The sequence below is a fragment of the Haloleucobacter albus genome (genome assembly GCF_052492075.1).
Map to the genome: position 1 here is coordinate 1 of NZ_JBQWAS010000017.1, position 56,564 is coordinate 56,564.

Sequence of the window (56,564 nt, forward strand, 5' to 3'; positions counted from 1 at the left end):
GAAATGGTGATGCCGGGTGACAATGTTGCGATGGAAGTCCATCTGATCGTGCCGATCGCCATGGAAGAGAAGCTGCGCTTCGCTATCCGTGAAGGTGGCCGTACGGTGGGTGCCGGCGTCGTCGCCTCCATCATCGAGTGATGTGAAGCCTGCGTGCAGGTTTTTCAAATGACTGCGACGGGCGCCTGCGGGCGCCCGTTTTGTTTGCGGCTTGATCTCCTGGTATCAGGTCTCGGCCTGCTGGCCGCTAATGGTTGCTGTGGCGCGTGTTCAGTGTGGGAATTCAATTCTGATTGGGGGCAACTGCACGGAAGCTCTTTACAGGCGGCTCAGTTCCCACTAAACCCACCTTGCCGATGCGTTGGGTCTTTCCCGGCGCGGCAAAGTCTACCTCGAACAATCATGCGTCAGATGCTGTCTGGTGTTGATGTGTTTTGAGGGCCGACTTTAGGAGTGTAGCTCAATTTGGTTAGAGCACCGGTCTCCAAAACCGGGGGTTGGGGGTTCGAGTCCCTCCACTCCTGCCAGCGGCAGGACAAGGCTTTGCCCGCTCTGGCAGCTTTCTGGCAGATCAGCGCGGCGGTTTTCGAACGGGCGCGCGGCTGATTTGATTTCCGGCACGTTTCTGTTCATTTGTGCATCCTGCTGGTGAAAATCTGGCAGGTTGCGAATTTTTTTCGGGCTGGCTGCCGTTAAGTCGGGAGCTTGTCCCTCAAGAAGAGGTGGCGACTGCCGGGTGTTCCGCGGGGTTGCCTTGGCGCACATGGCGAAGAACGGTCCTGTCGAGTTCTTTCAGCAGGTTCGCGCGGAAACGGCGAAGGTCACATGGCCTTCGCGTCGCGAGACGCTGATCACAACGGCTATGGTCTTCGTGATGGTTTTTCTGGCCGCTATCTTCTTCCTCGTCGTCGATCAGGTCATCCGGTTCGGCGTGTCCACTCTCCTCACACTTGGGCAGTGAGTCCGCCATGGCGAAGCGCTGGTACATCGTTCACGCATATTCCAACTTCGAAAAGAAGGTGGCCGAATCGATTCGCGAGCAGGCCGAACAGCGTGGGCTTGAAGATCTGTTTGATGAAATTCTGGTGCCGACCGAAAAGGTTGTGGAGGTTCGGCGCGGTCGGAAGGTTGATACGGAGCGTAAGTTTTTTCCCGGCTATGTGCTGGTGAAGATGGAGCTTACGGATGATGCCTTCCATCTGATTCGCAATACGCCGCGTGTGACGGGTTTCCTTGGGGCGGATAACAAGCCGATGCCCATTCCTGAATCGGAAGCGCTGCGCATTCTGCATCAGGTTCAGGAGGGGATTGAGCGGCCGAAGCCGTCTGTCTCCTTTGAGGTTGGTGAGACGGTCAAGGTGTCCGACGGGCCGTTTGCGACCTTCAATGGCATCGTTGAAGAGGTTGATGACACGCGCGCGCGGCTCAAGGTGGCGGTGTCCATCTTCGGGCGTGCGACACCGGTGGAACTTGAGTTCGGTCAGGTCGAAAAGGTCTGATCGTCGCTGGCCCTTGTCGGGCTGGCGCTATGCAGCTGAGGCTGCTTTCACCGCGTGGGAGGGAAGGGGCGTCTCGCCAAACGCCCTCGGTACCGAACCACGCATCCCGGCCGTTACGGTTCTCCGGTGTGAGGTCGTGATGGCGATTTTTGGGAGTTTTTGAAATGGCGAAGAAAATTGCAGGTTACATCAAGCTGCAGGTTCCGGCCGGCAGTGCCAATCCGGCCCCGCCGATTGGTCCCGCGCTTGGTCAGCGTGGCCTTAACATCATGGAGTTCTGCAAGGCGTTCAACGCGCAGACCGGCCAGATGGAAAAGGGCATGCCGATCCCGGTGGTGATTACCGCTTATCAGGATCGCTCCTTCACCTTCGTGATGAAGACCCCGCCGGTCTCCTACTTCCTGAAGAAGGCCGCTGGCCTCGACACGAAGAAGAAGCCCGGCACCGGCTCCAAGACCCCTGGCAAGGGTGGCTTCGTCGGCAAGGTTTCGCGCGCCCAGCTCGCGGAAATCGCCGAGAAGAAGATGCAGGATCTGAATTGCGACACCGTTGAGGCTGCCGTTCAGATGGTCGAAGGTTCCGCCCGCTCCATGGGCATCGAGGTTCAGGGGTGAGCGCCATGGCCAATCACGGAAAGCGTATTCGCGCCGCGCGCGAAGGTATCGATCGTGACAAGCTCTACACGCTGGACGAGGCGGTGAAGCTCCTGAAGGAGCGGGCAACAGCCAAGTTCGACGAGACCATTGAGCTGGCCATGAATCTCGGTGTGGACCCGCGTCATGCGGACCAGATGGTGCGTGGCGTGTGCCTGCTGCCGAATGGTTCCGGACGTACTGTGCGCGTTGCGGTGTTCGCCCGCGGTGCCAAGGCTGATGAAGCCAAGGCCGCTGGTGCTGATATTGTGGGTGCCGAGGATCTGCTGGAGACCATCCAGGGTGGTACGATCGACTTCGATCGCTGCATCGCTACCCCGGATCTGATGCCGCTGGTTGGTCGCCTCGGCAAGGTGCTGGGCCCGCGTGGTCTGATGCCGAACCCGAAGGTTGGTACCGTGACCATGGACGTGAAAAGCGCCGTGGGTGCAGCCAAGGGTGGTGCGGTGGAATTCCGCGTCGAGAAGGCTGGTATCATTCATGCCGGCGTTGGTAAGGCGTCGTTTGATGCTGAAAAGCTGGCTGAAAACATCCGCGCTTTTGCTGATGCGGTTGTGAAGGCCAAGCCTGCCGGTGCCAAGGGCACTTATGTGCAGCGCATCGCCATTTCCTCCACCATGGGTCCCGGCCTGAAGCTGGAGCCCTCCAGCGTAGTGACGGCTGTCTGACACGGAGCGCAGTCGCGTTCTGAAGTTGTGGTGAATTACGGGCCGCGACCTTTGGTTGCGGCCCGTAATTGTCTCTGTTGCAAAAATCGTGCAAAGGGCGTGACAAAGAGGTTCTTTGCCTATATAGGAACAATTCCCCGAAAGGGCTTTTACGCTTTTTTCGTGGAATCACGACCTTCACCGGGACTGGTGAAGGGGCTGGGAGGGGTTTCCCGCCCGGCCTAGCTGTCTTCATTAAGTGCACTTTTGTGGATTTGATGTTGGCGGCAGTCCTGTCCGAGACTGCAGGTGCCTCGATTGTTCGGGGCTTAATTCTCGTGTTGTCCATTGGGCGCGTGCAGAGAGCCGGCATAGACGGGGAAAACCAGATTTCTTCGCAGTTTGTGTTCTGCGTATTTTTGAGATCGGTTCGAACCAGCGCCTTGTGTTCCGTCCCGGATTGTTCCGTGTCAGGACCGAGGGGACAGGGCATGTAAGCGTCGCGCGATGCGGCCGGCATGCTGTAGTGGCACCCGGTCCTTCGGGCGGCAAGGCGCAACAGGTGGGGTGAAGCTCTCCGGAGTGCATTCCACCGCAGGCTAAAGAGAGCCAGACGTGGATCGAGCGGAAAAACAACAGCTCGTCACGGCGCTGTCGGAGGTGTTCAAGAGCACTTCCGTCGTCGTGGTGGCCCACTATTCCGGCCTCACCGTGGCCCAGATGTCGGACCTGCGCCGGCAGATGAAGGCGAGCGGTGCGTCCGTGAAGGTGGCCAAGAACCGCCTCGTCAAGATCGCTCTGGAAGGCTCCGACGTCGCCCATGCGGAGGCCCTGTTCAAGGGTCCGACGCTGATCGCCTATTCGGACGATCCGGTGGCGGCGCCGAAGGTTGCTGTCGAGTTTGCCAAGGCTAACGACAAGTTCGTGATCCTTGGTGGCGCGATGGGCACCACGGCCCTGAATGCAGATGGTGTGAAGGCTCTTGCCTCCATGCCGTCTCTGGACGAACTGCGCGCGAAGATCGTGGGCCTTGTGCAGGCTCCCGCGACCAAGATCGCCCAGCTCTCCACTGCGCCGGCGGCGAAGCTCGCCCGCGTGTTCGGGGCCTATGCCAAGACGGACGAGGCCGCGTGAGGCGTTTGACCTTCACGCATTGCATATTCGAACCTATCTCAAGGAAGACACATTATGGCTGATCTGACCAAGCTCGTTGATGAGCTCTCCGCCCTGACCGTTCTCGAAGCTGCCGAACTGGCCACCATGCTCGAGGAGAAGTGGGGCGTGTCCGCCGCCGCCGCCGTTGCGGTTGCTGCTGCTCCGGGTGCTGGCGGTGCCGGTGCTGCGGCTGCTGAAGAGCAGACCGAGTTCACGGTTGTGCTGGCCGCTGCCGGCGACAAGAAGATCGAGGTCATCAAGGAAGTCCGTGCCATCACCGGCCTGGGCCTCAAGGAAGCCAAGGATCTCGTCGAAGGCGCTCCGAAGCCCGTCAAGGAAGGCGTGGACAAGGATGAGGCCGAGAAGCTCAAGGCTCAGCTCGAAAAGGCTGGCGCCAAGGTCGAGCTCAAGTGAGTTTTTGAAAACTGGCGCTCCGGGGAAACCCGGAGCGCTTTCGCACATGGCAGGCCGGATGGCTTGTTTTATTTCTGGAAGACGGTTCTCCCGACAGCCCTTCTGTGAGGCTGTCGGGAGAGCCGTCATGGTGCTGAATGGGGTTGTCTTCGGCAATCCGGTTTGGCATGGCGGCGGGTGGTTCCGGTGCCGGCAAGGCGAGCCCTGACGGGGCCGGCTTCAGGGAACCTGCACGGACGAGGATCGAGATGGCGCAAACGTTCACCGGTCGTAAGCGGATCCGCAAGTTCTTCGGCAAGATCAAGGAAGTGGCTGAGATGCCGAACCTCATCGAGGTTCAAAAGGCGTCTTATGACCAGTTTCTGCAGATTGAAGAGCCGGAAGGCGGACGCGACGATGATGGCCTTCAGGCTGTGTTCAAATCGGTATTCCCGATTTCGGACTTTGCCGGGGCGGCCATGCTGGAGTTCGTGGGCTATGAGTTCGAGCCTCCAAAATATGATGTGGATGAGTGCCGCCAGCGCGGTATGACGTTTGCTGCCCCGCTGAAGGTGACGCTGCGCCTGATCGTCTTTGATGTGGACCCGGATACCGGTGCCAGATCTGTGAAGGACATCAAGGAGCAGGATGTCTATACGGGCGATATTCCGCTCATGACGATGAACGGCACCTTCATTGTGAATGGTACCGAGCGCGTCATCGTGTCCCAGATGCACCGTTCTCCGGGTGTGTTCTTCGATCACGACAAGGGCAAGACGCACTCTTCCGGCAAGTTGCTGTTTGCTGCGCGCATCATTCCCTATCGCGGTTCCTGGCTTGATATCGAATTCGACGCCAAGGACATCGTTTATGCGCGTATCGACCGGCGTCGCAAGATTCCGGTGACCAGCCTGCTTTATGCACTGGGTCTGGATGCCGAAGAGATTCTGGACACTTTCTATCGGAAAATTCCATTCTCCCGCGACAAGGGTGGCTGGCGCATGCCCTTCGATCCGCAGCGGATGAAGGGTTACAAGGCGGTTTCCGATTTGGTCGATGCCGATAGCGGCGAAGTGGTGCTTGAGGCCGGCAAGAAGCTGACCGTGCGCGCTGCCCGTCAGCTCTCCGAGAAGGGTCTGAAGGCTCTGCGCATTTCCGATGAGGAAATGATCGGCCAGTATATTGCTGAAGATCTGGTGGATCTTGAGTCGGGTGAAATTCACGCCGAAGCCGGCGAGGAAATCTCTGACAAGACCCTGAAGATGCTTGAGGAAACGGGATATAATGAAATCCCGATCCTGGACATCGACCATGTGAATACCGGCGCCTATATCCGCAACACACTTGCGGCGGACAAGAATTCCGCGCGCGAGGAAGCGCTGTTTGACATTTACCGCGTGATGCGTCCGGGTGAGCCGCCGACGCTGGATTCCGCGCAGGCGATGTTCCATTCGCTGTTCTTTGATCCCGAGCGTTATGATCTTTCCGCCGTTGGTCGCGTGAAGATGAACATGCGTCTGGATCTGGATTGCCCGGATACGGTGCGCGTGTTGCGCCGCGAAGATATTCTGGCGGTTATCAAGACGCTGGTTGAGCTGCGCGACGGTAAGGGTGAGATCGACGATATTGACCATCTGGGCAATCGTCGTGTGCGTTCCGTCGGTGAGCTGATGGAAAATCAGTATCGCGTTGGTCTTCTGCGCATGGAGCGCGCGATCAAGGAGCGCATGTCCTCTGTCGATGTCGACACGGTCATGCCGCAGGATCTCATCAATGCCAAGCCGGTTGCGGCTGCGGTGCGTGAGTTCTTTGGCTCGTCCCAGCTGTCCCAGTTCATGGATCAGACGAACCCGCTGTCCGAAATCACGCACAAGCGTCGTCTTTCGGCCCTTGGTCCGGGCGGTTTGACCCGTGAGCGTGCGGGCTTCGAGGTGCGAGACGTGCATCCGACTCATTATGGTCGTATCTGCCCGATCGAGACGCCGGAAGGTCCGAATATCGGCCTTATCAACTCGCTTGCGACATTCGCACGCGTCAACAAGTATGGCTTCATTGAAGCGCCCTATCGCCGTGTTCTGGATGGCAAGGTCACCGATGAGGTGGTCTATCTCTCCGCCATGGAGGAGGGGAAGTACTATGTGGCGCAGGCCAACGTGCCCCTGAGCGTTGAAGGCCGCTTTGAAGACGATCTGGTGATGTGCCGTCACACCGGCGATGTGGTGATGGTCAGCCCGGATCGCGTGGACTTCATGGACGTGTCGCCGAAGCAGCTGGTTTCGGTGGCCGCAGCGCTGATCCCGTTCCTTGAGAACGATGACGCCAACCGTGCACTCATGGGCTCCAACATGCAGCGTCAGGCTGTGCCGCTGGTGCGCTCGCAGGCGCCGCTGGTCGGTACGGGTATGGAAGCTGTCGTGGCACGGGATTCCGGTGCAGCTATTGCAGCGCGTCGGACTGGTATTATCGACCAGGTGGACGCGACCCGTATCGTGATCCGGGCTACGGAGGAGGCTGATCCCTCCAAGTCGGGCGTGGATATCTACCGGCTGATGAAGTTTCAGCGCTCCAACCAGTCCACCTGTATCAACCAGCGTCCGCTGGTGCGTGTGGGCGATCAGGTGCGCAAGGGCGATATCATCGCTGATGGTCCTTCCACGGAGCTGGGTGATTTGGCTCTGGGTCGCAACGTGCTGGTCGCGTTCATGCCTTGGAATGGCTACAATTACGAAGACTCCATCCTGCTCTCCGAGAATATCGTCAAGGATGACGTGTTCACCTCCATTCACTTGGAGGAGTTCGAGTGCATGGCCCGTGATACCAAGCTGGGCCCGGAGGAAATTACCCGTGATATTCCCAATGTCTCGGAAGAGGCGCTGAAGAATCTCGACGAAGCGGGCATTGTCTATATTGGTGCGGAGGTGAATGCCGGCGACATTCTGATCGGCAAGATCACGCCGAAGGGCGAAAGCCCGATGACGCCGGAAGAAAAGCTGTTGCGCGCCATCTTTGGTGAGAAGGCTGCGGATGTGCGCGATACATCGCTGCGTCTGCCGCCCGGCACCAAGGGCACGATCGTGGAAGTCCGCGTGTTCAACCGTCATGGTGTGGACAAGGACGAACGCGCACAGGCTATCGAACGTGAGGAAATCGAGCGTCTCGCCAAGGACCGTGACGACGAGCAGGCCATTTTGGACCGTAACGTCTATAATCGCTTGGTCGAGATCCTGGTGGGCAAGGTTGCCATCGCTGGGCCGAAGGGTTTCAAGAAGGAGACCGAGGTCACCAGCGAGATTCTTGAGAGCTTCCCGCGCTCGCAGTGGTGGCTGTTCGCTGTGGCGGACGATGCCATTATGGCGGAACTGGAAGCTATGCGGGCGCAGTATGACGAGTCCAAGAAGCGTCTTGAGCAGCGCTTCCTGGATAAGGTCGAGAAGCTGCAACGTGGTGATGAATTGCCGCCCGGTGTGATGAAGATGGTCAAGGTCTTCGTCGCGGTGAAGCGCAAGATCCAGCCGGGCGACAAGATGGCCGGCCGTCATGGCAACAAGGGTGTGGTGTCGCGCATTGTGCCGGTGGAAGACATGCCGTTCCTTGAGGATGGCACCAATGTCGATATCGTGCTCAACCCTCTGGGCGTGCCTTCGCGCATGAATGTGGGGCAGATTCTGGAAACCCATCTGGGCTGGGCCTGCGCCGGACTCGGCAAGCAGGTGGCGCAGGCGGTGGATTCCTACTACGCCTCTCAGGATATGACGCCCCTGCGGCAGCGGCTTGAAACCATATATGGCAAGTCCGAAATCGAAACGCTTGGAGATAGCGAACTCCCCGAGTTGGCGGAAAATCTCCGCAAGGGTGTGCCGATCGCCACGCCGGTCTTTGATGGCGCGCATGAAGATGACATCGAAACCCAGCTTGAAATGGCAGGGCTGGATCGTTCGGCACAGTCCACGCTCTTTGACGGGCGGACGGGTGAGGCGTTCGATCGTAAGGTGACTGTCGGCTATATTTATATGCTGAAGCTGCACCATCTGGTCGACGACAAGATCCATGCCCGTTCCATTGGTCCTTACTCGCTGGTGACCCAGCAGCCGCTGGGCGGCAAGGCCCAGTTCGGTGGTCAGCGTTTCGGTGAAATGGAGGTGTGGGCCTTGGAAGCTTACGGTGCCGCCTACACGTTGCAGGAAATGCTGACGGTGAAGTCGGATGACGTCGCTGGCCGTACCAAGGTTTATGAGGCCATTGTACGCGGAGAGGATACGTTCGAGAGTGGTATTCCTGAGAGCTTCAACGTGCTTGTGAAGGAAATGCGCTCGCTCGGCCTCAATGTGGACCTCGAGAACAGCTAGCCTCAATGTGGACCTCGAGAACAGCTAGAAGGGCAGGGTGGTGACACCCGCCTGAAGAATTGCCGCGAAAGCGGCCTGCCGCTCCGGCCCCCTGTCGGAGCGGTGTGCACGATAGCCGCCCACCTCGTTTGGGAGCACCAGATGAATCAGGAAGTCCAGAACGTCTTCAACCCGACGGTTCCGGCCCCGAACTTCAACAAGATCCGCATCACGATCGCGAGCCCGGAAAAGATCAGATCCTGGTCGTACGGCGAGATCAAGAAGCCGGAAACCATCAATTACCGCACCTTCAAGCCGGAGCGTGATGGGCTTTTCTGCGCGCGAATCTTTGGCCCGATCAAGGATTACGAGTGCTTGTGCGGTAAGTACAAGCGCATGAAGTACAAGGGCGTCATCTGCGAGAAGTGCGGTGTGGAAGTCACCCTCTCGCGGGTGCGCCGTGAGCGCATGGGCCATATTGAGCTGGCCGCACCTGTTGCGCATATCTGGTTCCTGAAGTCTCTGCCGAGCCGCATTGGTCTGCTGCTCGACATGACGCTGAAGGATCTGGAGCGGATTCTTTATTTCGAATATTTCGTGGTGACCGAGCCGGGCACCACGCCGCTGAAATATCGTCAGCTGCTGTCGGAAGAAGAATATCTGCGCGCGCAGGATGAGTTCGGTGAAACCAGCTTTACCGCGATGATTGGCGCCGAGGCCATTCGCGAACTGCTTCAGACCATGGATCTGGAGAAGATTGCGATTGATCTGCGTCAGGAAATTGCTGAAGCCACCACTGAGCTGAAGCCCAAGAAGCTCGCCAAGCGGCTGAAGATCGTCGAGGCTTTCCAGCTTTCCGGCAACAAGCCGGAATGGATGATCCTGACGCATGTTCCGGTGATTCCGCCGGATCTGCGTCCTCTGGTGCCGCTGGATGGCGGTCGTTTTGCGACCTCTGACCTGAATGATCTTTATCGTCGCGTCATCAACCGCAATAATCGACTGAAGCGGCTGATCGAACTGCGTGCGCCAGACATCATCATCCGCAACGAGAAGCGTATGCTTCAGGAATCGGTGGATGCTCTGTTCGATAATGGGCGTCGTGGTCGTGTCATCACGGGGGCGAACAAGCGCCCGTTGAAGTCGCTCGCCGATATGCTGAAGGGCAAGCAGGGCCGGTTCCGCCAGAACCTGCTCGGCAAGCGCGTAGACTATTCCGGTCGTTCGGTCATCGTGGTGGGCCCTGAGCTCAAGTTGCATCAGTGCGGCTTGCCCAAGAAAATGGCGCTGGAGCTGTTCAAGCCCTTCATCTATTCGCGTCTCGATGCGAAGGGGCATTCCTCCACCGTTAAGCAGGCGAAGAAGCTTGTCGAGAAGGAGCGTCCCGAGGTTTGGGATATTCTCGACGAGGTGATCCGCGAGCATCCGGTGATGCTGAACCGTGCGCCGACGCTGCATCGTCTTGGCATTCAGGCGTTCGAGCCGGTGCTGATCGAAGGCAAGGCCATTCAGCTTCATCCGCTGGTGTGCTCCGCCTTCAATGCGGACTTTGACGGCGACCAGATGGCTGTGCACGTTCCTCTGAGCCTTGAGGCCCAGCTGGAAGCACGCGTGCTGATGATGTCCACGAACAACGTGCTGCATCCGGCGAACGGCGCGCCCATCATTGTGCCGTCTCAGGATATCGTTCTGGGCCTCTACTATCTCTCGCTGATGCGTGAGGGTGAGCCGGGCGAGGGCATGGCCTTCGCCAATATGTCCGAGATTGATCTGGCCCTGCATTCCAAGGCCATCACTCTGCATACGAAGGTTCAGGGGCGCTATATCGGCCTTGATGCGGACGGCAACGAATATACCAAGATTTATGAGACCACGCCTGGTCGCATGAAGATTGGCGCCTTGCTGCCGAAGGACCCGAAGATTTCCTATGATGTCGTCAACAAGCTGATGACGAAAAAGGAAATCTCCAACATGATTGATACGGTCTACCGCCATTGTGGGCAGAAGGAGAGCGTGATCTTCTGTGACCGGATCATGAGCCTTGGTTTCCACAATGCTTTCCGTGCCGGCATTTCCTTCGGCAAGGACGACATGGTGGTGCCGCATAAGAAGTGGGCGATGGTTGAAGAAACCCGCGCGCTCACCAAGGAATATGAGCAGCAGTATAATGACGGCCTGATTACCCAGGGCGAGAAGTACAACAAGGTCGTTGATGCCTGGGGCAAGTGCACGGACCGTATCGCTGACGAGATGATGAAGGAAATCTCGTCCGTGAAGAAGGACCCGGAAACCGGCCGGGACATGCAGATCAACTCGATCTACATGATGTCCCACTCCGGGGCCCGTGGTTCGCCCGCGCAGATGAAGCAGCTTGCAGGCATGCGTGGCCTGATGGCGAAGCCTTCCGGTGAGATTATCGAAAGCCCGATCATCTCGAACTTCAAGGAAGGCCTGACCGTGATGGAGTACTTCAACTCCACCCACGGTGCCCGTAAGGGTCTGGCGGATACCGCCCTGAAGACGGCGAACTCGGGTTATCTCACCCGTCGTCTCGTGGACGTGGCACAGGATTCCATCATCACCGAGCGCGATTGCGGCTCGGAGAAGGGGATCCACATGCGGGCGATCCTCGATGCCGGTCAGATCGTGGCATCCTTGCCGTCGCGTGTTCTGGGCCGTACTGCGGTTGAAGATGTGGTGAACCCGGCATCCGGTGAAGTCATTGTGCCCAAGGGCGTGATGATTGAGGAGCCGCATGTTGAACGCATTGCGAAGACCAATATTCAGGAAATCAAGATCCGTTCGGTGCTGACATGCGAAACACGCAATGGCGTGTGCGCAACCTGCTACGGACGTGATCTGGCGCGCGGTACGCCGGTGAATATGGGCGAGGCTGTGGGCGTCATCGCAGCCCAGTCCATCGGTGAACCGGGCACGCAGCTGACGATGCGTACCTTCCATATCGGTGGTGCGGCGACGCTGGCGGATTCGTCCTTCATCGAAACCAACTTTGAAGGCACGGTGCGTATCCGCAATCGCAATGCGGCGCGGAACTCCGATGGCGATCTGATCGTCATGGGGCGCAACATGGCGATCATCATCGTCGATCAGGATGGAACCGAGCGTGCGGTCAACCGTGTGCAATATGGCTCCCGTCTGAAGGTGGATGAGGGTGATACGGTGAAGCGCGGCCAGCGCCTTGCCGAGTGGGACCCCTATACCCGCCCGATCCTGAGTGAGGTGGATGGTATCGTCGCATTCGAGGACCTCGTTGAGGGCGCCTCGATGAACGAAACCGTCGATGAGGCGACGGGTATCGCCAAGCGTGTGGTGACGGATTCCCGCTCCGGCCGTGGACCGGAGCTGCGCCCCGCCATCCTGATCCAGGACGGTGACGGCAAGAATGTGAAACTGCCGCGTGGTGGTGAAGCGCGCTATGCCCTGCCGGTGGAGGCCATTATCTCGACCGCCCCTGGCGGCAAGGTGCAGGCGGGTGATGCCGTGGCGCGTGTGCCGATGGAAGGTGCGAAGACCCGTGATATCACGGGTGGTCTGCCGCGTGTTGCTGAACTGTTCGAGGCCCGGCGTCCGAAGGATGCGGCGATTATCGCCGAAACCACCGGCACCATTCGCTTCGGGCGGGACTACAAGAACAAGCGGCGCGTTTCCATTGAGCCGGCGGACGGGGGAGATCCCGTTGAGTACCTGATCCCGAAGGGCAAGCACATCCATCTTCAGGATGGCGACCTTATCGAGAAGGGTGATTTCATCGTCGACGGCAATCCGGCGCCGCATGACATTCTGGCCATCAAGGGCGTGGAAGAGCTGGCAGCCTTCCTTGTCAATGAAATTCAGGAAGTCTACCGGTTGCAGGGCGTGCACATCAATGACAAGCACATTGAGGTGATCGTCCGCAACATGCTCCAGAAGATCGAGATCGAGGATGCGGGTGAAACCGACTTCCTTGATAACGAGCAGGTGGATCGCCTCGAGTTCATCGAAGCAAATGAGAAGGCGATCGAAGAAGGTAAGAAGCCTGCGACGGGTCATCCGGTGTTGCTCGGCATCACCAAGGCCAGCTTGCAGACGCGTTCCTTCTTCTCGGCAGCCTCCTTCCAGGAGACCACCCGCGTGCTGACAGAAGCCGCTGTGAACGGTAAGGTCGATCCGCTGGAAGGTCTGAAGGAGAACGTCATTGTGGGCCGTCTGATCCCGGCGGGTACAGGCGCACAGATGAACAAGCTGCGGGTTGTTGCCAATTCGCGGGACGATCTGATTGTCGCGACCCGTGATGAGCGGACTGAAGCCTTCCCTCAGCTTGAGGGGCCGGTTGATCCGGCAGAGTGATTGAAAAAGGGCCGGTGAGGATACTCACCGGCCCTTTTTCTTGGGTGTCTCCCGTGGCGCATGCGAAACGCCGATGCCGTGAGTTGATGTAGTGTCGAATTAAAAACACCGCCCAAGCAGCGAGCTGGGCGGTGTTGTTTTTTTGACTGCGCCTCTCTTTTGATAAGAGGGGGCTTTTAATGAGAGATTGTATTCATCAACCGTTTGAAACGCGGGCGGTCAGTTTAGCCGCGTCATTTCCAGCCATGCTATTCATGGCTGGAGTGTTGATAGCCGGACGGAACATGCCAAACAGACGGCTCGCAGCCATGCGCTGCACCTGAAGGGCAGTGCCTGTCATGCCATGAAGATCTTCCGCCGCCTCGCGAGCGAGAGACATGGCCGTAGGGAAGGGGGCGCTGAGCCGCGCCACAACCTCATCCGGATCAAACTCCAGATCCGCATGGAACTTCCGGGCGATCTGCTGCATCCGCCGGTTCTGCACAAGGCAGTTCAGGCAAAGGGAGCGGATACCGCGGTTGCGGGCCGTCAGGATCACGCGATCCAGCAAGGCTGTGCCAACGCCGTGATTCTGATAGGCTGTTTCCACGCTGAAGGCGGCTTCGGCTTCTCCGGGCAGAACATCGCCCATGGGGTAAAGCTCGGCTGCCGCGCGCAGCGTACCATCCACAAAATAGCCATGCACGATTGCGCCATTGCGAAAGGCGCGCGCGGCATAGCGCTCGATGAATTCGGGGGACACCGCAGAGCTAAAGCGGAAGCGACGGCTCTCGCGATCCAGCCGCAGGAGATGGTCTCGAAAAACCTCGGCTTCTCCTGCCCAAAGCTTGCGAATTGTCCCAAGTGCGACCTGTTCGGTCATATTGGCCTCCAGACCTGGCGTCATGAAAGCCCCCTGGGTCCTCCATGGTGGAATTTAGCTGCGTTGCAGCATGGATCAAGTACATTTCCGGATGAGATGACTTGAACAAGACGTGATGCCTTCGGAAAAGTACGTAAGGCACTGAAATATCGCAAGGAAGGACTGTCATGCATTTGACACGTATCTGTTGCGTCGCACAAAGGGTAGCTGCCTTCTTTTCGACCATATCCAGAGAGTGACGCGCGAAGCAGCGCCCTTGTGTGATGTGGCTCGCAGTGCGGAAACAAGAGGGTTATATGTGCACCGACAAACAGGCGAGCCATGATGCAGACAACCGATACGCTTCCGCAGATCTTTGACCGTGCACTGGTGCGCCGACGCCTGGCCCGCGCCCATGCATTGGGCGCAGAGCCTTTTCTTATGACGCGCGTGGCGGAGGATGTGGCTGAGCGACTGAGCGCCGTGAAACGTCAGTTTGATCTGGCTGTTGATCTGGGTTCCCCTACGGATGAGCTGGCGCAGGCACTTGCCGGCCAGGCTTCCATCGGGCGTCTGTTGCATATGAGGGCGCTGCCGCAGGGAGGGCGGATTGATGCCGTGGTGGACGAAGAGGTGTTGCCCTTCGCGCCCGCCTCGCTCGATCTGGTGCTCTCTGCGCTGAGCCTGCAAAGCGTCAATGATTTGCCCGGTGTGCTTGCGCAGATTCGACAGGCGCTGCGGCCGGATGGCCTGTTCATGGCGGCGTTGATTGGCGGTTCCAGCCTCACAGAGTTGCGCCAGTGCTTTGCCAGTGCGGAAAGTGAAATTACAGGCGGCCTTTCTCCCCGTGTGGCCCCTTTTACAGATGTGAGGGATCTGGGCAGCCTGTTGCAGCGTGCCGGTTTCGCGCTGCCCGTAACAGATGTGGATCGGGTGACGGTGCGCTACGCATCCCCCTTCGGGCTGTTTGCGGATTTGCGGCGGATGGGGGCCACCAATGCGCTGAAAGAGCGGCGCCGCGTGCCTTTACGCCGGGCCGTGCTGATGCGCGCAGTGGAGCATTATCTGGAGCGCTTCGCCGATTCGGATGGGCGCGTACGAGCGACCTTCGATATTGTGTGGCTTTCAGGCTGGGCCCCGCACGAAAGCCAGCAAAAGCCCTTGCGTCCGGGTTCCGCCCGGATGCGGCTGGCAGATGCGCTGGGTACTCAGGAAATGACCCTGCATCAAAGCGGTGGCATGTCCCAAGAGGACGATAATGGAGAGGGAAACGTCGATGGCCAGTGATACGACACAAGCAGTGCGTGCGCCGCGTGAAGAGCCGACGGTGATCGGTGATTTTCCGTGCCTGCAAACCCTGACCACGCGCTGGCATGATGTGGATATTTATGGCCACATCAACAATGTCGTCTATTACGCCTATTTCGATACGGCAGTGAACGCGCATCTCATCGCTGAAGGGGTGCTGGACCCGCAGACCAACTCGATCATCGGGCTGGTTGCGGAAACACGGTGCAACTATTTTCGCAGCCTGACTTTTCCGCAGCCGGTTCAGGCGGGCTTGCGCGTGGTGCATCTGGGCACATCATCCGTGCGCTATCAGATTGCTCTTTTTCAGGGTGAGGATGAGCGGGCAGCGGCGCAGGGCCATTTCGTGCATGTCTATGTGAAGCGCGGGGAACAGCGCCCGGTACCGATTCCGGCCGAAACGCGGGCCGTTCTGGAGCGGTTGAAGGTGTAGGGCGCAGGCCGGCGAGGGGCGTTCTTTGCTTTTCTCAGGGACATGCCCCGAAATGATCTCGCCATAAAAAACGGCCGGTCCCGAAGGAACCGGCCGGATCTTTTTTTGATACAGAGCGATGCTCAGGCGATGTACTGGCCGCCATTCAGGGTCAGGGTCGCGCCCGTGACGAAGCTGGCGTCATCGGCCGCGAGGAAGACCACGCCGCGCGCAATATCTTCCGGCTCACCCAGACGGCCAACCGGAATGGTGGCGACAATCTTGGCCAGAATATCGGCAGGCACGGCGCGCACCATTTCCGTGGCGATATAGCCCGGCGCAATGGCGTTGACGGTGATGCCGTACTTCGCCGTTTCCTGCGCCAGTGCCTTCACGAAGCCGATTTCGCCGGCCTTGGCGGCGGAATAGTTGGTCTGGCCGAACTGGCCCTTCTGCCCATTGATGGAGGAAATGCAGATGATGCGACCAAACCCGCGCGCCCGCATGCCTTCAAGCACATTGCGAGAGGTATTGAAGGCGCTGGAAAGGTTGGTGTTGATGACCGCCTGCCACTGCTCGAGAGACATTTTGTGCAGCGGGGCATCACGGGTGATGCCGGCATTGTTCACCATTACATCAATGGGGCCGACTTCGGCTTCCACCTTGGCGATACCTTCCTTGCAGGCGTCGAAGCTGGAAACGTCCCACTTGAAAGCGGGGATGCCAGTCTTCTCGGTGAAGGCCTTGGCGGCCTCGTCATTGCCCGCATAATTGGCGGCTACGGTGTAGCCGGCGTTTTTCAGAGCAATGGAAATTGCTTCACCAATGCCACGGGTTCCGCCCGTAACCAGTGCAACACGCGCCATAGTTTCCTCCGTTTTTCCCTTTTGGCCCGGCCGGTCATAGGCACGCCCCTCGTGCCATATTCGGCGGACCTTGCCAGAAAGGCGTTTAGACATGACTGCGTCAAGGCTGCGAAAGTCTAGGCTACATTGATCCAGATCTTGGATCGGTGAGCGCAGCATGCAGGTGCGGCGAAGAACAACTTCGTCGCACCTGCTGTTTATCAGGCAGGATCAGTCACGTTCGATGCAGATTGCGCAGCCCATGCCGCCGCCGATGCAAAGCGTGGCGAGGCCCTTCTTGGAATCGCGCTTGATCATTTCATGCAGCAGCGTGACAAAAATGCGCGCGCCGGAAGCACCGATGGGATGGCCGATGGCAATGGCGCCACCATTCACATTCACGCGGGAGGTATCCCAGCCGAGGCTCTTGTTCACGGCGATAGCCTGGGCGGCGAAGGCCTCATTGGCTTCGATCAGGTCGAGCTGGTCGGGGGTCCAGCCAGCCTTTTCCAGAGCCTTGCGGGACGCCGGGATGGGGCCGGTGCCCATGATGCTGGGATCAACGCCGGCTTCGGCCCAGGAGGCGATACGCGCGAGCGGGGTGCGGCCTTCGGCCTTGGCGCGGGAAGCGCTCATCAGCACGACGCCAGCCGCGCCGTCATTGATGCCGGAAGCGTTGCCGGCGGTGACGGTGCCATCCTTCACGAAGGCCGGGCGCAGCTTCGTCATGGACTCAATATTCGCGCCGTGGCGGATATACTCATCCGCATCGAACACGATGTCGCCCTTGCGGGTCTTGATGGTGACGGGAATGATCTCGTCCTTGAACTTGCCGGCCTTCTGGGCGGCCTCGGCCTTGTTCTGGGACGCGACGGCGAACTCGTCCTGTTCCTCACGGGTGATCTGATACTGCTTCGCGACGTTCTCCGCCGTGATGCCCATGTGGTAATCGTTGAAGGCATCCCACAGGCCGTCCTTGATCATGGTGTCGACGAGCTTGCCGTCGCCCATGCGCACGCCATTGCGCAGATGCGCGGCGTGAGGGGCCTGACTCATGGATTCCTGACCGCCGGCGATGACGACAGTGTTGTCGCCATTCTGGATGGACTGGGCACCGAGGGAAATGGTGCGCAGGCCCGAACCGCAGACCATGTTGATGGTCCAGGCCGGAACGGTGACGGGAAGACCAGCCTGAATGGAGGCCTGACGGGTGGGGTTCTGACCCTGGCCGGCGGTGAGGACGTTGCCGAAGATGACTTCATTGACGTCTTCCGGGGCAATGCCTGACCGCTCCAGCAGGCCCTTGATGACCGCAGAGCCGAGGTCGTGCGCCGGCAACGGGGACAGCGTGCCGTTGAAAGAACCGACGGCAGTACGGCCAGCGGCGACGATGACGACTTCTTCCTTCATCATTCTCTCCTGAACTTGACAGGCAGGTGAAATTTTGCGGCAGGCAGAGCGGCTTTTGTGCCGTTTTTATTCTGCCCATTATATCGCAATTTCAGACCGCCATGTGTCAATGATCTGAATCAGTATTCAACTGTGATATGATTATAAGACAAGCGTGGAACGAAATGTTGCACTGCGGAATAATAATGCCGCATGGCCGTCGGTTCCAGCGGGCCGGGTGGCGAAAGGGCTGGATATAAGCCCCGAAACCCCCTAACGTGTCGGCAGTTCAAGGATATCGGGTGGTCGGACGATGGGAAAATCACAAGAACCAGTCACCATCAAGAAGTACGCCAATCGCCGCCTCTATAATACGGGCACAAGCACTTATGTCACCCTCGAAGACCTCGCCAACATGGTGAAGGATGGAGAGGACTTTATCGTCTATGATGCCAAGAGCGGAGACGATATCACGCATTCCGTTCTGACGCAGATCATCTTCGAACAGGAGAACAAGGGGCAGAATCTTCTTCCCATTGCTTTCCTGCGGCAGATCATCCGTTTTTATGGTGACAGCATGCAAATGCTGGTGCCGCGCTATCTGGAAGCCTCGATCGACAGCTTCACGCGTGAACAGGAAAAGTTCCGCTCGCAGATGCCGAATACATTTGTTGGCAAAGGTTTTCCCGGTTTTGATGATCATGTGCGCCGGAACATGGAAATGTTCGAGCGGGCCTTCCAGATGTTCATGCCTTTCCAAAAGGCGGAAGGTGATGAGGAGGGGGCTGCGATTGTTCCGCCTTCTCCCGCCGGGCGGGATGATCTGGAAATGCTGAAGCAGCAGATGGCCGACATGCAGGCCAAGCTGAACCAGTTGGCGGCTCCAGCCCCGGCGGCGAGTGCGGCGGAGACGCTGCAAAAGGCCCGGAAGAGCTGAGGCGTCATCGCCAGACACGTTCCATTGCAAAGAAGGGCGCGCCATTTGGTTTGGCGCGCCCTTCTTGTTTCTGGTGACCGCTGGTGCAGCTCTAAGCCTTGACGGCGCTTTCCGGTGCAGCCTGTCCTTCGGAAGAAGAGGCGGTGATCTGCGCCTTATCTGTTGCTTCGGGCACGGGTGGCACGTCGGATGTCGGGGGTGTTGCCGTTGCCACGGGCGTCGTCGGCGTTTCGGCTTGGGGCGCTTCAGCTTGGGGCGCTTCAGCCTGGGGTGCTTCCGGTTTGGGCACTTCAGTGGTGGGGGATTTCTGCGGCTTCTCCGTTTTCACGCGGCCTGGCTTAGGGGCTCGCGGAGCTGCTTCGCGCCGGGGCGCGGCGCGCATGGAGGCGGTGATGCCCGAAATGACATCCAGCAACATCACGCACAGCAACAGCGCGAAGATGGATGTTCCAGCCTGGGGGACGAGGAGAAACTCCGCGAGTGCGATCAGGAAAATCAGCGTGGAGAGCGTGTGATCCATGAAAGACCGGGAGTTGATCCGCGCGGCCTTGAGAATCTCGAACAGGAAGAAGAGCAGCGTGATGGCGATGAAGGCTTCATCCAGCCGGATTCGCCATGAAATTCCAGACGGCAGCCCGACCTGCCCGAGAATCGTTCCCCATTCAATGCCCGGAGTGAGGAAAACAATGATGTTGTAAAGGGCGAATGGAATGATCAGCAGCGGAACAGGGGTGAGCATTGGGGCTCCTCAGACTGATGTTTCGATAGCCCCGTCGCAGAAGGTGAACGTGGCGCATCGGCACAGCACATCAACAAGGCACAGCAATGTGTGCGTCTGATGGGTCGCATATCGCCGCGATAATGTCACCGGCTTGATGAGGGGCATTCTTTCTGGGGGGCGATTCTACCCGCTTTCCAGCATCCTGCAAGAAAGCCCGGTTCGGGTTTGCTGCGCGTGGCCGGGTTGTTTCGGTGCCGGGAGAATCACTCCGCAAACCGATTTCGGTGAGAGATGCGGGTGCGCCAAAGCCTTGAAATGACGATGGGCGCGCACCATGTGGTGCGCGCCCATTCGATAATTGTATGGCCTGACATCAGGTTTACATGAAATCCTGCAAAATCAGGCTCTGAACCGGGCTGACCCGAAATCAGGCTTCCGCCTTGGGGGTCAGAATCTGCCGGCCCTTGTACATGCCGGTCTTCAGGTCCAGGTGGTGCGGACGACGCAGCTCACCGGAATCCTTGTCTTCCACATAGGTGGGCTGCTTCAGCGCATCAGCCGAGCGGCGCATGCCGCGACGCGACGGCGAGGTTTTTCTCTTCGGGACTGCCATTGTCCAAACTCCTGATGGCGTAACGCCCGAGGGGGCATGGTGCCCTCCACGTCTCTACCGCCATGTTTCTCCCGCCGGCTCACCCTGTTTCCGCGCCCTGACGGGCTGCGTTACCTGCAAAGCCGGCACATTCATCGAAGGCGCGCCTTATACAGCTTCCAGCGCCGAAGCGGAAGCCCCGGCGGATGAAATGTCTGCATGCAGCCTCAACAATGCCCACTTGCAAGCGGAAGAGGGTTGCGCAAGGGTGCGAACGGGAGTGTTCGGACCCGAAGGAAATGCGCCCGGCGGCAGCCATTCTGGCCCATGCCGGCCCGAAACTCCAGAGCTTGCGAGGAAACACACTCTATGACGCGCTCCGTCCACACCGCCGTGTTTGCGGCTGCCCTGGCTTCGTCTGTCGCATTCGCCGCCCTCGCGGCTCCGGCGCTGGCCCAGCCGGCCACGGCTGCCAAGCCCGCTCAGGAAGATGTGGTTGTGGCCACAGTGAACGGCACGCCGATTCGCGCCAGTGAACTGGCCATTGCGGTTGAGGATATCGGCCCCGGACTGCCGCCCCAGCTTCAGGGGCCCGAGCGTGAGGCTTATGTGCTGTCCTTCCTCACCGACATGACCTTGCTGGCGCAGGAGGCTGAGGCCGAAAAGTTGGCCGAGGGGCCCGAGTTCAAGAAGCGCATGGCCTATGCGCGCAACAAGGCGCTGATGGAAATGCTGCTGAACCGCGCTGCCGAACAGGCCGTGACGGAAGAGGCCAAGCGCAAGACCTATGATGAATTCGTCAAATCCGCCCCGGCGGAAGAGGAAGTGCGCGCGCGCCACATTCTGGTGGAGGATGAGGCCAAGGCGAAGGAACTGGCCAAGCGTGCCCGCGCCGGTGAGGATTTCGCCAAGCTGGCCGATGAAAATTCCCGTGATAGCGGGGGGCAGGGCGGTGACCTTGGCTATTTCACCAAGGAACTGATGGTGCCGGAATTCGCCAATGCCGCTTTCAAGCTGGAGAAGGGGCAGATCTCCGATCCGGTGAAAAGCCAGTTTGGCTGGCACGTTATCAAGCTGGAAGACAAGCGCACCAAGGCCGCCCCCACCTATCAGGAGGTTGAGCCTCAGGTGGAGCAATATCTGGTGCGCAAATCCCAGGCGGATCTGGTGACCAGGCTGCGTGAGGCCGGCAAGGTGGAGAAGGCAGGGGCGCCGGCTGACAAGGCCGATGCCGCTCAGCCGGCGGCTGAAACACCAGCCAAAGACAAGTGAGCATTCTGTCCGGGATGTGAGCCTCTGGCTCTGCCTGGCCGCTTGTAACCGGGGATAAGGGGCGCTGATGCGCCCCTTTTTCGTGTTTGGTCTTCTTGGGGGGATGTTCGCCAAAAGCGCTTCGTGCACGGCTGGGATGCGGGGAAAGCAGGGGCAGGCCCTTGCAAGCCATGGCAAGCTGCGGCACAGGTGAAGCCTCATGCCATGAGGATTATCATGTCCGCCGCCATTTCTCCGCTCGCTCCGAAGCTGTCTCCGGATGTTCCGCCCGTGCCGGGTGTGCGTTTCGCCACCGCTGAAGCGGGGATTCGCTACAAGGGCCGCACCGATGTGCTGCTGGTGGCGCTGGATGCCGGTACGGTTGCTGCCGGGGTTACCACCCGTTCCAAATGCCCTTCCGCTCCGGTGGAGTGGTGCCGCGACCTGCTGAAGAAGGGCAAGGCGCGCGGGCTGGTGGTGAATTCGGGCAACGCCAATGCCTTCACCGGCGGGAAGGGGCGCGAGGCCACCAAGCTGACAGCGCAGATCGCGGCCGAGGCTCTGGGCTGCAAGGTGAATGAGGTGTTCCTCGCCTCCACCGGCGTGATTGGCGAGCCGATGGACGCCACCCGCTTCAACGGGGTTCTGGAAGAATGCGCCACGCGCCTGTCCGGCACCGCCTGGCAGGATGCAGCTCAAGCCATCATGACCACGGATACCTTCCCCAAGCTGGCCAGCGCCCAGGTGCTGCTGGGTGATGTGCCGGTGACCATTGGCGGTTTCGCCAAGGGTGCGGGGATGATCGCGCCGGATATGGCAACCATGCTCTCCTTCGTCTTCACCGATGCGCCGATTGCGCAGGATGTGTTGCAGAAGCTGCTGTCCAAGGGTGTGAAGGACAGCTTCAACGCTGTGACTGTGGATAGCGATACCTCCACCAGCGATACGCTGCTTTTGTTCGCCACGGGTGCTGCGGAAGGGCGGGGCGCGCCGCGCATCAAATCGCTGGACGACAAGCGCCTGAAGGTGTTCCGGCGGGCGCTCAACGAGGTGCTTAATGATCTGGCCGAGCAGGTCGCGCGTGATGGCGAAGGCGCCCGGCATCTGGTGCGGGTGCATGTGAAGGGCGCCGTTTCCAAAAAATCCGCACGGCGGGTGGCCATGTCCATCGCCAATTCGCCACTGGTGAAAACGGCGGTGGCGGGCGAAGACGCCAACTGGGGCCGGGTGGTGATGGCCGTGGGCAAGGCTGGCGAGCCGGCCGAGCGTGATCGTCTCTCCATCTTTTTCGGCGATATTTGCGTGGCCCGCGATGGTGCCCGCGCGCCGGAATATGATGAGGCCACCGCCTCTGAATATATGAAGAATGAGGTGGTCGATATCACGGTGGATCTGGATATGGGCGATGGCGAAAGCCGGGTGCTCACCTGCGATCTCACCAAGGAATATGTGGCCATCAATGGGGATTATCGCTCGTGAGGATGGTGCTGGTGGCCGCCTGCGCACTTGTGGATGCGGATAATCGCGTGCTGGTGGCGCAGCGGCCCGAGGGCAAGGCGCTGGCCGGGCTGTGGGAATTTCCCGGTGGCAAAATGGAGCCCGGAGAGCGGCCGGAGGAATGCCTCATCCGTGAGCTGGCCGAAGAGCTGGGCATCACGGTGAAGGAGGCCTGCCTCGCGCCGCTCACCTTCGCCAGCCATGGCTATGAGGATTTCCATTTGCTGATGCCGCTGTGGATCTGCCGCCGCTGGGAAGGTGTGGTGACGCAGAAAGAACATCAGGCGCTGAAATGGGTGCGGGCTGGTGCGCTGCGTGAGCTGGCCATGCCGCCTGCCGATGCGCCGCTGATTCCCCCGCTGGTAGATCTGCTGGGGGCCTGAACCCTTGCGCTCTCTGGGCCGAGGTTCTAGAGCATGGTGCAGTTTGCACCGTGCTGCGGCTTCATTTCCGGGTCATTCCGGTTGCCCCTGTTGGGCTGGGCCTGCGGTCTTCGGGCGCTTCTGACGCTTTCCCGCCCGCATGTGTCGGGTGGGTTTGACAACTCCAATCATCAAGACGGCCCATGCGGCCGCATGCGAGGACAAGTCCATGGCCACTCACAAGCTTCTCCTTCTCGCCGGTGACGGCATCGGCCCGGAAATCATGGCCGAGATGAAGCGCGTTCTGGCCTGGATGGAAAAGGCCGGCGTGGCCTCCTTCGCCATTGAAGAGGACTTGGTCGGCGGCAGCGCCTATGATGCCCATGGCGTGGCCATTACCGATGCGGCGATGGATCGTGCCAAGGCTGCGGATGCGGTGTTCCTGGCGGCCGTGGGCGGCCCGAAATGGGCGGCTGTGCCTTATGAAGTGCGCCCGGAGGCTGGTCTGCTGCGTCTGCGCAAGGATCTGGGCCTGTTCGCCAATCTGCGCCCGGCCATTTGCTATCCGGCGCTGGCTGACGCCTCCTCGCTCAAGCGTGACGTGGTGGAAGGGCTGGATATTCTCATCGTGCGTGAGCTGACCGGCGGCGTCTATTTCGGTGAGCCGAAGACCATTACCGATCTTGGTAATGGCCAGAAGCGCGCCATCGACACCCAGCTTTACGAAACTTACGAGATTGATCGTATCGCCCGCGTGGCGTTCGAGCTGGCCCGCACCCGTCGTAATCTGGTTACCTCTTCCGAAAAGCACAATGTGATGCGCTCCGGCGTACTGTGGAAGGAAGTCGTGACCCAGGTGCACGATGCTGATTATGCGGATGTGAAGCTGGAGCACAATCTGGCCGACTCGCTGGCCATGCAGCTGGTGCGCTGGCCCAAGCAGTTCGACGTGATCGTGACCGACAATCTGTTTGGTGACATTCTCTCCGATATCGCCGCCATGCTCACGGGCTCTCTGGGCATGCTGCCCTCAGCCTCGCTGGGTGAGGCGGATGCCAATGGCAAGCGCTCCGCCATGTATGAGCCGGTGCACGGCTCCGCGCCGGATATCGCCGGAAAGGGCATCGCCAATCCCATCGCCATGATTGGTTCGCTGGCCATGGCCATGCGTTACTCCTTCAATCAGGGCGATGTGGCTGATCGTATCGAGAAGGCCATTTCCGGTGTTCTGGATGCTGGCAAGCGTACGGCAGATATCAAGACCGAAGGTTGCGACGTGATCTCCACCAAGGCCATGGGTGACGCGCTCATCGCCCAGCTCGAAGCGCAGGGCTGAGGTTCGGAGTTTGACGCATCCGCTTGGTGGGTTGCATCAATATCAGTATGCGGAAGGGCTGGCCTTTGAGGTCAGCCCTTTTTCATTTGGGGGCAGCCTGTTGAGGCGACGCGGGGTATGAAAAAGCCCGGCAGTGTGGAACTGCCGGGCTGTCTCGTATTGCTATGCTGGTGAATCAGCGGGCGGAGAAAAGCTGATCCAGCTTGCCGTCAGAGCCGAAATGCTCCTTCTGCACCTTCGGCCAGCCGCCAAACACCTCTTCCACCTTCACAAGGCGCACTTCGGGGAACTGGTCCTTGTACTTGGCCGCCACTTCCGGGTTCACCACGCGGTGGTTGGCCTTGGCGGCAACCTCCTGACCTGCCGGGCTGTAGAGGAATCCAAGATATTCGGTGGCCAGCTCGCGCGAGCCGCGCTTGTCCACCACCTTGTCCACTACGGCGACGGGGAACTCGGCCAGAATGCTGACGGAGGGAGCTACCGTCTGGAGCTTCTGGTCCTTGTAGAGATCCTTGATGGTTTTGGTTTCGGCCTCGAAGGTCACCAGAACATCACCGGTGTCACGCTCCACGAATGTGGTGGTGGCACCACGGCCCCCGGTGTCAAACACCGGTACATTGCCGAACAGCTTCTTCACGAAGGTATCGGCCTTGGTGGTGTCGCCATTGTACTTTTCCAGTGCATAGGCATAGGCGGCCAAATAGGTGTAGCGCGCATTGCCCGAGGTCTTTGGATTGGGGAAGACGACCTTCACATCCTCACGTACCAGATCGTCCCAATCCTTGATGTTCTTGGGGTTGCCCTCACGCACCAGGAAAGACGGGAAAGAATAGTAGGGCGACGCATTGTTGGGGAATTTTTCCTGCCAGTCCGGCGTCACCAGCCCGGCCTTCACCAGCGCCTCGATGTCCGTCACCTGGTTGAAGGTCACCACATCGGCTTCCAGCCCTTCCATGATGGCGCGCGCCTGCTTGGAAGTGCCGGCATGGCTCTGGTTCACGGTCACGGTCTGGCCGGTCTTGTCCTTCCACGCGGGAATGAACAGCGCATTTTCGGCGGCGAACAGCTCGCGGGCGATGTCGTAGGAGACATTCAGCAGGGAGTCCGGCCCGTTATAGGTCTTCGCCTCTTCCGCTGCGGCGGGCAGGGGGAAGAAGCCGGAGAAAGCGCCGGCAAGGGTTGCGGCCAGCGCCGAGGCAAGAAAGGTGCGGCGGGTGAACATGCGGGGCTCCTGTTTCATTATCACAATTATTTAATGTGATTAAATGTATTAATATCCATGTATCATGTGAAATGTGTCATGTGAACAATAATCTGTGTGGATTTTAGAAAATCAAAAACCCCGCACCGCTGGGCGCGGGCGGGGTTGGAGAGGTGTCTGATGCTGGGAGACGGCGGGCTCGGGCCGTCTAGGCGGGGTCTGGGTCCTGATTTTCCCGCGCCAGATGGCGGAAATGCCCCTTCATCTGCAACCAGACCAGAAGCAGCAGGCCGGGAATGCCGGCCAGAGAGGTGATGATGAAGAACAGTGGCCAGCCTGTCGCTTCGGCGACAAAGCCACCGCCAGAGGCCAACACGGTGCGCCCGACGGCCGTGAGGGCCGTGAGCAGGGCATATTGTGTCGCCGTATGGGCGCGCACGCCGCACAAGGCCGACAGATAGGCTACAAAGATCACCGTTCCGATAGCGCCGGTGAAATTCTCCACGATGATGGTGGCCGTGAGGGCCGTGGTGTTCACGCCAATCAGCGCTTGCCCGGTAAAAGCGAGATTCGAGAGAATTTGCAGAATACCGCCAATCCACAGACAGGTGGAAAGTGGCAGGGCACGGGCAATAAAGCCCCCTGCAAAGCCCCCGGCCAGCGCGGCCGCCAGCCCGACGCCCTTTACAATGGCGGCATAGGTGGCCTTGTCAAAACCAATGGAGATGACAAAGGGCGCTGTGAGCACCCCGGCAAAGGCGTCGCAAAATTTGTAAAGCAGCACAAACAGCAAGATGGCGATGGCTTGCTGGCGACTGAGAAATTCGCTGAAAGCACCAATGGCGGTGGTGACGACGCGGGTCATCGCGCCCACGCCTTCTTCGCGAACCGGAGCTGTCGGCTCGTGGGCCAGCAGGGTGGCCACCATGCCCACCAGCACGCAGGCCGCCGCGCCCACATAACCCCAGAACCAGACATGCGCGCTTGGCACGCCTGAATATTCCATCCAGGCCACCAGTGCGATGACACCCGCACCGGAAACAAGCATGCCGATGCGATAGGCCGCCACATAGCCGGCCATGCCGGCCGCCTGTTCGCTGGTATCGAGCCGTTCGACGCGGAAGGCGTCCACCACAATATCCTGTGTGGCGGAGAGGGTGGCCACGGCCAGAGCTCCCAGCGCGACCATGAATGGAGAGGTGACAGGGTCTTGCAGCCCCAGGAACAGGATGCTGCCCATCAGCGCAATCTGCGAGGCCATGAGCCAGCCCCGCCGACGCCCCAACAGGCGGGAGAGCAGGGGCACATCCAGCGCATCCACCAGCGGAGCCCAGATGAATTTCAGTGTGTAGGGCAGGCCCACCAGCGAGAACAGGCCGATATTGGCCAGGCTCACTCCGCTTTCCGTCATCCAGACAGAAAGCGTGGTGCCGGTGAGAGCCAGCGGCAGGCCGGAGGAAAAGCCCAGCAGAATCACCACCAGCACACTGGGGCGCAGATAAACGGTCACCGCCTCCCACAGGGAATGATGCGGTGCACCGGGCCGGGGCGTCTCGCTTTTGGGCAGATCACGCTGTGAAGCTTGCACGCGGCTTTCCTCTCGCGCCACCGGCTCCGGCTCTTGTGCGGGGCGGGTCGGCCATGTCAATCGGTCTGCGACCTGAATCGGTCTGTTGCCGGCATTATGGCGCGAGAGTCTTGACTGAGCGTTGTGATGACGTGCGTCAGCAGGCCTGCTGGTTCCACAAGGCGGTATCCACCTTGGAAACGGCAATCACCGCCTGGGTGCGGCTTTCAACCGAAAGCTTCTGCAAAATGGCGGAAACATGCGCCTTGACGGTGGCTTCCGAGACGCCAAGCTCATAAGCGATCTGCTTGTTGAGCCGGCCTTCGGAGAGCATCATCAGCACACGCACCTGTTGCGGGGTGAGGGTGCTCAGACGGGTGATGATGGCGTCTGTCTCTGCATCACCGGGCGCGTTGAGTTCCACATCCGGCGGGGTGAAGCTTTCGCCATCCAGAACCTGGGCGATGGCTTCGCGCATATGAGACACATCCATGGTCTTGGGCATGAAGCCGGAGGCTCCCAGCTCCAGACAGCGGCGAATGACCATCGGCTCCTCATTGCCGGAAACCACCAGCACCGGCAGGGCCGCATATTGGGCGCGCAAATAAATCAGCCCCGAAAAGCCCCGCGCACCCGGCATGGTCAGATCCAGCAGGATGAGGTCGAAATCGGAATCATCCTCAAGGCGCGCGGTGAGGTCGTCAAATGTGCCGACTTCTTCGATCCGTGTCTGGTCGTCATATCCCAGAACAGCCTCTCGCAAGGCTCCGCGAAACAGCGGGTGATCGTCCGCGATAATCAGGCGGAAACCATCCCTGGCGTCATCTCCCAATGCATCCTCCCCGGCGGGTTGTGGATTGCCCGTTCTCTTCATAGAGGCAAAATGCCGCTGCGCCCATGGAATGTATCGAATACGGCCCGCCTTCATTGAGGAATGGCAAATTTGGGGTGCGCCAATCAACAGAAATCCCGTATTTGGCCAGTGAATGTCAGGATCAGTTCGCGCTGATGGGGCCTGTCGCGGTGTTCGGCCAGGTAAATGCCCTGCCATGTGCCCAGCACCATGCGGCCCTGGCTGACGGGAATGGACAGACTCACATTCCCCAGCATGGCGCGGATATGGGCCGGCATGTCATCCGGGCCCTCATCATCATGGGTCCAGGGAAAGGTGCGGGGAGCGAGCTGGTCCAGCGCGGTCAGCAGGTCGTGTTGCACGGCAGGGTCGGCATTCTCCTGAATGCAGAGCGCGGCGGATGTGTGCCGGCAGAACAGGGTGAGAAGGCCGGTGAGCGCGCCGGTTTCTGCAAGAAAGGCCGTCGCCTCGCGCGTGATCTCGGTGAAACCCTGTCCTGCTGTTTCCACTTGCAGCCGGCATTCGGCATGCCCGTTCAGCGGGGTGAACTGGGCTGCGCTGCGGGTGGCGCGGGGGCGGCGCGATGTCATGGGCTGTTCCTGAATGTGGCGTTGGGCAGGGCGAATGTTTTGATGTCAAGTCCTTGTTTGTCCACCTTTTACACCTCTGTGGCCACGCTACGGTTTTCCCCGGCAGTCAGGCTGCTATGGTGCGCCGGTGTTTCTGATGCGCAGAAATTGCAGTTGAAGAAGAGTTTGAACTCCAGACCGGGAGATCTTTATGTCCAATCTCGTCCTTGATCCGGATGTGTTCGATGCCGCTTCCGTTGCGGCTGACACGCGCATGGTGAATGACGCCGTGGTCAAGGCCCTGCGGAAGGTGCCGGATCTCTGGAATACCCCTCTGCCACAGATGCGCCGGGAGCGGCTGGAGAACAAGGGGCTGTTTCCCCTGCCGCCGGAAAACCCGAAGGCGTTGACCGATACCATTCCCGGCCCGCGTGGCCCTGTGCCGGTGCGGATCATTCTGCCGGAAGGTGCACCCAGAGGTGTTTATCTGCATCTGCATGGCGGGGGCTGGACGCTGGGCTCCGCCCGCGAGAATGAGAACCTCACCAGCCGCATCGCCGCGAATTGCGGGCTGGCCGTGGTTTCGGTGGATTATGCGCTGGCCCCGGAAGACCCCTATCCGGCGGGGCCGGATGATTGCGAGGCTGCCGCCTTGTGGCTGGTGAAGGAGGGCGCGGCGCGGTTCGGCACCACTCGCTTTGCCATTGGTGGCGAATCGGGGGGCGCGACTCTGGCCGTCACCACATTGCTGCGCCTGCGGGATCGTTACGGACTGACGCCCTTCGCCGCAGTGAACCTCACCTCTGGCTGTTATGATCTTCGCATGACGCCTTCGGTGCGCAACTGGGGGGAACTGCCGCTGGTGCTGAACACGTTCGATATTGAGCGGTTCATCAATTACTATTTGCACAAGGGCGGCGCGCCGGACCACCCGGATGTCTCACCGCTGATGGGCCGCCTGTATGACATGCCCAAGGCGCTCTTCACTGTCGGGTCGCTTGATCCGCTGCTGGATGACACGCTGTTTATGGCCAATGCCTGGCTTGCGGCCGGTAACACGACGGAACTGGGCGTGTATCCCGGTGGCTGCCATGTCTTCATCTCGTTCCCGTGCCAGATTGCGGATCAGGCCCTGAAGCGTATTGATGCCTTCCTGCGGGATTTCTAGACCCATGCCCGACAGGCGAAGTGTTCCGCTTCGCCTGTCTTGCCGTGGCGGGAACAGTTCAGAGGAATCTCAGAGCTGTTCCTCCTGCGGGTTGGGGGCTGGAGATGAGTTGAGATTCTCATACATCTGCTTCAGCCGCAGGAAAAACTTTTCAGCATAATCCAGCACTGCATCGACATCTGCCGGGTCTGGAGGCATGTCTCCGGAAAGATTGCCGGGGTCGAGTTCTGGCTGTTCCGTTTGCCCGGTTTCGCCCTTGAGCGTCGCGATTTCCTTGCGCAGACGGGCCAGCTCGGCCTCATAAGCCTTCTGGCTGTCTGGCAGCAGCTTGCAGGCATAGCCTTCCGGGCCCTTGGCGCAGAGGGAGACCGCGCCGGTCTTGCTGTCCAGCCGCAAGGCGCCATCATCTGTCTGCGAGAAGGAAAAGCGGGAATTGGCCTGAGCCGGGTCCGTGGCGTTTGCGGGGGCTGGGGCTGTTGCAGCGGGGGGCTCGGCTTGCGCAAAAGCGGGGCTCGCGGCCCAGGCCAGTGGTGCACAGGAAAGCGCTGCACCAGTCAGCAGCAGATGTGCCATGCGGGACATGTTTACCTCTTTGGCTTGAGCAGGCCGACGGGCGGGCCTTCTATACAGGCTGGCATGAAAAAGCGTCCGGAAAGGGGACGCTTTGTCTTATTGTGCCATCAGGACCACAAGCGGCCCAGTGGTCAAGGTGGCTTGCCTTGACAGGCCCTGTGGGGCGGGGTCCAAGCTGAGGCATGTCATGCCGCATATCCGGTCTGCCGGGTGGTGTGTTGCAGAGAAGGGGAGGCTGAGGCATGGCAAGGGGCAGTAGAGATCTATCTGCGCGGGTGCGTGCGCTGGCTGCTGCGTTGATCCAAAACAATGCATCCGCAAAGGATGCCGCGCCGGATGATGCGCAAAGCCAGATGCGCGAAACCATGGCGGCGAGTGCGGAACTGTGGCGTCGCGGCCAGAAGAGCGCCGGGCGCTTTGTGCAAAGCCAGCCCATGACGGCCATGGGCGTCAGCTTCATGGTCGGGCTGTTGCTCGGGGGGATATGGAGGCGCAGATGAGTGACATGGACAATCTGGTACGCAATCTGCGCATTCTGGCGCGCACGGATCTGATTATCGCCGAGATTCATTTCCGGCGGGTGATGAAGAAATCCGGCTTTTTCGCTTTTGCTCTTCTCGTTGGTGTCTTTGGCGTCATCATGCTGGGCGTTGCCGGCTTTCTGGCGCTGGAAGAAATTTATGGCGCGAAGCTGGCCGCAGCCATCACGGGTGGGGCAGGAGTGGTGTTGGCGTTACTGCTGGCCTTTATCGGCATGCGGGTGCGTTCCGGTGATGAACTGGGACTGGCCAATGAAGTCCATGGTGCAGCAATGGCCGCCGTCTCCCGTGATCTGAAAAGCGCGGGCTCCAATGTCAGCCAGATTGCAGCCTTTGTGCGCAACCCGCTGGATGCAGCTTTGCCGGGCATGGCCATGCAGGTCTTTGGCCTGGTGATGAAGATGCTGCGGCGTCGCAAGAACCGGAGTGGTGAAGAATAAGGCCGTTCATGCGGTGCAGTCGCAGATATGGGGGTGAAAGCGGGCAGGCATGGCAGCCCGCTTTCCTGTTTCATCTGCGGCAAAGCTGAATGGATGTTTCAGCCCCGGCCCCGTGCGGTGCGGGTGGGGATAACCAGTTGGTCGATCCAGTTGCGCAGTTCCTGCGTGCGCACCGCCTTGCGAGCCACCGCCCCATCTATGCCGAAGCGCCAGGAAAGCGATTTGTTGCCTGGGTCGCGCTCCAGGCGCTCCAGATCGGCAATGAACAGGCCGGCTTCCTCTTCATCCATGAAGAAGCCCTCGGCGATCAGCTTGGGGCAGTAACGGCGGAAAATGGCAGCCATTTCGCGGAACGGATATTCCGGGTGATATTGCACCGCCCAACAGGTGCTGCGCCCGGCCGAGAATGCGGTGGCCTGCACGGCGGAATGATCGTTGGTGGCCAGCAGCAGCGCGCCTTCCGGCAGGGTTTCCACTTCATCCTGATGCACGGTCATAGCCTCGAAGACCGGGGGCTTGTCGGCATAGAGCGGATGGCTGGCACCATGTGCCGTCTGGCGAATGCGTCGGCCAAAGCCGACTTCTCGCCCCTTCGGGCTCAGCCGCACGCTGCCTCCGGCCGCGACTGTGAGCAGTTGCAGCCCCCAGCAACTGCCGAACATGGGCACGCCACTTTCAAAGGCCGTGCGGATCAGCCCAATCTGTGCCTCCACTGCGGGGGCGCTTGTATAGATATTGAGGGAAGAGCCGGTAATGGCGATGCCATCATAGCCTTCCAGCCCGGCGCTATCCGGCAGATGCGCGCCCGGATCTGCCGGATAGCAGATTTCCGTTACGACGCCCGGCCACAGTTCGCGCAGCAGGGCGGCATAGGCTTCGCCCGCAGCCTGCCCGCCGCAACTGATCTGCGCGGCGCGGTCCTGTGCAATATTGCCTTCAACGACAAGGAGACGGGGAGCAGACATAAGGCCCTGTGTCGATTGGTGAAACGGAAGATCCAAGCATAGGCCGGATTTTGACCAAAGGGAGATGACGCAGAAAGGCCGCCCACGCTTTTTTGCATGAGCGGCCTTTTTGCACGAGCGGCCTGCGCCGGGCCGTGAGGGCGTAGTTTTTAGAAAACGCGCGGGCCCGTAAGTACTGGAGCTGGCTTCAATAGGCCAGAATGCCCCAGTATTTCGTGCCGCGAACAGGCTGACCGTCATTCGCCAGAAGGAAGCCGGAGATCACACGGATCAGGCCCCAGATGACGAGGAAAAGCAGCACCAGAACGCCAACAAACACTGTGGTGAGAATGGCGCCGGCAAAGGCCAGCGCCAGGCTGATCCAGAAAGTGCGGATCTGGAAGCGCAGATGGGTATCCAGAACCGGGTCCTTGCCGCGGGACATATAAGCGTAGATGACCCCGACAAGGCTGGTAAGCCCGACGAAGAAGCCCAGGGCATACAGGCCATAAACAATCTTCGCCGGCATGAGGGCATTTGAACCGCCGGAAGAGGGCGCGATGCGGCCCGGGTCCAGAATGTCATTGTTTGGGGAATGCTGTGTGTCGGCCATAATTTTCCTGCGCATGTCGTATGGGCATGTGGTCACGCATTTAGGAGAAGCCCAGGGCGTTCGTCCAGTAGGCTGTCTCCGGTGTCATGCTTCAGGGAAGAAGCTGCCCGCGCACAAGCTGCGCTGGAGGAACTCAGATGTCGTCATCCTCGTCACCGGCGTCGGCATCATCCTCGTCGCCTTCATCGGTGCCCAGGCGGGCGGCGAGGTTCTTTTCCACCTTGCGCAGCAGCTTGCGCAGGCGCTTGCGCTCCTTGCCATCCAGCCCGGCGGTGATTTCCTCTTCCATCAGCTCCCAGATGTCATCAATGGAGCCAGCGCGTTCACGGCCCTGATCTGTGAGATAGACACGCACGATACGGCCATCCCCATCACTGGTGCGACGTTCCACCAGCCCCTGGGTGGTGAGGCGCGCCACGGTTTTGGAAGCGGTTGGGGGGCGCACGCGCAAGGCTGCGGCCAGATCACCCATGGTGCGGCCATCCTGATCGGAGAGCAGCTTGAGAACCGTTTCCTGTCCGGGAAACAGGCCCAGATCCGCCAGCAGGCGCGCCGAAAAGGCCCGTTGCAGACGGGCCGTATGGTTGAGCCGGTAGCTGATGGTTTTCGTGAACGGATCTTTCATCGTGTCCCTCATGTCCCGGCAGTTCTTCGGGGAACTGTTCCGGCCCCAACCATGACAGACAGGCATCAACCTGCCGCCGCGCGGAGTATCCACGCGCCGGCTTACATTTTTGCGAAGCTAAGAAGACAGTCCAACGGCAAATGAGGTTTTGGGCCTCAATTCAGCCGCCGGCAAGGCCGAGCTCGGCCCGCAGGCGGGCGCGCAGCTCATCAATGGGGTGGCGACGGCCTTCCTGCTCCACATGCCAGAAGGTCCAGCCATTACAGGCCTGTGCGCCCTGCGCCATCGCACCCATACGGTGGATAGAGCCTACTTTCTGCACGCCGGCGGCGGGTTCTTCATGTGCCAGGGCAATGGTGCCATCGGCCCGCACCACGGCGCGGAAACGGCCCTTGGCGTCGGTGAGTTCCGCACCCGGCTCCACAAGGCCGCGCTCAACCAGTGCGGAAAAGGCGACACGCGGGGCTTCGCGGGCGCTGGGCGGGGCGACAAGCGCCTCTTCCGGCAGCGGTTCTACAGCATCAATACGGGCGCGGGCCGCTTGCGCATAGCTCTCTTCGCGCTCAATGCCAATGAAGTTGCGGCGCAGGCGCTTGGCCACGGCCCCGGTGGTGCCGGAACCAAAGAAGGGATCTAGAATGACATCGCCCGGCTTGGAGGCGGAAAGCATCACCCGCGCCAGCAGCGCTTCCGGTTTCTGGGTGGGGTGCACCTTGCGGCCCTGTTCATCCTTCAGCCGTTCATGGCCGGTGCACAGGGGAATGAGCCAGTCCGAACGAACCTGCACATCCTCATTGCCGCCCTTCAGGGTTTCATAATTGAAGGTGTAGCCCTTCGCATTCTCATCCCGCGCGGCCCAGATGAGGGTTTCATGCGCATTGGTGAAGCGCCGGCCGCGGAAATTCGGCATGGGGTTGGATTTGCGCCAGATGATGTCATTCAGGATCCAGAAGCCCAGATCCTGCAACAGCGCGCCCACGCGGAAGATATTATGATAGGAGCCGATCACGAAAATGGTGGCGGTCGGCTTCATCACCCGGCGCACGGCCAGCAGCCAGGCGCGAGTGAAGGCATCATAGGCCTGGAAACTTTCGAACTGGTCCCAGGAGTCGTTCACCGCATCCACACGGCTTTCATCCGGGCGCTTCAGTTCGCCGCCAAGCTGGAGATTGTAGGGCGGATCGGCAAACACCAGATCGACACTCTCTGCCGGCAGTGAGGCGAGATGCGCAATGCTGTCGCCGACAAATACCGAGTTCACCGGCAAGGAGGCGGGCGCGACAGCTTCCGCAATGATGTTGTTCTTGCGAGGCGCACGAACCGCCGCCCCCTTGACCAAGCTCCGCATGTCGCAACCCTAAGCAACGCTGACTGACGAAGGGCAATGTGCAGCCCCAGCAGTTAATCGGTGGTGAAGGCATGCGGGAAAAGCTGAGGGAATCCCGACAGATGGCGCGGCCCTTGGGAAGAAGGCTTCAGCGTGTTGCTGCACGCACAATAGCCTCGGCCATCAGCTCTGTCATGCAGTGGGGGCGTGCGGGTGCAGGAGATGGCAATGCAGAAGGGGATGTGGTTGGTGTGGCCGCAGTCCGTTTCGAGAGCAGATAATGGGTGGCGTCATACTGGTTGACCACATTCATGCGCTCACGTCTGGAAATGGCGTCGATCCATGCGGAAATCCGTCGATAGAGCCGTTCATGCGCGACATTGGGCACAAAAGGGGGATCAACCAGAACCAGATCCACATCCCGCCGTTCGATCCAGTCTGCGGCATGTCCGAGGGTCTGGCTGAAGGAGTCGAGATCCGTGGAGGCCAGCGCATCGCCTGTGCCCAGTTGCCAGATCACGAGGTCCGGGTCCGTCTCATCAATGGCAGTGCGGATCTGGGCGAAGTCATCTTCTGCGTCGCCGGGCTGGGGATATTCCTCAATGATGGTGAAGCGCACATCCGGCAGGCGGTGGGCCAGTTCGCTGTTGAGCGTTTTTGCTTCGGGACCATCCTGAAAGGCGCGGATGCGCAAAATGCGCACAGGCTGTGAGTGATCGACCAACCGGCTGATGCGCGTCAGCCGGGCATCAAAGACCAGCAGGGCATCCGGTACGTGGCAGGCGCGGGACATATCAGCCATGGCGGGGGAAGGCCCGGCAGCCAGCAACAGGCTGAAGACGGCGGGCAGTGCGCGCGCCATAAATGCAGCAGATATGGCGCGCGATCGGTTCATGAAGCCAAGGGCTCCTGCCGGGTGATATTCTGCCCAACCGGCCGGCTGGCTGCGGCTATCTGCGGCGCAAGCGCATGGCCGCGCTGCCATTCCAACGTCCAGGCCACCAGCCACTGAATGAAGAAACCGGCGCCAATAATGAACAGATCGAAGGATAGCGCACCTTCAAAAACGGGCCGCATTGCCTGTGCGCCAAGGCTGAGAATGGTGCCCACGCAGAAAACCGGCAGGGAATGGCGCCCCATGACGATGAGTGGGCGGGCCATCCGGCTCTGACGAAACAGATTTTCCAGGGGCAGGCGAGAGACACAATAAACCAGCGCCAGAATGTGCAGCAGGCGCGGCAAATCAAGATTGGTCTTGTCGAAGCCCAGAGCGAAAGTGGGCAGGGGCCACAGCTCCAGAGCATAGGGAAAGCCAGCCCACACCCAGCCCAGGCAGGCCAGCAGATAGAGTGGGGCAAGAATGTCCAGCAGCCGGTTCGCCACCAGCATTCGCCCGGAATCAATGGCCGCGCCAATGGCCAGTCCGCAGGCAAACAGAAATTGCCAGGTGAAGGGGTTGAAGAACCAGCGCCCGTTATTGGGCCACACCGGCAGGGCGAGGCCCGCCAGTTGTGCCACAACATAAAACGCGAAAGATACGCCCAGCCCCAGCGCAATGCTGCGCCGCATCAGCGCGATCAGCGCCGGAGCCATCAGCAGCACCCCCACATAGAGCGGCAGAATGTTGAGATAGGCTGGCTGGAAGGTCAGCAATACAATGCCCACCAGCCCTTCCAGCGGCGTGTTGAGCAGAAGATCGAGATGGTACTGGTTCAGAATGCGGAAATCACCGCTCCAGATGGCGAAGCCGCCAATGGTGGCGATAGCCACCAGCACCAGCGCCAGATGCGCCGCATACAGGTTGAAGGCCCGCAGCCACACGCGGATGGCGACACCCAGCCGCGAGCCGGGGCCATATTTGCGCAGATAGGCGAAGGCGGCGGAAACGCCAGCCAGCAGTACGAACAGTTCCGCTGCATCTGAAACACCGAAATTGCGGAAGGTGTAATGGCCCAGAAACAGCCCCGGCACATGATTGATGAAGATGGTTAGAAGCGCGAAACCGCGCCAGAAATCCACGCTCACCAATCGCCCGGCTTGCCGGGGCGGGTGTAGGGCGGGGGAATGTGCGTTCGGGTGCAAGATGATCTGCTCTCCGTCCTTCGGCGCAGGGCCGCAATGCACATGATGGTGTCTCCCCCCGTGGGAGGCAAATACGCATCTGGCACAGGCGGAAGTTCATCAGGCCGGATTTCGGCGCAATTGCGTCCGGGCGCGTGAACGCACAGTCTTTGTTGCATCATCGCCAGCATGCAGAACGAAGCATGCCCTGCCGCATGATTTTGGAGGGATGGAAAAGCAGCACAATCTTGACGCGAATCGATCCAGCGGGGAGAGAGTACCCTATCGCGTTTCGATTGTTCGCACTCGAATGGTTCGAGACCTGTGCGGGACGAGTCTGCAAGGGGTGAGCCTGCACGGGGTAGGGAAGCGTGAGGTCAGGGAAAGGGCCGCGCCGAGGTCAGGGCCGGAAATATCGTTATTCTTTGCAGGCGATATTTCCTTCCAAGTCGCGGGTCCTTGCAAGGAACAGCATGGACGAGATTCCAAACCGCTCGAGAGGCCGCGTGACTCTCCAGCAACTGGCGCATGAACTGGACCTGTCCACCGCGACAGTCTCTCTCGCATTGCGTGACAGTTCGGTTGTCGCCGCCGCCACCCGTGACAGGGTGCAGGAGGTTGCACGCGCCAGAGGCTATGTGGCCAATCGCAGCGCCGCCGCCTTGCGCACGGCCCGCACCAATATCATGGGGGTGGGGCTGCACGATATTTTCCATCCCGCATCGCTCGAACTTCTGGCTGCGGTGGAAGAGCGCCTCGCCCTTGCAGGCAAGAGCGTACTTCTCGGCGTGAGCCGGGAGAGTGTGGCGCATCAGTCGCGCGCATTGTGTACTCTGGTTGAGTATCGCCCGGATGCGCTCATTCTGTCTCCGGCTGCATCCTGCACGCGGGAGGATCTGGAGCAGATTGCGGTCACGGGTGTGCCGGTGGTGCAGGCCATGCGTGAAGTGGATGGCGGCAGTTTCGATTTTGCAGGTTGTAACGATCATGCCGGCATGATGCTGGCCATCAGGCATCTGCTGGGGCTGGGGCATCGGCGCATCGCCATGATTGGCGGGGGCATGGCCGTATCCACGAGCCGCCGTCGGCGTGCCGGCTATATTGATGGACTGAAGGCGGCCGGGCTTTCGGTTCTTCCCGAACTGGTGGTGGATGGCAACGGGCAGCGCGATTTCGGGTGTGAGGGCATGGCCCGGCTTTTGGCACTGGAGGAGCCGCCAACGGCTGCGGTCTGCTGTGATGACATGCTGGCCTCCGGCGCTCTTCTGGAATTGCGTGCCGCAGGCTTGACGGCGGGGCAGGATTTCTCCCTCATCGGCTTTGATAATGTGGGGGATGTGGGGATATGCTATCCACCTCTCACGACAATAGATGCCCGTATTGCCGAATATGCCCGCATCGCCGCCGAGTTCGCACTGGCACGGCTGGAAACGCCGGAGCGTCCGGTCCAGCGGGTGGAGCTTTCCCCAAGCCTCGTGGTGCGTTCCACTGCGGGGCCAGTTGTGCCCGTAAGGCGAAGATGCCCCTGATTCTCCCCGTCAATGATGCCGAAGATCCGCGTATTGCCGAATATCGCCATGTGCGGGAGCGAGATCTCGTGGGCCGGCAGGGGCGCTTCATGGCCGAGGGGGAGGTGGTGTTGCGCCTGCTCGCCACCCGGCTGAAGCGCGCGGCCGAGGAGGGGGGGGCGGATGAGACCGAGGCCGGTCATCGTCTTCTCTCCCTGCTGCTTTCGCGGGCGCAGGTGAACCGGCTGGCAGATGTGCTGGACATGCTGCCGGAGGATCTGCCCATTTATGTGGCCGGGCAGGTGGTGATGGATGCTGTGGTGGGTTTCCCCATTCATCGCGGTATTCTGGCCTTGGGTGAAGCTGGCGCATTGCAGCCCCCGGAAAAGTTGCTGTCCGGGCTGGGGCCGAAAGCGCTGGTGGTTGGCGTGGTGGGCATTTCCAATCACGATAATATGGGTGGCATATTCCGCAACGCCGCAGCTTTTGGCGCGGATGCCATATTGCTGGATTCCACCTGTTGCGATCCGCTTTATCGCAAGGCCATCCGGGTTTCGGTGGGGGCCAGCCTGGTGGTGCCTTATACGCGGGTCGATAATGCCGCCCATATGGTGGAGCGCATGGAGCAGGCCGGGCTTGAAGTTGTGGCGCTGTCTCCGGCAGGGCGGGAGCGGCTGGCGGAGATGGAGCGGCCACGCCGCGTGGCTGCCCTGTTCGGGGCTGAAGGGCCGGGTCTGCCGCGCGAGGTGCTGGCCCGCACGCGCACCGTGTCCATTCCCATGGCGCCGCGCTTCGACAGCCTCAATGTGGCGACCACCAGCGGCATCGTGCTGCACCATCTGGCCAGCTAGTTCTGTAGATGTGCAGCGCCCTACGGCGGCGCACGGCCGGGATGCCCGGCCGGATACGCCTGTGATGGCCGCAGGGCGCTTTATGGCTCAGTCCTGCGTGCTGCTTTCCCATGTCACATAGGTCACGCCCGGCTGGCGCTTCAGCTTGTTGACCACCTCATCCAACTCATCGGGGTCCACAGAGGTGCTGACAAGACGGGCCACGAGCGCACAGCCCTCTTCAGAATAGGAACGATCTTCCGTGACATCGCTGACGGGATAATCCGCAGCTTCCAGAGCTTCGATCAGGGCGTTACGGGTCTGCTCCACCAGGCGGCCATCGCAGGTCAGACGCAATTCATAGCTGACTTCAGAATAGCGCTCATTCAGCGGAATGCGGTCAATGGCGGCGGCCAGAGGGCGCAGCAGCGTGTTGCCGGCAATGATGATGAAGGTGAGCAGCAGCGCTTCCGCAATCATGTCCGTACCGGTGCAGGAGCCAACCGCTGCCGAGCACCACAATGTGGCTGCGGTGTTGAGGCCGCGTACATTCAGCCCCTCCTTCATGATGACGCCTGCGCCGAGAAAGCCGACGCCGGTAATGATATTGGCCACCACACGCATGGCATCGGAGGGAAAACCGATCCGCGTGGCCAGATCTGCAAAGGCGGCCGAACCCACGGCAACCAGCACATTGGTGCGCAGGCCCGCCGTGCGCTGCCGATATTGTCTTTCCGCGCCAATCAGCGTGCCCAGAATGAAAGCTGCGCCAAGGCTGATAACCGTATCGAGAAACTGCATGAGGCTGAAGGTCGCGATGAACTGCATCGGGCTGTGTCTTTCGTGGCCGCCGGGAAATATCGGCGGGCCAGTTTCGTGATTGTCGCTGTGGCTGGCTTGCAGACAGGCAGGCCAGCGCCATATGTGGAACACGCCCCTTTAGCCGGCATTTCATCACAGGCATATGTCACCGAACTGCTGCATGTGCATGCGGATTGCCGGAACAGGCTGGAACTGGTAAAAAACAATATGTTTCGTTCGTACTCGCCCCTTTCGCGCGCTGTGCCGCGCCTTGGTGCGATGGTGCATCGCGCCGTCGGGCCTTTTTTTGCGCGTACGACCATGGAATTTGCGGCCGTGCCGGACCATGTGCGTCTGCCGGGTCGTTTCTTCGGCCGCTTCACCACCACCGCATCCGCCGTGGCGGGGGCCTGAGGCCCATTTCCCTTCTTTTTGAATAAACGGGCAGCGCCATGGCTGCGCCCGTGCGTACACAAGAACGATCCCGAGGACACACCATGACCGAATCCGCCAGCGGCCCCCGCACCCTGTATGACAAGATCTTCGACGAGCATGTTGTCGCGCGTCAGGAAGATGGCACCTGCCTGCTCTATATCGACCGCCATCTGGTGCATGAGGTGACCAGCCCCCAGGCATTCGAGGGACTGCGCATGACTGGTCGTCAGGTGCGTGCGCCGCAGAAGACGCTGGCCGTGGTGGATCACAACGTGCCCACCACTGATCGCACCCAGCCGAACCCGGACCCGGAAAGCGTCGCGCAGATTGCCGCGCTGGCCGAGAACACCAAGGAATTCGGCATCGAATATTATGATGGCTTCGACAAGCGCCAGGGCGTGGTGCATGTGGTGGGGCCGGAACAGGGCTTCACCCTGCCGGGCACGACAATCGTGTGCGGCGACAGCCACACCTCCACCCATGGCGCGTTTGGCGCACTGGCGCACGGCATCGGCACGTCCGAGGTGGAGCATGTGCTCGCCACCCAGACGCTGATCCAGAAAAAAGCCAAGAACATGCGCGTCACCGTCAACGGCAAGCTGCCGGAAGGCGTGAGCGCAAAGGATGTGGCGCTGTCTATCATCGGCACGATCGGCACCGCCGGTGGCACAGGCTTTGTGATCGAATATGCCGGTGACGTGATCCGCGACCTCTCCATGGAAGGCCGCATGACGGTGTGCAACATGTCCATCGAGGGCGGTGCGCGCGCCGGCCTGGTGGCACCGGACGAGAAGGCGTTCGCTTATCTCATGAACCGCCCCAAGGCCCCCAAGGGTGCCGAATGGGATGCGGCGGTGGAATATTGGAAGACCCTGCACAGCGATGAAGGCGCGCATTTCGATGCCGAGGTGGTGCTGGATGGCGCCGCCCTGCCGCCCATCGTCTCCTGGGGCACCAGCCCGGAAGATGTGATCTCCGTGGAAGGCGTGGTGCCCGATCCGGACAAGATCGTGGACGATGTGAAGCGGGCCGCCAAGAAGCGCGCTCTGGCCTATATGGGGCTGACCACCGGAACGAAGATCACCGACATCAATATTGATCGGGTCTTCATCGGCTCCTGCACCAATGGCCGTATTGAGGATCTGCGTGCGGCGGCGGCCATTGCCGCAGGCCACAAGGTGAACCCGAATGTGTCCGCCATGGTGGTGCCGGGCTCCGGTCTGGTGAAGGAACAGGCCGAGGCTGAAGGTCTGGACAAGATCTTCGTCGCGGCGGGTTTTGAGTGGCGTGAGCCGGGCTGCTCCATGTGCCTGGCCATGAATGCCGACCGTCTGGCCCCTGAGGAGCGTTGCGCCTCCACCTCGAACCGTAATTTCGAGGGTCGTCAGGGCTTCAAGGGGCGCACGCATCTGGTGTCGCCGAGCATGGCGGCGGCGGCAGCCATTGCCGGCCACTTCGTGGATGTGCGCGATTTCCCCAAGGCGGGCTGAGGTCGCAGACTGAAGGACGGATGAAAAATGATCCGCCCGGATTTCTCCATCTGAAGATGACAAGGCCCGGCGGGTTTTCGCCGGGCCTTGTTTTTTGTCCTCCACGCCGGGGCTGCTTATGTGGGGCTTCAAGCGTGCGCGTCAGAACAGTGGCAGAAGGGCTGCGGAAAGACTGCTTGCATCCGCCCCATCATGCGGGGCGAGAATTGCCGCCACTGCGATAATGGCCACCAGCGAGCCGGTGACCCAGAGCTTGCGAGCCATGGTCACTCTCCTTCAATGTGTCTTGAAGGGAAAACGTGGCCGGCCGTTAAGGGTTCCTTAATAGATGAGCTTGCTCCATCACGCCCGCGTGAGGACCTGCCCTCAAAACCTGTGCAACAGGGAGGACACAATGGCCGTCATGGCGTGGGAAAATTGTTTCGCACCGGAGATCGCGGATCTGGAGGCTCTGGCGCGCCGCGCTTTTGAAAACCTGCCCGGCGCTTTTCGCGCCTTGTGTGGTGATATGCTCATTCAGGTCGAGGATTTCCCCACGGATGAGGTGCTCACCTCACTGGGGCTGGAAAACCCGTTTGATCTTCTGGGGCTGTTTCAGGGCATTGGCCTGGCGCAGGGCGGTGGGCTGGGGCAGACCGGGCAGATGCCCAATATGGTGTTTCTCTATCGTCGGCCCATTCTGGATTATTGGGCGGAACATGAAGAAACCCTTGGCGCGGTGGTGAGCCATGTGCTGATCCATGAGATCGGTCACCATTTCGGCTTGTCGGATGATGATATGGAAGGGCTGGAACGCGAAGCGGACTGAGCCCGCCTCACGTTGCGCAAGATGTGTCGTCACACGGTGTCTGACGCGGCTTCAGCCTTCGTCTTCCGGGCGGCTCATGGTGACGACATGGCCCTTCTGCACGGCGAGCGCCAGGCGCCCGGCCTTGAGCGCCAGCGCCTTTTCGCCGAATAACTCACGCCGCCAACCGCTCAGGGCCGGCACGTCGGCGTTGTCATCCACGGCGATGCGTTCCAGATCATCCGTTGTGGCGATGACCTTGGCCGCGACGTCATGTTCCTCGGCCGTCATGCGCAGCAGAACCTTCAGTAGCTCCATGGTAGCGCTGGCACCATTGGGCAAAGGTTTGCCGCGCACGATGCGGGGCAGGTTTTTGGTGTCACGGGCAAGGCCTCGCTTTACCGCCTCCAGAACAGCCTCGCCATAGCGTGAGCGCTCGAACCCCTTGGGCAGAGAACGCAGCTCGGCCAGCTTTTCCGGTGTTTGTGGCTGCTGGGTGGCGATTTCCCCCACCACATCATCCTTGATGATGCGGCCGCGCGGCAGATCCCGGCTTTGCGCCTCCTGCTCGCGCCAGGCGGCAACCTCCATCAGCACCGCCAGATCACGCGGTTTACGGGCGCGGGATTTCAGCCGTTCCCATGCCTTTTCCGGGTGCTGCTCATAGGTGGCGGGAGAGGTGAGAACATGCATCTCCTCACCTACCCATTCCGCCCGGTTGCGGTTTTCAAGATCCGCGGTGAGACGGGTGTAGATATCCCGCAGATGGGTGACATCCGCCAGCGCGTAGCTGAGCTGCGCCTTGCTGAGCGGCCGGCGCGACCAATCCGTGAAGCGGGAGGATTTGTCGATGCTTTCCCCGCATACGCGCTGCACGAGCTGATCGTAAGAGATGCTGTCGCCATAACCCAGCGCCATGGCTGCGACCTGGGTATCAAACACCGGGTGGGGAATGAGATGGGCCTGATGCCAGATGATCTCGATATCCTGTCGCCCGGCATGGAACACCTTCATCACCCGCTCATTGCCCATCAGCTTGTAGAAGGGGGCAAGGTCCAGCCCTTCGGCCAGCGCGTCGATCAGGAAGGCGTCTTCGGGCGAAGCCACCTGCACAAGGCACAGCTTGGGCCAGAAGGTGGTTTCCCGCAGGAATTCCGTATCAACGGTAATGAAGGGGTGGCGGGCCAGGCGCTCACAGGCGGTGGCGAGTGCATCTGTTGTGGTGATCGGGTCCATGCGGTGACCATATTGCTGCCGGGCGTCCGGCGGAAGCGATTATTAGGCGGGGCAGATGTGCGGTTTCACAACCCTGCGTATTCTTTCCTGGAGGGCTGTGAGGGGGGCGAGTATCTCTTGGTGAATGCTGAATTGAGGATCATCTCCCATATTCTGCCTGATTCGTAAGAGGCTTGCCCGAAAAGGCCGGTGCATGGGCTGAGGCCTGGGCGCAGGCCGGAAGAGACGGGAAGATTGTGTGCAGGCGGGCCGGATTGGCGGGCCTGAGGGGCTGTGCGCTTGACAAGGGGCAGGGAGCGTGCACCTTCCCGCCGCGTCTGGCGTGGAAGCTTCCGCCGGGGCGCGCCTGTTTGCGCGCCAGGGTTGAAGCCGGGCTCGTCACCCTTCTCCGTCACCTTCAGCGCGCCATGCCGCGCGGGGCGGGGCCGAAGGGTGCGCGGGTGGGGCAGGGCCCCCGCGTCCCATATCATTCAGCCTGGAAAGGGCCATTTCGATGCACCGCTACCGCTCCCATACCTGCGGCGCGCTCACAACCGCTGAAATCGGCACGGAAGTTCGGCTTTCGGGCTGGTGTCACCGCATTCGCGACCATGGTGGCGTGCTGTTCATCGACCTGCGGGATCATTATGGCCTCACCCAGGTGGTGGTGGACCCGGACAGCCCGGCCTTCGCTGCCGCCGAGAAGGCGCGCTCCGAATGGGTCATCCGTATTGATGGCAAGGTGCGCGCCCGCCCGGAAGGCACGGAAAACCCGGACCTGCCCACCGGCGCGGTGGAAGTCTATGCGCGTGAACTGGAAGTGCTGGGCGCGGCGGCCGAACTGCCTCTGCCGGTGTTCGGCGATGTGGATTATCCCGAGGAAACGCGCCTGAAATACCGCTTCCTCGATCTGCGTCGGGAGAAGCTGCACAACAATATCATGACCCGTGGCGCGATCGTGGATTCCATGCGTCGCCGCATGAAGGAACAGGGCTTCTTCGAATTCCAGACGCCGATTCTCACGGCCTCTTCCCCGGAAGGCGCGCGTGACTTTCTGGTGCCTTCACGCCTGCATCCCGGCACTTGCTACGCGCTGCCGCAGGCTCCCCAGCAGTATAAGCAACTGCTGATGATGAGCGGCTTCGACCGCTACTTCCAGATCGCCCCCTGCTTCCGCGATGAAGACCCGCGGGCCGATCGCCTGCCGGGTGAGTTCTACCAGCTTGATCTGGAAATGAGCTTCGTCGAGCAGGAAGACATCTTCGCGGCGATGGAGCCGGTCATCACGGGCGTGTTCGAGGAATTCGCCAATGGCAAGCCGGTGACGCAGAACTGGCCGCGCATTCCCTATGCTGACGCCATGCGCAAATATGGCTCGGACAAGCCGGACCTGCGCAACCCTGTTGTGATGCAGGAGGTTTCCGAGCACTTCCGCGATTCCGGCTTCAAGGTCTTCGCTCGCCTGCTGGAGGTGGAGAAGAATGAGGTGTGGGCCATCCCCGCGCCGGGTGGCGGTTCGCGTGCTTTCTGCGACCGCATGAATAGCTGGGCGCAGGGCGAGGGGCAGCCGGGCCTGGGTTATATCTTCTGGCGTGAGGATGGTGAGGGCGCAGGCCCGCTGGCCAAGAATATCGGCCCCGAGCGCACCGCCGCCATCCGCACCCAGCTTGGCCTGAAGAATGGCGATGCGGCCTTCTTCGTGGCGGGTGACCCGGAAAAGTTCGTGAAGTTCGCCGGTGCGGCACGCACCCGTGTGGGTGAGGAGCTGAACCTCATAGACACCGAGCGCTTCGAGCTGTGCTGGATTGTCGATTTCCCCTTCTATGAGTGGTCGGAAGAGGAGAAGAAGGTCGATTTCTCGCACAATCCCTTCTCCATGCCGCAGGGCGGGCTGGATGCGTTGAACGGGCAAGACCCGCTCACCATCAAGGCTTTCCAGTATGATATCGCCTGCAACGGCTATGAGATCGCCTCTGGCGGCATCCGTAACCACAAGCCGGAAGCCATGGTGAAGGCCTTCGAGCTGGCCGGTTATGATGAGCAGACCGTGATTGATCGCTTTGGCGGTATGTATCGGGCCTTCCAGTATGGCGCTCCGCCCCATGGTGGCATGGCGGCTGGTGTGGACCGCATCGTGATGCTGCTGTGTGGCGTGACGAACCTGCGTGAGATTTCGCTCTTCCCCATGAACCAGCAGGCGCAGGATCTGCTGATGGGCGCGCCCTCCGCTCCCAGCCCCCAGCAACTGCGTGAACTGAATATCCGCGTCGCTCCGCAAGCCAAGTGATAGGGGCGGAGTGATTGGGGGGCGTGATTCGGTTCTGGTCAGGCTCACGAGGCGGCTTTCTGCTGCCCTGAATATGATGAAACAGCAGCGCCCCACATTCCATGGCGGAATGTGGGGCGCTGTCATTTCCGTACGGATTTCGAAGAGGCTCAGAACACCATTTTGTGAACAGGAAGAAGGCGCGCGCTTGTCTTGTCGCTTCGCTGTCCTTACGGCACTGTGGTGCCGGGGATGAGGGGTTCAGGGGAGTGGCTGGCTGCATGGCCTCCAGCCAGAGCGTCTGGCCGCATGCCCCGATAATGAATCTTGAGGGGGCGGGCACAGGGCCGGCTGACCTTCGTTCCAGACAGGAGAGCCGCGTGAAACGCCTTCTTGCGACCAGTATGGCCATGTCGTTTCTGGCCTTTTCCGCTGTCTTCACGGGTGCCGGGCAAAGCGCTCTGGCCGATGATATTTCCGATGCCCTTGCTGAGGCGCAGAAGGCTTATGCGGATGGCGATGTGGCTGCAAGCCGGCAGGCGGTTGATGTCGCGGCGCAGCTTCTGGCCCAGCACAGTGCTGACAAGCTGGTGCAGTTTCTGCCGGCGACCCCTGCTGGCTGGACCGAGGAGGAAACCCGCAGCGATGCCGCCGCCGCCGCCATGTTTGGCGGGGGGCTCATTGCCCGGCGGGATTATCGCAAAGGCGATGAAGATGTGAGGGTGCTGATTATTGCGGGCTCACCCATGGTGGCGCAGATGGCGCCAATGTTCGCCAATGCGCAGATGCTTGGGGCCATGGGGCGGGTGTTTCGTTTTCAGGGCCGCACCGCTGTGATGACGCGCGAAGGCGCCATCCAGTTGATGGGCGGTGATGCCTATATCACCATTGAAGGCTCGGCCTCCGAGGCGGACAAGCGCATGTTTCTGGAGGCGATTGATCTGGACTCCGTGGAAAAGGCCATGCGCTGAGCCAGACAGGTTTTCATGAAAAGGGCCGGCGTGGTGAGCGCCGGCCCTTTGTGTTTGTGGAGAAGGATCAGGGCTGGCCGGCGGGCTTTGCCGCCGCGGGCCGGGCTTCGGCGCGCGGTTCCGCCCTGGCCTGGATTTTGAAGGACTGGGCCAGCGCTTCCAGATCATCGGTGCCCAGCAGGGTCAGCAGCAGGGGCTTGCCCTTTGGCGTGATCGACAAGGTGAGCGTGCCGGGGTTTTGAACAAAGCTGATGAGCGCCTGCACCACATTGCCCACATCCGGCACTCCAGCATAAGGCTGGCTGACCTCCTGGATAATGCCCACGACAATTTCGCGATACTCCTCCTCACTCACGCCGGCTTCTTTCGCCTTCTGCTTCAGCATCATTTCCACAATGCCCTGATTGGTCAGGGTGAGAGTGGCGGGGCCAGCGGTGAAGGTGGCCATGCTTTCTTCCAGCGCATCATCTTCTGTGAAGACCGTTTTGGGCACATTGCCCATGCGCACCTCAATGCGGGCTGTCAGGGCATCCTTCACGGCTGCTTCAAGCGGGGCCAGGGTGAGTGTTTCCGAGGTTTGATCGTAGGCCAGGTTCAGGCTCGTGCCGACAATGGCGTGCGTATAACCGGCATTGGCCATGAGGTTGAAGGGCGGAATGTCCTCCTCCTCATCATCAAGCGGAAGGGAAAGGCCGGAAAGCTGAAGGTTCACACGGGTTGGAGCACCTTCCAGAAGATCGCCCCAGGAAACGGAGAGCTTCTCCAGTTGCAGGGGCTCGTCCGGGGTGGTGGCGGCGGTCTGCGGGGTGTCCTCATCCTGTACGGCGGGGGTGTTATCGGCATTTTCCGCTTGGGGCTGTTCGGGGGCATCCTGAATTTTCAGCTTGTTCAGCTCAAATCCGGAGAAAATGCGGAACATCAGCAGCCCGGCTTCGGCGGGGGCGTCATCGGCCAGCTCATTGGCCCGCACAAGGGCTGAAATATCAAGCTGGCTGAGAGCCAGCCGATCCAGCTCAATGATATCGCTTTGGTCTGTATTGCGGGATTGGCGCAATTCAAGGCTGGCGAGCACGCCGCTGGAGAGCCCTTTCAGCTCAAGGACGCCAATCTGGTCCGAGCTGAGGCTGTCACGGTTGTCCAGATCGGAAAGGGTCAGGCGGGAGAAGCTGACTGCCTCGATCAATCCGATTGAAAGGGCCAGCATCTGCCGTCCCTCTTCCAGGGAGAGAGAGGAGCCTTTCAGCTTCAGCTTGTTGAAAGCTTCCACCTTGTCTGCGGCAAAGGCGGAGGGGTGAATGCCGAATTTTTCAATCTGTAGGGCGCTGATGCTGGCGGTGCTGTCTTCTTCCGTCAGCGTGTGCGGGCCTGTTTCCAGCAGGCGGAAGAGCTGCCCATAGGGCTTCTCTCCGGCATCGGGCGTCATCGCAGTGGCGGCCAGAATGGGGGCGGTGTCGATATCATGGATCACCATCTCCTTCAGCTCGCTGATGGAAGGTGCGCCGGTTTCCTGGTTGCTGTCCTGCGGGCCGGGCAAATTGGCCGAAGTGATGCGCGAACGCGCCAGTGTGAGGCGTTTGGCCTTGCCATCCACAAGATTTTCAAGGGTCAGATTGTGCAGCACACTTTCCACGCGCACCGGCTCGGCTGCTTTGGGTGCAGGTGCGAACAGCGCGGTGACCAGCGGAATCTTCACCTCATCCGCCTTCAGCGTGGCCAGTTGGCGCAGCACCAGACGCAATGCGGCATAGGGGCCTTCATGCTGGTCAGAAGCCAGCAGTGACAAGGGGCCTTCATAGCCGCGCAATGTCATGTCGGGAATGGAATAGACCATCTGTCCGCCACCTGCCGCCTCATCCTTCAAGGTGAGGGTGATGCCGGTGAGCACAGCGTCATCGGCTTTCAGGCGCCCGTCTTGCGGCGGTGCAGCAATGTGCATGGTGAGATTTTTCACCGTGAGCACGGAATTGCCATTGTGTGAAGCAATACGCACATTGTCGATTGTCACCCTGCGGTCCAGCGTATTGAACCCCGTCGCGGCAAACTCCGCCTCGACACCACTGGCCCGCAGGGTCGAGAAGCTCTGTTCGACTTCGGAGTGGACGCGTTGTTTGAGCCAGAGGTCCAGCCCGGTGCCGCCGGCAATGGCGAGAACCACCACCACGCCGATGCCGATAACGATTTTTTTCATGTGCAAGCCTCGTTGGGAGATGGCGGGGACGCGCAGGTCAAATATGCTGGGCGCACATAGCTCAGAGTTCACCTTGCACGGTGACATGCGCTACAAGCAGAGACACCTATCAGCAGGTTTTGCCCTGATGCGCAAACGAGAGAAAGTTGGGGGAGGGTATGGCGTCTAATATTTCTGATGATCTGCGTTCAGGGGCACTTTATTACCATCGCTTTCCACGTCCGGGTAAGCTGGAAATCAAGGCGACCAAACCTCTTGGAAACCAGCGGGATCTGGCGCTGGCCTATTCGCCGGGCGTGGCTGCGGCATGTGAGGCCATCGAGGAAGATCCGATGCAGGCCGCCGAGCTGACCTCGCGCGGCAATCTCGTTGCGGTGGTTTCCAACGGCACGGCTGTTCTTGGCCTCGGCAATATCGGCCCTCTGGCCGGCAAGCCGGTGATGGAAGGCAAGGCCGTCCTGTTCAAGAAATTCGCCGGTATTGATGTGTTCGACATCGAAATCGACGCCCCCACCGTGGATCGCATGGTGGATGTCATCAGCGCGCTTGAGCCGACCTTTGGCGGCATCAATCTGGAAGATATCAAGGCGCCGGAATGCTTTGAGGTGGAGAAGCAGCTCCGCGCCAAGATGAAGATTCCGGTCTTCCATGATGACCAGCATGGTACGGCCATCATCGTCGGTGCGGCCGTGCGCAATGCGCTGGAAATCGGCAACCGCAATATCGAGGATGTGAAGATCGTCGCCTCCGGTGCGGGCGCGGCGGCTCTGGCCTGCCTCAACCTGCTGGTGAAGCTGGGCGCGAAGAAGGAAAATATCTGGGTCTGCGACCTCAAGGGCCTCATCCATGACGGGCGTAACGCCTCCATGGACCCCTACAAGGCCGAGTTCGCCCAGAAGAAGACCGATCTGCGCACGCTTGATGACGTGATGGATGGCGCGCACATCTTCCTCGGCCTTTCGGCCGCCGGTGTTCTGAAGCCGGACATGGTGAAGAAGATGGCGCCGAACCCGCTGATTCTGGCGCTGGCGAACCCCACGCCGGAAATCATGCCGGAAGAAGCGCGCGAGGCCCGTCCCGATGCGCTGATCTGCACCGGCCGTTCGGATTATCCGAATCAGGTCAATAACGTTCTGTGCTTCCCCTACATCTTCCGCGGGGCTCTTGATGTCGGCGCAACTGACATCAACTCCGAGATGAAGATGGCCGCGGTGGAAGCCATCGCCGCCCTCGCGCGTGAGGCGCCCTCTGATGTGGTGGCGCGCGCCTATGGCGGCGAAGCCCGGACCTTCGGTGCCGAATCCCTCATTCCTTCGCCCTTCGATCCGCGCCTCATCATGCGCATTGCGCCGGCAGTGGCGAAGGCGGCCATGGATACTGGCGTCGCCTCCCGGCCGATTGAGGATTTCGACGCCTATATGGGCAAGCTGGACGACTTCATGTTCCGTTCCAGCTTCATCATGCGTCCGCTTTTCGCTCGTGCGAAGCAGGACAAGAAGCGCGTAATCTATGCCGAGGGCGAGGACGAGCGCGTGTTGCGTGCCGTTCAGGCCGTGGTGGAAGAGGGTATTGCCCAGCCCATGCTGGTGGCGCGCCCCAGCGTGGTGGAAGCGCGGATCAAGCGCTTCGGGCTGTCCATCCAGCCGGGTCGGGATTTCGAGCTCATCAACCCGGAAGATGATCCGCGTTATCGCGATTATGTGCGCGATTATGTGGAGGCTGCGGGCCGTCGTGGCATTACGCCGGATGCCGCTCGCACACTGGTGCGCACCAACCCCACCGTCATCGCCGCGCTGGCGCTGCGTCGGGGTGAGGCTGATGCCATGCTGTGCGGCATTGAAGGCCGCTTCACCCGTCATCTGCGCCATGTGCGGGATATTATTGGCCGTGCGCCGGGTGTGAAGCGTCTGGCGGCGCTGTCCCTGCTCATTACCCAGAAGGGTAATTTCTTTATCTGCGATACGCAGATCCAGTCTGAGCCCTCTCCGGAAGAGCTGGCGGCGATGACCATTCAGGCCGCGACCCATGTGCGTCGTCTGGGGCTGGAGCCGCGCGTGGCGCTGCTGTCGCATTCCAACTTCGGCAGCCACGAAACCGCTTCCACCATCCGTATGCGCGAAGCGCTCTCCATCGTGCGCCACCGTGCGCCCGATCTGGAAGTGGATGGCGAGATGCAGGCCGATGCCGCTCTGGTGGAAGAAATCCGCAAGCGCGCTCTGCCGGATTCCCGCCTGACGGGCGTGGCCAATGTGCTGGTGATGCCGGATCTGGACGCCGCCGATATCGCCTACAACATGCTGAAGGTGCTGGGCGATGCCCTGCCGGTGGGTCCCATTTTGATGGGGACCGCGAAGCCGGTGCATATTCTCAGCCCCACTACCACGGCGCGTGGCGTGGCCAACATGACGGCTGTGGCCGTGGTGGAAGCCCAGACCGCTGAGAAGTGATGTGATGCGCACACCGGGTAGCCCGAACAGAGCTGCCCGGTGAAGCATCGCCGTGCATGGCGCGGCCTTGGCAAGCATGACGGAATACATAAAAGGCGATGCAGCTTTACTGCATCGCCTTTTTCATTGCTCGTGCCAAGGAAGGGGGCGCTTAGCTGCTCCAGCGGCGCGGGCGATAGAAAGTGTGCACGCCGATGCGATCCAGCTTGCGCATCTCCCGCACCCAGCGCGGATGAACCCAATGGGCATGGTAATGTGTGGCGCGGCCCACGCTTTCCAGCCACAACTTGCCATTCAGCATGTCGGCGGCAATGTCGTTTGCCTGCGTCCACATCTCAGGCTCGCGGATCACATCCTTCACATTGTCGCAGGCGAAGGTGAACTGGCAGGAGAGGTGCCGGTGCGCATTCTGGTAAACCGTGCCGCAAATATCCGCCGGGTAATAGCCGGAGAAGACCCGGTTGACGATAACCTGGGCGACCGCAATCTGTCCGCGTTTGGGTTCTCCCCGGCTTTCAAAATAGATGGCTTCAGCCAGGCATTTGCGGGCCTTGGCCAGCTTCGCGGTCTTCAGCCCCAGCCGATCCGCCGGTGAGGGCCAGATGCCGCCTTCCGTACGGGCCAGATGCGCCGGTGAAAGGGCTGGAATATCTGCCGGGCGTGGCAAAGGCAGGGGCACGAGGCCATGATCCGCCAGATCCTGATATTCAAAAGCGAGCGCAGGAAACATATCCGGGTCGCTGCCGAAAATCGCTTTCGGATCATGATAGAGCGGGGTTTCGCTGCTGGTGATGAAAGGTTCTTCAGACAGCGCCTGCTGGGTGGACATGATAGCCTGTGACAGCTCCGCCGGAGAAAGGGGAGCAACTTCACCGGACTGAGGCGCACGCGCCCCAGCGGGTAAGGGCAGGGGCAAGCCACCTTCCGGCAGAAGCTTGGCGGAGGCGGCATCCCCCGGAAAGAACTGGGATGAGCCAAAAGGCAGGCTGCCGCCCAGCCGCTCGGCAAGCGCGCCATAGCTGGCGGCTAGGTCCGCACCATCGGCGGTGATGATCGGCAGTTCCAGCGCCAGATCCAGCGCCAGCCCCAGAAAGGCATCCCGGTTTTCGCTCGGCCCGGTCTGGAAGGCTTCGCCGGAGGCTACAAAGATGGAGGGCGAAGGCAGGGGGGCGACATCATCCGGGTCTTCAGATGCCGCGAATGTATCAATGCCCGGCATGCCGGTGCGGGTGCCCACCGGGCGGGGCAGATCCAGCGTCGCCACTTTCAGCGTGCGCATGGGGGAGGCGAGCGGGGAGGCGAGGGAAGAGGGCAGTAGCCGTGAAAGGTGGCTTTCCTGCCCCTCCTGTTGCAGGCTGGCTTGCACTCGGCTGGCTTGCACCTCGCTGGCCGGGCGCATGGCAGAAGGCATGGCTGGGTCTCTGGTGCCGCCCCATGCCGGTAGGCACGCACTGCTGAGGAGCGTTGCGGTGGCAAGCAGGCGCAGCTTGCGATGCCAGAGGTGCGATACAACCATAACTCTGCCCTTTGCTCTGCCCCCGGCCGGCTGTAGCCAGCGGGAGACAGGCAAGAGCATTGTCCAATCAGTATTGCCCGGAGGTTAACCGGCGCACCAATTCTGCTTCGCGAGCGAAGGGCCCATACGGCGCGAAGCCTTCTGTCAGCGCGATTTTACGCGCCAGACCAAGGCCATGGGTACCAAAGCGAACCTTTATGGCTTCTTCCACCCATTTGCCTTCCTGCTCGGTGCGCCGGGCCGTGCGCGCATCGCCCGCGCCGCCCGGAGCAACATGGGCCAGGTGAGATGAGACGGCTTCATCAAAGGCTTCAAGCCCCTCTCCGGTTGTGGCAGAGAGGCGGATGACGGGCACTTTCCAGCCGCTCTGGTCATCTCCCCCGGAAAGAGAGATCGCGCCAGCCACTTCAGAAGCCGCGCGCCGGGCCACTTCCGCCATATCAGCCTTGGTGACGACGATGATATCCGGCAGTTCCATCACGCCGGCCTTCATGAATTGCAGGCTATCGCCAGAGGCCGGTTGAATGCACAGCACGACCGTATCGGCCACCAGCGAAATATCGGCCTCCGACTGGCCAACGCCGACGGTTTCCACGATCACCAGATCATACACGGCGCGCAGCAGCACCACGGCTGCAATGGCATCATCGGAAAGGCCGCCCAGCCGGTCCCGCGCGGCCATGGAGCGCACGAAAATGCCGCGATCTTCCGGGTCTGTCTGGATGCGGGCGCGGTCTCCCAGCAAGGCGCCGCCGGTGCGCCGCGAGGAGGGGTCCACCGCCAGCACGGCCACGGTTTGCCCGGCTTTGCGGGCACGCTGCACCAGCGCATTGGTGAGGGTGGATTTGCCAACGCCGGGCGGTCCGGTGAGGCCCAGAACATGGGCGCGCGCGGCACGTGCGGCGGCATCCAGAAGCGCCACCAGCTCGCAGGTGCCCCGCGCCGTTTCCACGGCGGCCAGCGCACGGGCCACGGCCCGCTTGCCACCCGTGCGCAGCGTTTCAAGATCAGGGAGGGGGGAGGAAAAAGCGTGAGACATCGTGCGTGCAATCTAGCAGAGCTGGCGGCACATGCAGCCCCTTTCCACGTCTTTTGCCTCAGGTCCGGCCAGGTCTTCACCAGCCCTTGCACCGCAACAGGTGCTGGGGCAGAGTTCTTGCCCCTTTGCGTGGAAGTGAGAAAATGAGTCAGCCCAACCCCTTTGGCGGAACCATTGTGCATCTGACCCCGGCCGAAGTGCGCCAGGGCATGGAAGATGGCGCCATCATATTGGTCGATGTGCGCGAACCGCAGGAAATTCAGGCCGAGAGCATTCCCGGTGCCATTGCGCTCTCGCTCAGCGCCTTTGATGTGCGGGCTTTGCCGGATACCCAGGGCAAGCGGTTGGTGTTTTCCTGCCGCTCCGGCCAGCGCTCGCAGCGCGCCGCCGCCATTGCCCAGCATTTTGGCCTGCCGCTGGAAGAGCATATGATGGGTGGCATTATCGCCTGGCGCGAGGCTGGCTTTCCGGTGGAGCGGGGATAGGGCAGCCCTTGCTTCCGCGGCGCTTGTTCGCCCGCCTGCAGGAAGGGTGGATGAAGGCTTCGCGAAACATGTGAATTGACGGGCCTGCGCTGTTTTCGTGTCATCATTCGGCAGGACAATGGTTCAGGATATGTGACATCACACCGGAAGTTGCGTGCCAGATACGGGCCGGTCTGAGGGCCGCCTGTGGTGCGCGGCAGAATGGACAGATGCAGGGGAGCGGACAGGATGCAGCACAGTTTCACAAAGCTTGCCGTCGGGCTTGGGGTGTTCATGGGCGGCGTTGCGCTGTTCTGCGCTCCGGCCATGGCGCAGGAGAAGGTCGTCAACGTCTTCAACTGGTCGGATTATATCGACAAGGACGTGCTGGAAGCCTTCACGAAGGAAACGGGCATCAAGGTCCGCTACGACGTGTTCGATTCCAACGAGGCGCTGGAAACCAAGCTGCTGGCCGGCAAGACGGGCTATGATGTGGTGGTGCCCACGGGCTCCTTCATGCAGCGGCAGATTCAGGCCGGCGTCTTCATGCCTCTGGACAAGAGCAAGCTTCCGAACCTGAAATATGCCTGGCCGGAAATTGACAAGCGTCTGGAAGTGTATGATCCGGGCAACAAATATTCGGTCAATTATATGTGGGGCACCACCGGCATTGGATATAATGTCGAGAAGGTGAAGGACCGCTTGGGCGACCAGCCCATGAATACATGGGATGTGATTTTCAAGCCGGAAATTCTCTCCAAGCTGGCCGATTGCGGGGTCTATGTGCCGGACGGGCCGGAAGAGCTTATTCCCGCCGCCATGAAATATCTGGGGCTGGACCCGGATTCAAAGAACCCGGATGATATCCGCAAGGCCGGCGAACTGCTCGCGACCATTCGGCCCTATATCAAGAAGTTCGATTCCTCGGGCTATATCAATGGTCTGGCGCGCGGTGACATCTGCCTCGCCGTGGGTTGGTCCGGGGATGTGTTCCAGGCGCGCGACAGGGCCGAGGAAGCAGCCGAGAAGACCGGAACCGAAGCGGTGGAGATCGCCTATGCGATCCCGCGTGAAGGTGCGCTGATGTGGTTCGACAACTTCGCCATCCCACAGGATGCCGAGCATGTGGATGAAGCGCTGGCCTTCATCAATTACATGATGCGCCCGGAAGTGGCGGCCAAGAATGTGAACTTCCTCTCCTATGCCAGTGGCAATCTGGGGGCGAAGAAATATATCGAGCCGCAAATCCTTGATAATCCTGGAATTTACCCCGATCAGGAAACCTTCGACAAGTTGTTCGTTGTGACGACGAATGATCCGAAGTTGCAGCGGGTGATTACCCGGACCTGGAGCAATTTCAAGCGTGGCAAATGATAGTAAAGGCCCGTGATTTTCTTCATGGGCCCTTGCTCAAGCCTGCGCGGGGTCTCAACGCCCCTCCTGACCCTGGTCGGTCGGGGTGCAGGGCATAAGCCGCGTATGGCGCTGCATTCTGGGTGTATGAAACATTTCAGCCCGCTCCGGTTTCTGGCCGTGGCGGGCTGTTGTTTTCTGTCGAGAACAGATGCGAAGGAGAGGCGCTGAAACAGGTTCGCGCGCCTCAGGCGAAGGCTTCAG

Annotated in this window: 52 protein-coding genes and 1 tRNA gene (1 of these 53 running past the window's edge); 30 read left to right on the top strand and 23 right to left on the bottom strand. The window is 60.5% G+C overall.

Annotated elements, in window-relative coordinates:
* The 10 genes from ACT6QH_RS02415 to rpoC all read left to right on the top strand — a co-directional run.
* Window positions 1-141, top strand: a 141-nt coding sequence (locus tag ACT6QH_RS02415) for an EF-Tu C-terminal domain-related protein (RefSeq protein ID WP_507237475.1), incomplete at its 5' end; no start/stop codon positions are given.
* 308 nt (window positions 142-449) lie between these two features.
* Window positions 450-527: transfer RNA gene (locus ACT6QH_RS02420), tRNA-Trp, on the top strand.
* A 236-nt stretch (window positions 528-763) separates the two neighbouring features.
* Window positions 764-961, top strand: a complete 198-nt coding sequence (gene secE / locus ACT6QH_RS02425; RefSeq protein WP_444973221.1) for a preprotein translocase subunit SecE — start codon at window positions 764-766, stop codon at window positions 959-961.
* A 7-nt stretch (window positions 962-968) separates the two neighbouring features.
* A complete protein-coding gene (gene nusG, locus ACT6QH_RS02430) occupies window positions 969-1,499 on the top strand; it encodes a transcription termination/antitermination protein NusG (protein ID WP_444973222.1) in 531 nt (176 codons plus the stop codon).
* Between the two features lie 164 nt (window positions 1,500-1,663).
* Window positions 1,664-2,113, top strand: a complete 450-nt coding sequence (rplK, locus tag ACT6QH_RS02435) for a 50S ribosomal protein L11 (RefSeq protein ID WP_444973223.1) — start codon at window positions 1,664-1,666, stop codon at window positions 2,111-2,113.
* A 5-nt stretch (window positions 2,114-2,118) separates the two neighbouring features.
* Complete coding sequence (rplA, locus tag ACT6QH_RS02440; RefSeq protein ID WP_444973224.1) at window positions 2,119-2,820, top strand: 50S ribosomal protein L1; 702 nt, start codon at window positions 2,119-2,121, stop codon at window positions 2,818-2,820.
* Window positions 2,821-3,414: 594 nt separating this feature from the next.
* Complete coding sequence (gene rplJ / locus ACT6QH_RS02445; RefSeq protein ID WP_444973225.1) at window positions 3,415-3,933, top strand: 50S ribosomal protein L10; 519 nt, start codon at window positions 3,415-3,417, stop codon at window positions 3,931-3,933.
* Between the two features lie 54 nt (window positions 3,934-3,987).
* Window positions 3,988-4,368 carry a 50S ribosomal protein L7/L12 gene (gene rplL, locus ACT6QH_RS02450; protein WP_444973226.1) on the top strand — a complete coding sequence of 127 codons (381 nt, stop codon included), beginning with the start codon at window positions 3,988-3,990 and terminating at the stop codon, window positions 4,366-4,368.
* Between the two features lie 248 nt (window positions 4,369-4,616).
* Window positions 4,617-8,693, top strand: coding sequence for a DNA-directed RNA polymerase subunit beta (gene rpoB / locus ACT6QH_RS02455; protein WP_444973227.1), 4,077 nt, complete (start codon window positions 4,617-4,619; stop codon window positions 8,691-8,693).
* Between the two features lie 141 nt (window positions 8,694-8,834).
* Window positions 8,835-13,019 (top strand): DNA-directed RNA polymerase subunit beta', encoded by a 4,185-nt coding sequence (gene rpoC / locus ACT6QH_RS02460; RefSeq protein WP_444973228.1) that lies wholly within the window; start codon window positions 8,835-8,837, stop codon window positions 13,017-13,019.
* A gap of 196 nt (window positions 13,020-13,215) precedes the next feature.
* On the opposite strand, the gene ACT6QH_RS02465 is transcribed toward rpoC, so the two are convergent.
* A complete protein-coding gene (locus ACT6QH_RS02465; protein WP_444973229.1) occupies window positions 13,216-13,881 on the bottom strand; it encodes a GNAT family N-acetyltransferase in 666 nt (221 codons plus the stop codon).
* A gap of 324 nt (window positions 13,882-14,205) precedes the next feature.
* On the opposite strand from ACT6QH_RS02465, the gene ACT6QH_RS02470 reads away from it, so the two are divergent.
* Window positions 14,206-15,147: a methyltransferase domain-containing protein gene (locus tag ACT6QH_RS02470; protein WP_444973289.1), complete on the top strand. Its 942-nt coding sequence runs from the start codon at window positions 14,206-14,208 to the stop codon at window positions 15,145-15,147.
* The gene (locus ACT6QH_RS02475; RefSeq protein WP_444973230.1) at window positions 15,137-15,601 is read left to right on the top strand and encodes an acyl-CoA thioesterase; all 465 of its coding nucleotides are present in this window, start codon (window positions 15,137-15,139) and stop codon (window positions 15,599-15,601) included. The genes ACT6QH_RS02470 and ACT6QH_RS02475 overlap by 11 nt, the downstream gene beginning before the upstream one ends.
* A 122-nt stretch (window positions 15,602-15,723) precedes the next feature.
* On the opposite strand, the gene phbB is transcribed toward ACT6QH_RS02475, so the two are convergent.
* Window positions 15,724-16,446, bottom strand: a complete 723-nt coding sequence (gene phbB, locus ACT6QH_RS02480; RefSeq protein WP_444973231.1) for an acetoacetyl-CoA reductase — start codon at window positions 16,444-16,446, stop codon at window positions 15,724-15,726.
* Between the two features lie 210 nt (window positions 16,447-16,656).
* Window positions 16,657-17,835, bottom strand: coding sequence for an acetyl-CoA C-acetyltransferase (locus ACT6QH_RS02485; protein WP_444973290.1), 1,179 nt, complete (start codon window positions 17,833-17,835; stop codon window positions 16,657-16,659).
* Between the two features lie 292 nt (window positions 17,836-18,127).
* Between ACT6QH_RS02485 and phaR the strand changes: the two genes are divergently transcribed.
* The gene (gene phaR / locus ACT6QH_RS02490) at window positions 18,128-18,751 is read left to right on the top strand and encodes a polyhydroxyalkanoate synthesis repressor PhaR (RefSeq protein ID WP_444973232.1); all 624 of its coding nucleotides are present in this window, start codon (window positions 18,128-18,130) and stop codon (window positions 18,749-18,751) included.
* 91 nt (window positions 18,752-18,842) lie between these two features.
* Here phaR and ACT6QH_RS02495 read toward each other — a convergent pair whose 3' ends face one another.
* Together ACT6QH_RS02495 and rpmF are read right to left on the bottom strand one after the other, a co-directional pair.
* A complete protein-coding gene (locus ACT6QH_RS02495) occupies window positions 18,843-19,490 on the bottom strand; it encodes a hypothetical protein (RefSeq protein WP_444973233.1) in 648 nt (215 codons plus the stop codon).
* Window positions 19,491-19,899: 409 nt separating this feature from the next.
* Complete coding sequence (gene rpmF / locus ACT6QH_RS02500; RefSeq protein ID WP_444973234.1) at window positions 19,900-20,085, bottom strand: 50S ribosomal protein L32; 186 nt, start codon at window positions 20,083-20,085, stop codon at window positions 19,900-19,902.
* A 348-nt stretch (window positions 20,086-20,433) separates the two neighbouring features.
* Between rpmF and ACT6QH_RS02505 the strand changes: the two genes are divergently transcribed.
* The 4 genes from ACT6QH_RS02505 to leuB all read left to right on the top strand — a co-directional run bounded on the left by ACT6QH_RS02505 (window position 20,434) and on the right by leuB (window position 24,510).
* Window positions 20,434-21,336 (top strand): peptidylprolyl isomerase, encoded by a 903-nt coding sequence (locus ACT6QH_RS02505; RefSeq protein WP_444973235.1) that lies wholly within the window; start codon window positions 20,434-20,436, stop codon window positions 21,334-21,336.
* A 216-nt stretch (window positions 21,337-21,552) separates the two neighbouring features.
* The gene (argJ, locus tag ACT6QH_RS02510) at window positions 21,553-22,794 is read left to right on the top strand and encodes a bifunctional glutamate N-acetyltransferase/amino-acid acetyltransferase ArgJ (RefSeq protein ID WP_444973236.1); all 1,242 of its coding nucleotides are present in this window, start codon (window positions 21,553-21,555) and stop codon (window positions 22,792-22,794) included.
* 2 nt (window positions 22,795-22,796) lie between these two features.
* Window positions 22,797-23,195 (top strand): (deoxy)nucleoside triphosphate pyrophosphohydrolase, encoded by a 399-nt coding sequence (locus ACT6QH_RS02515; protein ID WP_444973291.1) that lies wholly within the window; start codon window positions 22,797-22,799, stop codon window positions 23,193-23,195.
* A 208-nt stretch (window positions 23,196-23,403) separates the two neighbouring features.
* Window positions 23,404-24,510: a 3-isopropylmalate dehydrogenase gene (gene leuB / locus ACT6QH_RS02520; RefSeq protein WP_444973237.1), complete on the top strand. Its 1,107-nt coding sequence runs from the start codon at window positions 23,404-23,406 to the stop codon at window positions 24,508-24,510.
* 175 nt (window positions 24,511-24,685) lie between these two features.
* On the opposite strand, the gene ACT6QH_RS02525 is transcribed toward leuB, so the two are convergent.
* The 4 genes from ACT6QH_RS02525 to ACT6QH_RS02540 form a co-directional block, all read right to left on the bottom strand.
* Window positions 24,686-25,732 (bottom strand): sulfate ABC transporter substrate-binding protein, encoded by a 1,047-nt coding sequence (locus ACT6QH_RS02525; RefSeq protein WP_444973238.1) that lies wholly within the window; start codon window positions 25,730-25,732, stop codon window positions 24,686-24,688.
* Between the two features lie 187 nt (window positions 25,733-25,919).
* Window positions 25,920-27,278: an AmpG family muropeptide MFS transporter gene (locus ACT6QH_RS02530; protein WP_444973292.1), complete on the bottom strand. Its 1,359-nt coding sequence runs from the start codon at window positions 27,276-27,278 to the stop codon at window positions 25,920-25,922.
* A gap of 157 nt (window positions 27,279-27,435) precedes the next feature.
* Entirely contained in the window at window positions 27,436-28,110 is a 675-nt protein-coding gene (locus tag ACT6QH_RS02535; RefSeq protein WP_444973239.1) for a response regulator, read from the bottom strand.
* A gap of 125 nt (window positions 28,111-28,235) precedes the next feature.
* Window positions 28,236-28,721, bottom strand: a complete 486-nt coding sequence (locus ACT6QH_RS02540) for a secondary thiamine-phosphate synthase enzyme YjbQ (RefSeq protein ID WP_444973240.1) — start codon at window positions 28,719-28,721, stop codon at window positions 28,236-28,238.
* Window positions 28,722-28,911: 190 nt separating this feature from the next.
* Between ACT6QH_RS02540 and ACT6QH_RS02545 the strand changes: the two genes are divergently transcribed.
* Window positions 28,912-29,868: an alpha/beta hydrolase gene (locus ACT6QH_RS02545; protein WP_444973241.1), complete on the top strand. Its 957-nt coding sequence runs from the start codon at window positions 28,912-28,914 to the stop codon at window positions 29,866-29,868.
* Window positions 29,869-29,937: 69 nt separating this feature from the next.
* On the opposite strand, the gene ACT6QH_RS02550 is transcribed toward ACT6QH_RS02545, so the two are convergent.
* Entirely contained in the window at window positions 29,938-30,450 is a 513-nt protein-coding gene (locus tag ACT6QH_RS02550) for a hypothetical protein (protein WP_444973242.1), read from the bottom strand.
* A 233-nt stretch (window positions 30,451-30,683) separates the two neighbouring features.
* On the opposite strand from ACT6QH_RS02550, the gene ACT6QH_RS02555 reads away from it, so the two are divergent.
* Window positions 30,684-30,941, top strand: coding sequence for a hypothetical protein (locus ACT6QH_RS02555; protein ID WP_444973243.1), 258 nt, complete (start codon window positions 30,684-30,686; stop codon window positions 30,939-30,941).
* Complete coding sequence (locus ACT6QH_RS02560; RefSeq protein WP_444973244.1) at window positions 30,938-31,420, top strand: phage holin family protein; 483 nt, start codon at window positions 30,938-30,940, stop codon at window positions 31,418-31,420. The genes ACT6QH_RS02555 and ACT6QH_RS02560 overlap by 4 nt, the downstream gene beginning before the upstream one ends.
* 98 nt (window positions 31,421-31,518) lie before the next feature.
* On the opposite strand, the gene ACT6QH_RS02565 is transcribed toward ACT6QH_RS02560, so the two are convergent.
* From ACT6QH_RS02565 to ACT6QH_RS02590, 6 genes are all read right to left on the bottom strand, one after another.
* The gene (locus ACT6QH_RS02565) at window positions 31,519-32,385 is read right to left on the bottom strand and encodes a type 1 glutamine amidotransferase (RefSeq protein ID WP_444973245.1); all 867 of its coding nucleotides are present in this window, start codon (window positions 32,383-32,385) and stop codon (window positions 31,519-31,521) included.
* Between the two features lie 187 nt (window positions 32,386-32,572).
* Window positions 32,573-32,977 (bottom strand): DUF4870 family protein, encoded by a 405-nt coding sequence (locus ACT6QH_RS02570; protein ID WP_444973246.1) that lies wholly within the window; start codon window positions 32,975-32,977, stop codon window positions 32,573-32,575.
* 133 nt (window positions 32,978-33,110) lie between these two features.
* Window positions 33,111-33,602 carry a MarR family winged helix-turn-helix transcriptional regulator gene (locus tag ACT6QH_RS02575; protein WP_444973247.1) on the bottom strand — a complete coding sequence of 164 codons (492 nt, stop codon included), beginning with the start codon at window positions 33,600-33,602 and terminating at the stop codon, window positions 33,111-33,113.
* 160 nt (window positions 33,603-33,762) lie between these two features.
* Complete coding sequence (locus ACT6QH_RS02580) at window positions 33,763-34,950, bottom strand: site-specific DNA-methyltransferase (protein WP_444973248.1); 1,188 nt, start codon at window positions 34,948-34,950, stop codon at window positions 33,763-33,765.
* A gap of 127 nt (window positions 34,951-35,077) precedes the next feature.
* Window positions 35,078-35,824, bottom strand: coding sequence for an SGNH/GDSL hydrolase family protein (locus ACT6QH_RS02585; RefSeq protein WP_444973249.1), 747 nt, complete (start codon window positions 35,822-35,824; stop codon window positions 35,078-35,080).
* On the bottom strand, window positions 35,821-37,011 hold the full coding sequence (locus ACT6QH_RS02590; protein WP_444973250.1) for an OpgC family protein: 1,191 nt from the start codon (window positions 37,009-37,011) through the stop codon (window positions 35,821-35,823). The genes ACT6QH_RS02585 and ACT6QH_RS02590 overlap by 4 nt, the downstream gene beginning before the upstream one ends.
* A gap of 452 nt (window positions 37,012-37,463) precedes the next feature.
* On the opposite strand from ACT6QH_RS02590, the gene ACT6QH_RS02595 reads away from it, so the two are divergent.
* Together ACT6QH_RS02595 and ACT6QH_RS02600 are read left to right on the top strand one after the other, a co-directional pair.
* Window positions 37,464-38,519: a LacI family DNA-binding transcriptional regulator gene (locus tag ACT6QH_RS02595; RefSeq protein WP_444973251.1), complete on the top strand. Its 1,056-nt coding sequence runs from the start codon at window positions 37,464-37,466 to the stop codon at window positions 38,517-38,519.
* The gene (locus ACT6QH_RS02600; RefSeq protein WP_444973252.1) at window positions 38,510-39,349 is read left to right on the top strand and encodes a TrmH family RNA methyltransferase; all 840 of its coding nucleotides are present in this window, start codon (window positions 38,510-38,512) and stop codon (window positions 39,347-39,349) included. Before ACT6QH_RS02595 ends, ACT6QH_RS02600 begins: the two co-directional genes overlap by 10 nt.
* An 87-nt stretch (window positions 39,350-39,436) precedes the next feature.
* Here the strand turns inward: ACT6QH_RS02600 and ACT6QH_RS02605 are convergent, their stop codons facing one another.
* On the bottom strand, window positions 39,437-40,156 hold the full coding sequence (locus ACT6QH_RS02605) for an MgtC/SapB family protein (RefSeq protein ID WP_444973253.1): 720 nt from the start codon (window positions 40,154-40,156) through the stop codon (window positions 39,437-39,439).
* Between the two features lie 201 nt (window positions 40,157-40,357).
* Between ACT6QH_RS02605 and ACT6QH_RS02610 the strand changes: the two genes are divergently transcribed.
* Window positions 40,358-40,543: a hypothetical protein gene (locus ACT6QH_RS02610; protein ID WP_444973254.1), complete on the top strand. Its 186-nt coding sequence runs from the start codon at window positions 40,358-40,360 to the stop codon at window positions 40,541-40,543.
* A gap of 83 nt (window positions 40,544-40,626) precedes the next feature.
* Window positions 40,627-42,054: a 3-isopropylmalate dehydratase large subunit gene (leuC, locus tag ACT6QH_RS02615; protein WP_444973255.1), complete on the top strand. Its 1,428-nt coding sequence runs from the start codon at window positions 40,627-40,629 to the stop codon at window positions 42,052-42,054.
* 141 nt (window positions 42,055-42,195) lie between these two features.
* Here leuC and ACT6QH_RS02620 read toward each other — a convergent pair whose 3' ends face one another.
* Window positions 42,196-42,318 (bottom strand): hypothetical protein, encoded by a 123-nt coding sequence (locus ACT6QH_RS02620; RefSeq protein ID WP_444973256.1) that lies wholly within the window; start codon window positions 42,316-42,318, stop codon window positions 42,196-42,198.
* A 130-nt stretch (window positions 42,319-42,448) separates the two neighbouring features.
* Here ACT6QH_RS02620 and ACT6QH_RS02625 point away from each other — a divergent pair, with 130 nt between their 5' ends.
* On the top strand, window positions 42,449-42,862 hold the full coding sequence (locus tag ACT6QH_RS02625) for a metallopeptidase family protein (protein ID WP_444973257.1): 414 nt from the start codon (window positions 42,449-42,451) through the stop codon (window positions 42,860-42,862).
* A 51-nt stretch (window positions 42,863-42,913) separates the two neighbouring features.
* Here ACT6QH_RS02625 and rnd read toward each other — a convergent pair whose 3' ends face one another.
* The gene (gene rnd / locus ACT6QH_RS02630; RefSeq protein ID WP_444973258.1) at window positions 42,914-44,077 is read right to left on the bottom strand and encodes a ribonuclease D; all 1,164 of its coding nucleotides are present in this window, start codon (window positions 44,075-44,077) and stop codon (window positions 42,914-42,916) included.
* A gap of 493 nt (window positions 44,078-44,570) precedes the next feature.
* Here rnd and aspS point away from each other — a divergent pair, with 493 nt between their 5' ends.
* Window positions 44,571-46,343, top strand: a complete 1,773-nt coding sequence (gene aspS, locus ACT6QH_RS02635; RefSeq protein WP_444973259.1) for an aspartate--tRNA ligase — start codon at window positions 44,571-44,573, stop codon at window positions 46,341-46,343.
* A 359-nt stretch (window positions 46,344-46,702) separates the two neighbouring features.
* On the top strand, window positions 46,703-47,293 hold the full coding sequence (locus ACT6QH_RS02640) for a hypothetical protein (RefSeq protein ID WP_444973260.1): 591 nt from the start codon (window positions 46,703-46,705) through the stop codon (window positions 47,291-47,293).
* Window positions 47,294-47,360: 67 nt separating this feature from the next.
* Here ACT6QH_RS02640 and ACT6QH_RS02645 read toward each other — a convergent pair whose 3' ends face one another.
* On the bottom strand, window positions 47,361-49,481 hold the full coding sequence (locus ACT6QH_RS02645; protein ID WP_444973261.1) for an aq_1923 C-terminal domain: 2,121 nt from the start codon (window positions 49,479-49,481) through the stop codon (window positions 47,361-47,363).
* A 158-nt stretch (window positions 49,482-49,639) separates the two neighbouring features.
* On the opposite strand from ACT6QH_RS02645, the gene ACT6QH_RS02650 reads away from it, so the two are divergent.
* A complete protein-coding gene (locus tag ACT6QH_RS02650) occupies window positions 49,640-51,928 on the top strand; it encodes an NADP-dependent malic enzyme (protein ID WP_444973262.1) in 2,289 nt (762 codons plus the stop codon).
* Window positions 51,929-52,079: 151 nt separating this feature from the next.
* Here ACT6QH_RS02650 and ACT6QH_RS02655 read toward each other — a convergent pair whose 3' ends face one another.
* Window positions 52,080-53,339, bottom strand: coding sequence for a cell wall hydrolase (locus ACT6QH_RS02655; RefSeq protein ID WP_444973263.1), 1,260 nt, complete (start codon window positions 53,337-53,339; stop codon window positions 52,080-52,082).
* A 172-nt stretch (window positions 53,340-53,511) separates the two neighbouring features.
* Window positions 53,512-54,483 (bottom strand): methylmalonyl Co-A mutase-associated GTPase MeaB, encoded by a 972-nt coding sequence (gene meaB / locus ACT6QH_RS02660; protein ID WP_444973264.1) that lies wholly within the window; start codon window positions 54,481-54,483, stop codon window positions 53,512-53,514.
* Window positions 54,484-54,626: 143 nt separating this feature from the next.
* Between meaB and ACT6QH_RS02665 the strand changes: the two genes are divergently transcribed.
* Together ACT6QH_RS02665 and ACT6QH_RS02670 are read left to right on the top strand one after the other, a co-directional pair.
* The gene (locus ACT6QH_RS02665) at window positions 54,627-54,968 is read left to right on the top strand and encodes a rhodanese-like domain-containing protein (RefSeq protein ID WP_444973265.1); all 342 of its coding nucleotides are present in this window, start codon (window positions 54,627-54,629) and stop codon (window positions 54,966-54,968) included.
* Between the two features lie 273 nt (window positions 54,969-55,241).
* Window positions 55,242-56,321: a polyamine ABC transporter substrate-binding protein gene (locus tag ACT6QH_RS02670; protein ID WP_444973293.1), complete on the top strand. Its 1,080-nt coding sequence runs from the start codon at window positions 55,242-55,244 to the stop codon at window positions 56,319-56,321.
* A gap of 226 nt (window positions 56,322-56,547) precedes the next feature.
* Here the strand turns inward: ACT6QH_RS02670 and rnhA are convergent, their stop codons facing one another.
* A protein-coding gene (gene rnhA / locus ACT6QH_RS02675) for a ribonuclease HI (protein WP_444973266.1) crosses the window boundary here: on the bottom strand, window positions 56,548-56,564 show its 3' end. It continues 448 nt past the right edge of the window; only the last 17 of its 465 coding nucleotides appear in the window; its start codon lies beyond the right edge, outside the window; its stop codon occupies window positions 56,548-56,550.

Coding starts and splice junctions, on each gene's coding strand:
- secE (WP_444973221.1), top strand. CDS start 764: ATGGCGAAGAACGGTCCTGTCGAGTTCTTTCAGCAGGTTCGCGCGGAA.
- nusG (WP_444973222.1), top strand. CDS start 969: ATGGCGAAGCGCTGGTACATCGTTCACGCATATTCCAACTTCGAAAAG.
- rplK (WP_444973223.1), top strand. CDS start 1,664: ATGGCGAAGAAAATTGCAGGTTACATCAAGCTGCAGGTTCCGGCCGGC.
- rplA (WP_444973224.1), top strand. CDS start 2,119: ATGGCCAATCACGGAAAGCGTATTCGCGCCGCGCGCGAAGGTATCGAT.
- rplL (WP_444973226.1), top strand. CDS start 3,988: ATGGCTGATCTGACCAAGCTCGTTGATGAGCTCTCCGCCCTGACCGTT.
- rpoB (WP_444973227.1), top strand. CDS start 4,617: ATGGCGCAAACGTTCACCGGTCGTAAGCGGATCCGCAAGTTCTTCGGC.
- rpoC (WP_444973228.1), top strand. CDS start 8,835: ATGAATCAGGAAGTCCAGAACGTCTTCAACCCGACGGTTCCGGCCCCG.
- ACT6QH_RS02465 (WP_444973229.1), bottom strand. CDS start 13,881: ATGACCGAACAGGTCGCACTTGGGACAATTCGCAAGCTTTGGGCAGGA.
- ACT6QH_RS02470 (WP_444973289.1), top strand. CDS start 14,206: ATGCAGACAACCGATACGCTTCCGCAGATCTTTGACCGTGCACTGGTG.
- ACT6QH_RS02475 (WP_444973230.1), top strand. CDS start 15,137: ATGGCCAGTGATACGACACAAGCAGTGCGTGCGCCGCGTGAAGAGCCG.
- phbB (WP_444973231.1), bottom strand. CDS start 16,446: ATGGCGCGTGTTGCACTGGTTACGGGCGGAACCCGTGGCATTGGTGAA.
- ACT6QH_RS02485 (WP_444973290.1), bottom strand. CDS start 17,835: ATGAAGGAAGAAGTCGTCATCGTCGCCGCTGGCCGTACTGCCGTCGGT.
- phaR (WP_444973232.1), top strand. CDS start 18,128: ATGGGAAAATCACAAGAACCAGTCACCATCAAGAAGTACGCCAATCGC.
- ACT6QH_RS02495 (WP_444973233.1), bottom strand. CDS start 19,490: ATGCTCACCCCTGTTCCGCTGCTGATCATTCCATTCGCCCTTTACAAC.
- rpmF (WP_444973234.1), bottom strand. CDS start 20,085: ATGGCAGTCCCGAAGAGAAAAACCTCGCCGTCGCGTCGCGGCATGCGC.
- ACT6QH_RS02505 (WP_444973235.1), top strand. CDS start 20,434: ATGACGCGCTCCGTCCACACCGCCGTGTTTGCGGCTGCCCTGGCTTCG.
- argJ (WP_444973236.1), top strand. CDS start 21,553: ATGTCCGCCGCCATTTCTCCGCTCGCTCCGAAGCTGTCTCCGGATGTT.
- ACT6QH_RS02515 (WP_444973291.1), top strand. CDS start 22,797: ATGGTGCTGGTGGCCGCCTGCGCACTTGTGGATGCGGATAATCGCGTG.
- leuB (WP_444973237.1), top strand. CDS start 23,404: ATGGCCACTCACAAGCTTCTCCTTCTCGCCGGTGACGGCATCGGCCCG.
- ACT6QH_RS02525 (WP_444973238.1), bottom strand. CDS start 25,732: ATGTTCACCCGCCGCACCTTTCTTGCCTCGGCGCTGGCCGCAACCCTT.
- ACT6QH_RS02540 (WP_444973240.1), bottom strand. CDS start 28,721: ATGACATCGCGCCGCCCCCGCGCCACCCGCAGCGCAGCCCAGTTCACC.
- ACT6QH_RS02545 (WP_444973241.1), top strand. CDS start 28,912: ATGTCCAATCTCGTCCTTGATCCGGATGTGTTCGATGCCGCTTCCGTT.
- ACT6QH_RS02550 (WP_444973242.1), bottom strand. CDS start 30,450: ATGTCCCGCATGGCACATCTGCTGCTGACTGGTGCAGCGCTTTCCTGT.
- ACT6QH_RS02555 (WP_444973243.1), top strand. CDS start 30,684: ATGGCAAGGGGCAGTAGAGATCTATCTGCGCGGGTGCGTGCGCTGGCT.
- ACT6QH_RS02560 (WP_444973244.1), top strand. CDS start 30,938: ATGAGTGACATGGACAATCTGGTACGCAATCTGCGCATTCTGGCGCGC.
- ACT6QH_RS02565 (WP_444973245.1), bottom strand. CDS start 32,385: ATGTCTGCTCCCCGTCTCCTTGTCGTTGAAGGCAATATTGCACAGGAC.
- ACT6QH_RS02570 (WP_444973246.1), bottom strand. CDS start 32,977: ATGGCCGACACACAGCATTCCCCAAACAATGACATTCTGGACCCGGGC.
- ACT6QH_RS02575 (WP_444973247.1), bottom strand. CDS start 33,602: ATGAAAGATCCGTTCACGAAAACCATCAGCTACCGGCTCAACCATACG.
- ACT6QH_RS02580 (WP_444973248.1), bottom strand. CDS start 34,950: ATGCGGAGCTTGGTCAAGGGGGCGGCGGTTCGTGCGCCTCGCAAGAAC.
- ACT6QH_RS02585 (WP_444973249.1), bottom strand. CDS start 35,824: ATGAACCGATCGCGCGCCATATCTGCTGCATTTATGGCGCGCGCACTG.
- ACT6QH_RS02595 (WP_444973251.1), top strand. CDS start 37,464: ATGGACGAGATTCCAAACCGCTCGAGAGGCCGCGTGACTCTCCAGCAA.
- ACT6QH_RS02600 (WP_444973252.1), top strand. CDS start 38,510: ATGCCCCTGATTCTCCCCGTCAATGATGCCGAAGATCCGCGTATTGCC.
- ACT6QH_RS02605 (WP_444973253.1), bottom strand. CDS start 40,156: ATGCAGTTCATCGCGACCTTCAGCCTCATGCAGTTTCTCGATACGGTT.
- ACT6QH_RS02610 (WP_444973254.1), top strand. CDS start 40,358: ATGTTTCGTTCGTACTCGCCCCTTTCGCGCGCTGTGCCGCGCCTTGGT.
- leuC (WP_444973255.1), top strand. CDS start 40,627: ATGACCGAATCCGCCAGCGGCCCCCGCACCCTGTATGACAAGATCTTC.
- ACT6QH_RS02620 (WP_444973256.1), bottom strand. CDS start 42,318: ATGGCTCGCAAGCTCTGGGTCACCGGCTCGCTGGTGGCCATTATCGCA.
- ACT6QH_RS02625 (WP_444973257.1), top strand. CDS start 42,449: ATGGCCGTCATGGCGTGGGAAAATTGTTTCGCACCGGAGATCGCGGAT.
- rnd (WP_444973258.1), bottom strand. CDS start 44,077: ATGGACCCGATCACCACAACAGATGCACTCGCCACCGCCTGTGAGCGC.
- aspS (WP_444973259.1), top strand. CDS start 44,571: ATGCACCGCTACCGCTCCCATACCTGCGGCGCGCTCACAACCGCTGAA.
- ACT6QH_RS02645 (WP_444973261.1), bottom strand. CDS start 49,481: ATGAAAAAAATCGTTATCGGCATCGGCGTGGTGGTGGTTCTCGCCATT.
- ACT6QH_RS02650 (WP_444973262.1), top strand. CDS start 49,640: ATGGCGTCTAATATTTCTGATGATCTGCGTTCAGGGGCACTTTATTAC.
- ACT6QH_RS02655 (WP_444973263.1), bottom strand. CDS start 53,339: ATGCCTTCTGCCATGCGCCCGGCCAGCGAGGTGCAAGCCAGCCGAGTG.
- meaB (WP_444973264.1), bottom strand. CDS start 54,483: ATGTCTCACGCTTTTTCCTCCCCCCTCCCTGATCTTGAAACGCTGCGC.
- ACT6QH_RS02665 (WP_444973265.1), top strand. CDS start 54,627: ATGAGTCAGCCCAACCCCTTTGGCGGAACCATTGTGCATCTGACCCCG.
- ACT6QH_RS02670 (WP_444973293.1), top strand. CDS start 55,242: ATGGGCGGCGTTGCGCTGTTCTGCGCTCCGGCCATGGCGCAGGAGAAG.